37 protein-coding genes are annotated in these 44,007 nt (G+C 73.5%); 6 read left to right on the top strand and 31 right to left on the bottom strand.

All coding sequences use genetic code 11. The features are described 5' to 3' along the window. Positions 1–729 precede the first annotated feature (729 nt). The 10 genes from IF43_RS0122215 to ggt form a co-directional block, all read right to left on the bottom strand. On the bottom strand, positions 730–1,254 hold the full coding sequence (locus IF43_RS0122215) for an O-acetyl-ADP-ribose deacetylase (protein WP_030203447.1): 525 nt from the start codon (positions 1,252–1,254) through the stop codon (positions 730–732). Between the two features lie 35 nt (positions 1,255–1,289). After that, positions 1,290–2,711 carry an NAD(P)/FAD-dependent oxidoreductase gene (locus IF43_RS0122220; RefSeq protein WP_030203448.1) on the bottom strand — a complete coding sequence of 474 codons (1,422 nt, stop codon included), beginning with the start codon at positions 2,709–2,711 and terminating at the stop codon, positions 1,290–1,292. Positions 2,712–2,872: 161 nt separating this feature from the next. Next, on the bottom strand, positions 2,873–3,700 hold the full coding sequence (locus tag IF43_RS0122225; RefSeq protein ID WP_030203449.1) for an inositol monophosphatase: 828 nt from the start codon (positions 3,698–3,700) through the stop codon (positions 2,873–2,875). 97 nt (positions 3,701–3,797) lie between these two features. Further along, positions 3,798–5,309 carry an NCS1 family nucleobase:cation symporter-1 gene (locus IF43_RS0122230; RefSeq protein WP_030203450.1) on the bottom strand — a complete coding sequence of 504 codons (1,512 nt, stop codon included), beginning with the start codon at positions 5,307–5,309 and terminating at the stop codon, positions 3,798–3,800. Further along, positions 5,306–6,307, bottom strand: a complete 1,002-nt coding sequence (locus IF43_RS0122235) for a TIGR03842 family LLM class F420-dependent oxidoreductase (RefSeq protein ID WP_030203451.1) — start codon at positions 6,305–6,307, stop codon at positions 5,306–5,308. Before IF43_RS0122235 ends, IF43_RS0122230 begins: the two co-directional genes overlap by 4 nt. A 32-nt stretch (positions 6,308–6,339) precedes the next feature. Further along, entirely contained in the window at positions 6,340–7,743 is a 1,404-nt protein-coding gene (gene hydA, locus IF43_RS0122240; protein ID WP_030203452.1) for a dihydropyrimidinase, read from the bottom strand. Between the two features lie 20 nt (positions 7,744–7,763). Then, positions 7,764–9,044 (bottom strand): aspartate aminotransferase family protein, encoded by a 1,281-nt coding sequence (locus IF43_RS0122245; RefSeq protein ID WP_030203453.1) that lies wholly within the window; start codon positions 9,042–9,044, stop codon positions 7,764–7,766. Positions 9,045–9,052: 8 nt separating this feature from the next. Continuing rightward, on the bottom strand, positions 9,053–9,892 hold the full coding sequence (locus tag IF43_RS0122250; RefSeq protein ID WP_030203455.1) for a nitrilase-related carbon-nitrogen hydrolase: 840 nt from the start codon (positions 9,890–9,892) through the stop codon (positions 9,053–9,055). 237 nt (positions 9,893–10,129) lie between these two features. Continuing rightward, positions 10,130–11,650 (bottom strand): hypothetical protein, encoded by a 1,521-nt coding sequence (locus IF43_RS41770; RefSeq protein WP_051795824.1) that lies wholly within the window; start codon positions 11,648–11,650, stop codon positions 10,130–10,132. A gap of 740 nt (positions 11,651–12,390) precedes the next feature. Then, positions 12,391–14,226, bottom strand: a complete 1,836-nt coding sequence (gene ggt, locus IF43_RS0122260) for a gamma-glutamyltransferase (protein ID WP_030203459.1) — start codon at positions 14,224–14,226, stop codon at positions 12,391–12,393. A gap of 112 nt (positions 14,227–14,338) precedes the next feature. On the opposite strand from ggt, the gene IF43_RS0122265 reads away from it, so the two are divergent. Then, complete coding sequence (locus IF43_RS0122265) at positions 14,339–15,064, top strand: hypothetical protein (protein ID WP_030203461.1); 726 nt, start codon at positions 14,339–14,341, stop codon at positions 15,062–15,064. Here the strand turns inward: IF43_RS0122265 and IF43_RS0122270 are convergent. From IF43_RS0122270 to IF43_RS42180, 6 genes are all read right to left on the bottom strand, one after another. Further along, positions 15,024–16,331 (bottom strand): cytochrome P450, encoded by a 1,308-nt coding sequence (locus IF43_RS0122270; protein ID WP_078910359.1) that lies wholly within the window; start codon positions 16,329–16,331, stop codon positions 15,024–15,026. The genes IF43_RS0122265 and IF43_RS0122270 overlap by 41 nt on opposite strands. A gap of 103 nt (positions 16,332–16,434) precedes the next feature. Then, positions 16,435–16,992 (bottom strand): hypothetical protein, encoded by a 558-nt coding sequence (locus IF43_RS0122275; RefSeq protein ID WP_051795826.1) that lies wholly within the window; start codon positions 16,990–16,992, stop codon positions 16,435–16,437. After that, positions 16,989–18,488, bottom strand: a complete 1,500-nt coding sequence (locus tag IF43_RS0122280) for a HAMP domain-containing sensor histidine kinase (RefSeq protein WP_051795829.1) — start codon at positions 18,486–18,488, stop codon at positions 16,989–16,991. The genes IF43_RS0122275 and IF43_RS0122280 overlap by 4 nt, the downstream gene beginning before the upstream one ends. A 7-nt stretch (positions 18,489–18,495) precedes the next feature. Then, positions 18,496–19,176, bottom strand: coding sequence for a response regulator transcription factor (locus tag IF43_RS0122285; RefSeq protein ID WP_030203471.1), 681 nt, complete (start codon positions 19,174–19,176; stop codon positions 18,496–18,498). A gap of 103 nt (positions 19,177–19,279) precedes the next feature. Further along, positions 19,280–20,956: a murein biosynthesis integral membrane protein MurJ gene (gene murJ / locus IF43_RS42175; protein WP_030203474.1), complete on the bottom strand. Its 1,677-nt coding sequence runs from the start codon at positions 20,954–20,956 to the stop codon at positions 19,280–19,282. Continuing rightward, positions 20,953–22,119: a peptidoglycan bridge formation glycyltransferase FemA/FemB family protein gene (locus tag IF43_RS42180; RefSeq protein WP_030203476.1), complete on the bottom strand. Its 1,167-nt coding sequence runs from the start codon at positions 22,117–22,119 to the stop codon at positions 20,953–20,955. The genes murJ and IF43_RS42180 overlap by 4 nt, the downstream gene beginning before the upstream one ends. A 240-nt stretch (positions 22,120–22,359) precedes the next feature. Here IF43_RS42180 and IF43_RS0122300 point away from each other — a divergent pair, with 240 nt between their 5' ends. Next, entirely contained in the window at positions 22,360–23,577 is a 1,218-nt protein-coding gene (locus IF43_RS0122300; RefSeq protein WP_030203482.1) for an Ig-like domain-containing protein, read from the top strand. 221 nt (positions 23,578–23,798) lie between these two features. Here IF43_RS0122300 and IF43_RS0122305 read toward each other — a convergent pair whose 3' ends face one another. The 8 genes from IF43_RS0122305 to IF43_RS0122340 form a co-directional block, all read right to left on the bottom strand. After that, the gene (locus IF43_RS0122305; protein WP_030203483.1) at positions 23,799–24,239 is read right to left on the bottom strand and encodes a DUF6278 family protein; all 441 of its coding nucleotides are present in this window, start codon (positions 24,237–24,239) and stop codon (positions 23,799–23,801) included. A gap of 84 nt (positions 24,240–24,323) precedes the next feature. Next, on the bottom strand, positions 24,324–25,103 hold the full coding sequence (locus tag IF43_RS0122310; RefSeq protein WP_030203486.1) for an exodeoxyribonuclease III: 780 nt from the start codon (positions 25,101–25,103) through the stop codon (positions 24,324–24,326). 73 nt (positions 25,104–25,176) lie between these two features. Beyond that, positions 25,177–25,812: an MBL fold metallo-hydrolase gene (locus IF43_RS0122315; protein WP_030203488.1), complete on the bottom strand. Its 636-nt coding sequence runs from the start codon at positions 25,810–25,812 to the stop codon at positions 25,177–25,179. Between the two features lie 61 nt (positions 25,813–25,873). After that, entirely contained in the window at positions 25,874–26,452 is a 579-nt protein-coding gene (locus IF43_RS0122320; RefSeq protein WP_030203490.1) for a hypothetical protein, read from the bottom strand. A gap of 5 nt (positions 26,453–26,457) precedes the next feature. After that, the gene (locus IF43_RS0122325) at positions 26,458–27,630 is read right to left on the bottom strand and encodes an ROK family glucokinase (RefSeq protein ID WP_030203492.1); all 1,173 of its coding nucleotides are present in this window, start codon (positions 27,628–27,630) and stop codon (positions 26,458–26,460) included. Between the two features lie 16 nt (positions 27,631–27,646). Next, entirely contained in the window at positions 27,647–28,519 is an 873-nt protein-coding gene (locus IF43_RS0122330) for an ATP-binding cassette domain-containing protein (protein WP_037889504.1), read from the bottom strand. Next, on the bottom strand, positions 28,516–29,553 hold the full coding sequence (locus IF43_RS0122335; RefSeq protein ID WP_030203496.1) for an ABC transporter permease: 1,038 nt from the start codon (positions 29,551–29,553) through the stop codon (positions 28,516–28,518). The genes IF43_RS0122330 and IF43_RS0122335 overlap by 4 nt, the downstream gene beginning before the upstream one ends. After that, positions 29,550–30,557 (bottom strand): sugar ABC transporter substrate-binding protein, encoded by a 1,008-nt coding sequence (locus tag IF43_RS0122340; RefSeq protein WP_051795831.1) that lies wholly within the window; start codon positions 30,555–30,557, stop codon positions 29,550–29,552. Before IF43_RS0122340 ends, IF43_RS0122335 begins: the two co-directional genes overlap by 4 nt. 223 nt (positions 30,558–30,780) lie before the next feature. Here IF43_RS0122340 and IF43_RS0122345 point away from each other — a divergent pair, with 223 nt between their 5' ends. After that, positions 30,781–31,803 (top strand): Gfo/Idh/MocA family oxidoreductase, encoded by a 1,023-nt coding sequence (locus tag IF43_RS0122345; RefSeq protein WP_030203501.1) that lies wholly within the window; start codon positions 30,781–30,783, stop codon positions 31,801–31,803. Between the two features lie 97 nt (positions 31,804–31,900). Here the strand turns inward: IF43_RS0122345 and IF43_RS0122350 are convergent, their stop codons facing one another. From IF43_RS0122350 to allB, 4 genes are all read right to left on the bottom strand, one after another. Further along, positions 31,901–33,088: a cytochrome P450 gene (locus IF43_RS0122350; RefSeq protein ID WP_030203503.1), complete on the bottom strand. Its 1,188-nt coding sequence runs from the start codon at positions 33,086–33,088 to the stop codon at positions 31,901–31,903. 140 nt (positions 33,089–33,228) lie between these two features. Continuing rightward, the gene (locus IF43_RS0122355; protein ID WP_030203505.1) at positions 33,229–34,170 is read right to left on the bottom strand and encodes a DMT family transporter; all 942 of its coding nucleotides are present in this window, start codon (positions 34,168–34,170) and stop codon (positions 33,229–33,231) included. A 549-nt stretch (positions 34,171–34,719) separates the two neighbouring features. After that, entirely contained in the window at positions 34,720–35,838 is a 1,119-nt protein-coding gene (gene alc, locus IF43_RS0122360; protein WP_030203507.1) for an allantoicase, read from the bottom strand. Between the two features lie 2 nt (positions 35,839–35,840). Further along, the gene (allB, locus tag IF43_RS0122365) at positions 35,841–37,184 is read right to left on the bottom strand and encodes an allantoinase AllB (RefSeq protein ID WP_030203509.1); all 1,344 of its coding nucleotides are present in this window, start codon (positions 37,182–37,184) and stop codon (positions 35,841–35,843) included. 339 nt (positions 37,185–37,523) lie between these two features. Between allB and IF43_RS0122370 the strand changes: the two genes are divergently transcribed. Then, the gene (locus IF43_RS0122370) at positions 37,524–38,327 is read left to right on the top strand and encodes an IclR family transcriptional regulator (protein ID WP_030203511.1); all 804 of its coding nucleotides are present in this window, start codon (positions 37,524–37,526) and stop codon (positions 38,325–38,327) included. A 72-nt stretch (positions 38,328–38,399) separates the two neighbouring features. On the opposite strand, the gene IF43_RS0122375 is transcribed toward IF43_RS0122370, so the two are convergent. After that, entirely contained in the window at positions 38,400–39,089 is a 690-nt protein-coding gene (locus IF43_RS0122375; RefSeq protein ID WP_030203513.1) for an ABC transporter ATP-binding protein, read from the bottom strand. Then, positions 39,086–40,180 (bottom strand): ABC transporter permease, encoded by a 1,095-nt coding sequence (locus IF43_RS0122380; protein WP_030203516.1) that lies wholly within the window; start codon positions 40,178–40,180, stop codon positions 39,086–39,088. Before IF43_RS0122380 ends, IF43_RS0122375 begins: the two co-directional genes overlap by 4 nt. Positions 40,181–40,314: 134 nt before the next feature. Here IF43_RS0122380 and IF43_RS0122385 point away from each other — a divergent pair, with 134 nt between their 5' ends. After that, entirely contained in the window at positions 40,315–41,526 is a 1,212-nt protein-coding gene (locus tag IF43_RS0122385; RefSeq protein WP_078910360.1) for a sensor histidine kinase, read from the top strand. After that, positions 41,523–42,146, top strand: a complete 624-nt coding sequence (locus IF43_RS0122390; RefSeq protein WP_030203521.1) for a response regulator transcription factor — start codon at positions 41,523–41,525, stop codon at positions 42,144–42,146. Before IF43_RS0122385 ends, IF43_RS0122390 begins: the two co-directional genes overlap by 4 nt. A 3-nt stretch (positions 42,147–42,149) precedes the next feature. On the opposite strand, the gene IF43_RS0122395 is transcribed toward IF43_RS0122390, so the two are convergent. Next, positions 42,150–43,619, bottom strand: a complete 1,470-nt coding sequence (locus IF43_RS0122395; RefSeq protein ID WP_030203527.1) for a PLP-dependent aminotransferase family protein — start codon at positions 43,617–43,619, stop codon at positions 42,150–42,152. Positions 43,620–44,007: the final 388 nt, after the last annotated feature.

Genomic DNA, 44,007 nt, shown 5'->3' on the forward strand with positions numbered 1-44,007 from the left:
CACATGATTTCCGGCTCCGTGGCCCCGGCCGTCTCCGCCCCCGGGCATTCGAAATGCGTGTGACGTAGATCGCCCCACCAGTCCGGACCAAGATCGTCTTGACTGGTCCCCGTATGTCCGGTTCGCCGGGTTCCAAAGGTGCTCTAATGGGCCAAGTCGCCGCGGGAGGTCCTGACCAGACTTCGCCGCACACGAGGAATTGCGACAGACCAAGTACCGCGCACTTCGGGGGAGTTCCGGCCGCGGCACTGGCGCATCCGGGGGGATGTCGAATCGCCGCACGCGTGCTGCGAAACCAGTGCCCAGCGGCGTCTTCGCGACGCCAGGCGACACCCTGCCCTGCCATGCTCCGGGCCGTCGGCCCGCCCATGGGAGTGCGCCCAAAAGGGGGCTGAAAAACCATGAAGACCACCGGATCCCGCCTTGCCCTGGCGACGGTGTCCGCCCTTGCGGCGACCGTGCCGAGTCAAGAAAGACGCGGCTTCGGCGAAGAACCTGAATTCCGCCTACAGGGCCGACGTCTACCGCAACAGCGGCTCCAAGGACGCCGTCGACGACGTGGGCCGGGGCCGGAACCCGAACCACCCGAAGAACAACGACGCTTCCTTCGCACGGCGGGGGTCTGGCAATGTCCCCTTCCCGGACGCCGCGGTGGATTCCCGGCCGGGCCGTCGGTCACGACGGCGGCCCGGCCGGGGGGTCACCCGGACCCGGACGACGCGGGGGCCGTCACCCGGTGTCCGAGGAGCCGATCCGTTCGGCGAACGCCTGGTACGCCTGCTCGTCGAAGAGGACGAACCTGACCTCCTCGACGTCGGTCGCGGCGCTCCGCACCGCCTCCACGGCGATGCGGGCGGCATCCGCCATCGGCCACCCGTAGGCACCGGTCGAGACGGCCGGGAAGGCGACCGTCCGCGCTCCCAGTTCGTCGGCGACCCTCAGCGACTCGCGGTAGCAGGAGGCCAGCAGCGACGGGTCGGCTCCGGCAGCCCCGTACACCGGACCGACCGTGTGGATGACCCAGCGGGCGGGCAGCCGGCCGGCGGTGGTGGCCACGGCCCGGCCGGTGGGCAGGCCCTTTCCGTACTGGGAGGCGCGCAGGTCGCGGCAGGCGGCCAGGATCTCGGGCCCGCCGCGGCGGTGGATCGCGCCGTCGACTCCGCCGCCGCCCAGCAGGGAGGAGTTGGCGGCGTTGACCACCGCGTCGACGTCCTGCTCCGTGATGTCGCCCCGGACCAGCGTCAGCCTCGTCATCCGTCCGTCCCCGTCGCTCGGTTCCGCCGCCGGCGTCACCGCCGGGTCTGCCGCAGGTGCCGCCAGACCGCCTTGGCCGCGTTGTGGCCCGACATGCCGTGCACGCCGGGGCCGGGCGGGGTCGCCGACGAGCACAGGAACACCGCCGGGTGCGGGGTGGCGTACGGCCGCAGGGACAGTCTGGGCCGCAGCAGCAGCTGGAGGCCGGAGGCCGCGCCGCAGGCGATGTCGCCGCCGACGTAGTTGGGGTTGCGGGCGGCCAGCTGCGGGGGGCCCGCGACGGCGCGGGCCAGCACCAGGTCCCGGAAGCCGGGCGCAAAGCGTTCCAGCTGCCGCTCGACGGCGTCGGTGAGGTCGCCGTCCCAGGCGTGCGGGACATGCCCGTACGCCCAGAAGACGTGCTTGCCCGCCGGTGCCCGCGACGGGTCGACGAGGCTGGGCTGGGCGGTGATCAGGAACGGCGTGGCGGGCGGTCGGCCACCGGCCGCGGCGCGCAGCGCGGTCTCGATGTCGGCGCTGGTGGGACCGATCTGCACGGTCCCGGCGCGCCGGGCCTCCTCGGCCGTCCACGGCACCGGTCCGGACAGCGCGTAGTCGATCTTGAAGGCGGCGGCTCCGTACCGGTACCCGTCGTACACCCGGCCCAGCCGGGCGATCCGGGCCAGCGCGGTGGGCGAGGTGTCGAAGACGTACGCGCGGGCCGGCGGCAGGTCGTCCAGGCGCTTCACCTCGAAGTCGGTGTGCACCTGGCCGCCGAGCTCGCGCAGGTACGCGGCGAGCGCGTCGGAGACGGACTGGGAGCCGCCGCGCGGCAGCGGCCAGCCCACGGCGTGCGCGGCGAGGGCGAAGACCAGGCCGACGGCGCCGGTGCCCGGCCCGTCCGGCGGCGCGATCACATGGGCCACCAGCCCGGAGAACAGCGCGCGCGCCCGCTCGTCCCGGAACCGCCGCATCAGCCACGTGGCGGGCGGCAGCCCGGTCAGGCCGAAGCGGGCCAGCAGCAGCGGGTCGCGGGGCAGCGCGGTCGAGGGCAGCGACATGAAGTCCCGGACCAGGGTGTCCCACCGGCCCAGGAACGGCTGGACGAGCCGCCGGTACGCGCCCGCGTCGCACGCGCCGAAGGACGCGGCGGTCTCGGCGACGGAGCGGGAGAGCACCGCCGCGGACCCGTCGTCGAAGGGGTGCGCCATCGGCAGCGGGGCGTGCAGCCACTCCAGCCCGTACCGGTCCAGCGGCATGGTCGAGAACACCGGCGAGCCGGCCCCGAGCGGGTGCACGGCCGAGCACGGGTCGTGCCGGAAGCCGGGCAGGGTCAGCTCCTCGGTCCGGGCTCCGCCGCCCACGGTCGGCGCCGCCTCGAACAGGGCGGTGGAGAAGCCCCGGCGGGCCAGTTCGACCGCGGCCGTCAGCCCGTTGGGCCCCGCCCCCACGACGACCGCATCGAGAATCGACGGCACCTCGGCTCCTCACGTCGCGACGGCAGTGTCCCTGTCCGTCAAGGATATTCGGACGGACGGCGGCACCCGGTGCGGGATCCGGCCGGGCGTCGGGATCCCGCGGACCGCGGCCCCCGGTGCCGGGCGGCGCGACTCCGGCCCCCGCGCGCGGCGAGCCGGGATCAGGCGGTCCCGGCCAGCAGGTCGCGGACCCGCACGGCGGTGGCCTCGTCGCGCGCGATCGCGAACGGCAGGGCGTTGTCCCGGTCCACCCGGAAGGGCTCCCCCGCGACCGTGTACTGCGCCCCGCCGGCCTCCGCCACCAGCAGCAACCCGGCCGCGTGGTCCCAGGCGGACGGCCAGCTGAAGGCGAGGGCGTCGATCTCGCCCCGGGCCACGCGCAGGTACTCGAGGCCCGCGGAGCCGCAGGGGCGGGCACGCACCCCGGGCACGTCGAGCCGGGCGAGGACGGCCTTGTCCTCGGGGCTGGTGTAGTCGGGGTGGGCGGTGGCCACCCGCAGGTCGGCGCCCGGCTCGGGCGAACCGGGGCGCAGGCGCCGCCCGTTGAGGTACGCGCCGCCGCCCCGGACCGCCGTGGCCAGCTCGTCGAGCTCGGGGGCGTACGTCCACGAGGCGAGGATCTCGCCGCGCACGGCCAGCGCCACCAGCGTGCAGAAGTGCGGGTCGCCGTGGACGAACTGGCGGGTGCCGTCGACCGGGTCCACGATCCACACCGGGGCGTCGCCGCGCAGCGCCGCGTACACGCCCGGGTCCGCGTGCACGGCCTCCTCGCCGACCACGACGGAGCCGGGCAGCAGCTTGGTCAGCGACGCGGTCAGGTGCTCCTCGGCGAGCCGGTCCGCGACCGTGACCAGGTCGTGCGGGCCGCTCTTGGCCTCCACCTCGTCGTCGGCCAGCTGCCGGAAACGGGGCGTGATCTCGGCGGCGGCGGCCTCGCGCACGGCCTCCTCGACGGCGGCCAGGTCATGGGTCAGGAACTCATCGATCATGCCTCCAGCAAAGCACGCCGCGCCGACAACCCCTACCCGCCCGCATGGACGCGGGGTGAAGTCCCCGCGCCGGACGCCCGCTCAGTGCGGGGCCGGCTCAACCCCGGCTGCGCGCTCCCCGGCCCGCCCGCATCAGCGCCACGTAGAGCACCAGCGAGGACCCCAGCCCCACCGCCCACCCGTAGTCGGCGAGCGGCTTGAGCACGGGGATCAGGCCGTCGCCCGGGAAGGGGCCCTGTCCGGCGGCGGAGTGCGAGCCGCCCACGGCCAGGGTGCCGCCCACGGCCAGGGCGGCCAGCGCCTTCCAGTTCCACCCGCCCCGGTACCAGTACGCCCCGCCCTCGCGGTAGAGGTCGGGCAGCGACAGCCGGGTGCGCCGGACGATCCAGTAGTCCGCGATGAGGATGCCGGCCACCGTGCCGAGCAGGCCGCCGACCAGCCCGAGCCAGGTGAAGATGTACAGCTCGGGGGTGGAGGTGAGCTTCCACGGCATGATCAGCACGCCGACCACGCCGGTGATCAGGGCGCCGGTGCGGAAGTCGATGATCCGCGGAGCCAGGTGGGACAGGTCGTAGGCGGGCGAGACGACGTTCGCGGCGATGTTCACCGAGATCGTCGCGACCAGGACGGTGACCAGGGCGAAGAGCAGCCCGAAGACGTTGTCCGTGTGGGCCACCAGCTCGACCGGGTCCCACACCGGTGCCCCGTAGAGGGCCTGCGAGCCGGACGTGACGATCACCGACAGCAGCGCGAAGAGGGTCATCGTCGTGGGGAGCCCCAGGGCCTGTCCGACCATCTGGGCGCGCTGCCCGGAGCCGAAGCGGGTGAAGTCGGGGATGTTGAGGGACAGGGTGGACCAGAAGGCGATCATCCCCATCAGCGAGGGGAAGAACACCTCCCAGAAGTCACTGCCCCAGCCGAGCTTCGAGGGCTGGTCGAGGAGGGGGCCGAGGCCGCCGGCCTTGCCCGCGATCCAGACGAGCAGCGCGAGCGCGCCGACGATGACGAACGGCGCGGCCCAGTTCTCGAACCGCCGCAGGGCCTCCATCCCCCGGTAGATGATGGCGAGTTCGAGGGCCCAGAAGAGGACGAAGCACAGCCACAGCGTCCACGGCTGGCCGGCCACCTCCGCCGCCTGCGCCCAGCCGCCGAACACCTTGCCGAGCAGCACGAAGATCCCGGTGCCGCCGATCCAGGTCTGGATGCCGAACCAGGCGCACGCCACCCCGGCCCGGACGAGGGCGGGCAGGTTGGCCCCGCGCACGCCGAAGGGGGCCCGGGCCAGGACCGGGAAGGGGATGCCGTACTTGGGCCCGGCATGGCCGGTGAGCAGCATCGGCACCAGCACCACCACGTTGGCGAGGGCGATGGTGAGGACGGCCTGCTTCCAGTCCATGCCGAGGGCGACGAGCCCCGACGCGAGCATCCAGGAGGGGATGTTGTGGGCCATCCCCACCCACAGGGCGGCGAAGTTGTACGTCGTCCAGTGCCGCTGCGCGACCGGCACCGGGAGCAGGTCGGCGTTGGCGAACCGGCTGTCGGCCGCCACCTCCCCCGGTACGAGTTCGACGCGCTCCGCGTCGCCTATCCGTACCGGTCCGGCGGTCACGAGTTGACCGCCGGGATGATCTGCTCGCCGTAGGCGTCGATGGTGGCCTCCTTCGCGTCGTGCATGTCGTAGACGGCGAACTGGTGGACGCCGAGGGCCTTGAGGGCGCGGAGCTTCTCGATGTGCGCCTCGGCCGGTCCGAGGAGGCAGAACCGGTCGACGATCTCGTCGGGGACGAAGTCGGTCGAGGGGTTGCCGGCGCGCCCGTGGTGGCTGTAGTCGTAGCCCTCGCGGGCCTTGATGTAGTCGGTCAGGGCCTCGGGGACCATGCCGGAGTGCTCCCCGTACCGGGTGACGAGGTCGGCGACGTGGTTGCCGACCATGCCGCCGAACCAGCGGCACTGGTCGCGGGCGTGGGCGAGGTCGTCGCCGACGTACGCGGGGGCGGCCACGCAGATGGTGACGGCGTCGGGGTCGCGGCCGGCCCGGGCGGCGGCGTCGCGGACGGCGTGCACCATCCACTCGGTGAGGTAGGGGTCGGCGAGCTGGAGGATGAACCCGTCGGCCTTCTCGCCGGCGAGGGCGAGGGCCTTGGGGCCGTACGCGGCCATCCAGACGGGCAGCCTGCCCTCGCGGACCCACGGGATGCGGACCGGGTTGCCGTCGACGAGGGCCTCGCGGCCCTCGGCGAGGTCGCGGATCACCTCGATGGCCTCGCCCAGCCGGGCCAGGGTGTTGGGCCTGCGGCCGGCCACCCGCATGGCGGAGTCGCCGCGGCCGATGCCGCACACGGTGCGGTTGCCGTACATGTCGTTCAGGGTGGCGAAGGTGGAGGCGGTCACCTCCCAGGTCCGGGTGCCCGGGTTGGTGACCATGGGTCCGACGTGCAGCTTCTGGGTGTTGGCGAGGATCTGGCTGTAGATGACGAACGGCTCCTGCCACAGCACGGCCGAGTCGAAGGTCCAGCCGTAGCGGAAGCCGTTGCGTTCGGCGCGGCGCATCAGGCTCACGACCGACGAGGCGGGCGGGTCAGTCTGCAGGACGAGTCCGAAGTCCACGGGGGATCTCCTGGTTCGCGAAGCTGTGGTGTCTACAGGTACTGGCAGGTGGCGCGGGGGACGAAGACGCCGTGTCCGGCACGGCCGGTGTACTCGCCCGCGTCGATGACGACCTCGCCCCGCGAGAGGACGGTCTCGACCCGGCCGGTGACGCGTCTGCCCTCGTACGCCGAGTAGTCCACGTTCATGTGGTGGGTCGACGCGGAGAGGACCTGCTCGGCCTGCGGGTCGTAGACGACGACGTCCGCGTCCGAGCCGGGGGCGATGGTGCCCTTCTGCGGGTAGAGGCCGAACATCCGCGCCGGGGTGGCACAGGCGATCTCGATCCAGCGGCGGCGGCTGATGTGCCCGTCGACCACGGCCTGGTGGAGCAGGTCCATGCGGTTCTCCACGCCCGGCAGGCCGTTGGGGATCTTGGAGAAGTCACCGCGGCCCAGCTCCTTCTGGCCCTTGAAGCAGAAGGGGCAGTGGTCGGTGGAGACGACCTGGAGGTCGTTGGTGCGCAGACCCCGCCAGAGGGCGGCCTGGTGCTCGCGCGGGCGCAGCGGCGTGCTGCACACGTACTTGGCGCCCTCGAAGCCGGGTTCGGCGAGGTTGTCGGTGGACAGGAACAGGTACTGCGGGCAGGTCTCGCCGAAGACGGGCAGGCCCTTGTCGCGGGCGGCGGCCAGTTCGGCCACGGCCTCCTCGGCCGAGACGTGGACCACGTACAGCGGCGCGCCGGCGACGCGCGAGAGCTGGATGGCCCGGTGGGTGGCCTCGGCCTCCAGCAGGGCCTTGCGGACCTCGCCGTGGTAGCGGGGGTCGGTCTCGCCGCGGGCCAGGGCCTGTTCGACGAGGACGTCGATGGCGATGCCGTTCTCGGCGTGCATCATGATCAGCCCGCCGTTGGCGGCCCCGCGCTGCATGGCCCGCAGGATCTGCCCGTCGTCGCTGTAGAAGACGCCGGGGTAGGCCATGAAGAGCTTGAAGGAGGTGATGCCCTCCTCGACGAGGAGGTCCATCTCCTTGAGGGTGCCGTCGTTGACGTCGGAGAGGATCATGTGGAACGCGTAGTCGACGGCGCACTTGCCGTCGGCCTTCGCGTACCAGGCGTCGAGCCCCTCGCGCAGCGCGCGGCCGGTGCTCTGCACGGCGAAGTCGACGATGGTGGTGGTGCCGCCCCAGGCGGCGGCCCGGGTGCCGGTCTCGAAGGTGTCGGAGGCGGAGGTGCCGCCGAACGGCAGCTCCATGTGGGTGTGGGCGTCGACCCCGCCCGGGATGACGTACTTGCCGGTGGCGTCGATGGTGCGGTCGGCCGTCCAGGCTCCGGCCGCGGCCGAGCCGTGTGCGGCCAGGGCGGCGATCCGGCCGTCCTCGACGAGGACGTCGGCGTGGACCTCGTCCGCGGCGGTGACGACCAGGCCGCCGCGGATCAGGGTGCGGTTGCTGCTCAACGGGGTCTCCTCCCGATGGGTCAGACGGTGCGCAGGGCGGCCTCGATGATGTCTGCGCCCTCCTCGGCCTCGGCGACGGTGAGGGAGAGCGGGGGTGCGATCCGCAGGACGCTGGTGTCGTGGCCCCCGCCCTTGCCGAGCAGCAGGCCGCCCGCCCGGGCCGCCTCCAGGACGGTTGCCGCCGCCTCGGGCCAGGCCTGGTCGGTGCCCGGCCGGACCAGTTCGATGCCGGCCATCAGGCCTCGGCCGCGGACCTCGCGGACGCACGGGACGCCGGCGCCGACGGCGCGCAGCCGCTCCAGCAGCAGGCCGCCGACCCGTCGGGCGTTGCCCTGGAGGTCGTGCTCCAGCAGGTACGCCAGGTTCGCGACGCCGGCCGCCATGGTGACGGGCGAGCCGCCGAAGGTGGAGATGGAGTTGGCGTCGAGGCCGTTCATGATCTCGGCGCGGGCCACGACGCCGCCGATGGACATGCCGTTGCCGATGCCCTTGGCGAAGGTGAGGATGTCGGGCGGCCCGTTCTGGGCGTGCGCCTGCCAACCCCAGAAGTGCTCGCCGGTGCGGCCCCAGCCGGTCTGCACCTCGTCGCTGATCCAGAGGATGCCGTGCCGGTCGAGGACCTCGCGGAAGGCGGCGTACAGCCCGTCGGGCGGGGAGGTGAACCCGCCGACGCCCTGGACCGGTTCCGCGATGAGGGCGGCGACGCCGGAGCGGGCCTGGCCCAGTACGTCCTCCAGGTCGGCCACGCAGGCCCGGACGAACTCCGCGTCACTCAGCCCGGCGAAGGGACCGCGGCCCCGCACGCCGCCGTGCACGTACAGGGTCTGGAGCGGGGAGAGACTGGTCGGCGACCAGCCACGGTTCCCGGTGATCGAGACGGTGGAGAAGGACCGGCCGTGGTAGCTGTTGCGCATCGCCAGGATCTGGTTGGAGCCGCGGTGGGCGGTGGCCAGCAGCAGGGCGGTGTCGTTGGCCTCGGTGCCCGAGGTGGTGAAGAAGACCCGGGCGTCGTGGATGCCGGACAGCGCGGCGATCCGTTCGGCCAGTTCCACCATGGGGCGGTTGAGGTAGAGCGTGGAGGAGTGGATGATCCGGCCGGCCTGGTCGGCGACGGCCTTGGTGACCTCGGGCAGTGCGTGGGCGGTCATCGTGGTGAGGATGCCGCCGAAGAAGTCCAGGTAGCGGTTGCCGTCCGCGTCCCAGACGTGCCGGCCCTCGCCGTGGGTGAGCTCGATCGGCTTGTCGTAGTAGAGGGCGAGCCAGTCGGGCATGACGGCCTTGTGGCGCTGGTACAGGCTCATCGGGATCGTCACGGCTTGGTCAGTCCTCCGTACGCGTCGGGGCGGCGGTCGCGGTAGAACGCCCACTGGGTGCGGACCTCTTCGATGACGTCCAGGTCGAGGTCCCGGACGAGGAGCTCCTCGGCCTTGTCGCCGGCGGTCTCGCCGACGAACCGGCCGCGCGGGTCGACGAAGTAGCTGGTGCCGTAGAAGTCGTTGTCGCCGTACTCCTCGACGCCCACCCGGTTGATGGCGGCGACGAAGTACTCGTTGGCGACGGCGGCGGCCGGCTGCTCCAGCTGCCAGAGGTAGGCGGACAGGCCGCGGTGCGTTGCGGAGGGGTTGTAGACGATCTGGGCGCCGTTCAGGCCGAGTTGGCGCCAGCCCTCGGGGAAGTGGCGGTCGTAGCAGATGTAGACGCCGACCCTGCCGACGGCGGTGTCGAACACCGGCCAGCCGAGGTTGCCCGGGCGGAAGTAGTACTTCTCCCAGAAGCCCTTGACCTGCGGGATGTGGTGCTTGCGGTACTTGCCGAGGTAGCTGCCGTCGGAGTCGATGACGGCCGCCGTGTTGTAGTAGAAGCCCTCGCTCTCGACCTCGAAGACCGGTACGACGATCACCATGCCGGTCTCGCGGGCCAGGGCCTGCATCCGCTGGACGGTCGGGCCGTCGGGGACGGGCTCGGCCCAGCGGTAGTGCTCGGGCTCCTGCACCTGGCAGAAGTACGGGGCGTTGAACACCTCCTGGAACCCGATGATCTTCGCGCCCTGCGCGGCGGCGGCGCGGGCGTGCTCCTCGTGTTTGGCGATCATGGATTCGGTGTCACCGGTCCAGGTGGCCTGGACGAGTGCGGCGCGGACGACGGCCATCGCTGCTCCTTCGACAGGACGTCAGAGAGCCTCTACGCACGTAGACGGAATGCGTAGGTACGAGACCGTAAGCCCCGTCACACTCCGGGGCAAGACCATCTCCGTCAACCGGCAGAGTCGATCATGTTTCGTATTTCGCTGATCGATTTTCGACAGGCGGCGGACAGTTCGCGCCAGGGGCCGAGGGCGGGGGCCACCCCGCCGAGCCCCCGGAGCTCCCGCTCGAACGAGCCCCCCTCACCCCGTGGGCACCCCCGCCACGCGCAGGGCGTGCACGACGTCCCGGTAGCGGCTTTCGGACACGCTGCGGGCGGCCGCCAGCAGACGCTGCGCCAGTCGCGCCGGATCGGCACGGGCCAGTCGGGCGGACTCCTCCGCCGGACGGACCCGTACGAAGGCCCCGAGCAGTGCGTCGGCCTCCTGCTCGCGCCCGTCGGCGGCCAGCGCCAGCGCCGCGTCGGCGATCTCGGCGGCCGGCCGGGCAACGCCCTGGCGCAGCAGCCGCCCGCAGTCGGCCTGCCGGCCGGCCGAGCCGAGCGCGGCCGCCACGGCGGCGAGGCGGGCCGGGGGCAGCGAGGCGGCCTCCCACAGCAGCGTGGCCCAGTCGGCGGTGAGCCCGGCCCGCTCCAGCTCGAGCGCGAGGAGCGGCAGCGCGTCGGGCGGGCCGGCGGCCGCCTCGCACAGGAGGACGTGGGCCTCGCCGGAGCGGTGCTGGGCCCGCAGCGCGATCAGCTCCGCGACGACGCCGGACACGCTCGCGGCATCGGGGGCGAACGCGGTCGCGGCGTCGGTTCCGAGGGCGCTCGCGGAGGCGGGGTCGAGCACGGTCCCGGGGTCGGCGGCGGGGGTGGGCCCCGGAGCGGGGGCGCCGCCGAACCGGGCGCCGACCGGTGCGGGGTCCACGGGCCCGGGCCCGGGCAGTGGGTACGGCAGCGGCTGGGGGGCCGGGCCCTCCCCCTCGGGCGCACCCGCGAACCGGGCCCCGCGCTGCCGGGGCACCCGGCCGGCGGGAGCACCGGGCCGGTCGGCGCGTCCCTGGTCGCCGCGCTCGGTCCGCCCGTACACCCGGAACCACCGGCCGAACGCGGGCCCGGCACCGTCCGGGGCGTGGGCCTGGCCCGAGGCCGGGGACTGACCCGAGGCCGGGGACTGACCCGAGGCCGGGGGCTGACCCGAGGCCGGGGGCTGACCCGAGGCCGGGGTCTGGGCAGGGGTTGGGGTCTGGGCAGGGGTTGGGGTCTGGGGAGGGGCGTGGGCTGCGACCGGATCAGCCCCAGGGGGCGCCCCCGGGGCCGACGGCGCGTCCGGATCCGGCGGCAGGGAGGCGAGGCGGGCGGTCAGGTCCGCGCACCGGGCCGCGGCGCGGGCGAGGTCGTCCCGGGTCCACGCGAGCTCGTGGCCGAAGAACCCCGCCTCGGCCCCGCCCCGCTCCGCGCGCACCCGGGCGGTGAGGACGGCGACCGCGTGCTCCGCCGCCGCGCGCCGCGCCTGCTCCGCCGCCAGCCGCCCGCGCAGCTCCGCGGCGCCGCCGGGCCGGCGATCGTACGCAAGTGCCGCCGCCGACCACTGCGCGCCGACGAAGGCGCCCCACTCCCCCGCGGCACCGGATCCGCGCAGGCCCGCGAGGTCCTGGAGCAGGGACTCGACCATGTCCCACGGGGGCACCGCACCACCTTCCAGGCAGGTCCGCAGCCCGTCCGGATCGCGGCGCAGGAACTCCGCGTACCACCCGGCCGCCGGGTCCAGTTGCGCGATCAACTCCCTTAGAACACTGGAGAATTGCTGTACCGCATCGGTTCGGTGCGTGTCCATGGCGTGCATTGGACCGCACCGGTGTTACGAGAGCACTACGGGAGTCTCAAAGCTTGACGGCCGCGGGCGCGCGCCGAGCGCGCGCGCCGGTCGGTTCTCGGCCACCCCCGCTCCGGGACCCGGCGGACTCAGGCGGGCCCCGGCTTCGACGCGTGGGTCAGCGTCTCTGTAGGCCGCGATGGCGTCGTACACCTCGGCCTCGCACGCGGGCGGCCCCGCGTCGAAGGCGCACGGCACGGTCTCGGCCGGGCGGGCGGGCGGTGTAGTCCACGGCGTAGGGACTCCCGAGGACGGCCTCGTACGCGGCGTTCCACGGCTCCTCGTGCAGGGCCGCCATGGACCTGGCCTGGGCGAGCCGGGTCTGGCTGACGACGACGCCGGGGTGGTGGAACACCACCTCGGCCGGGCCGGGCCGGCCCGGCGGCCGCCTTCGGGGGCCGAGCAGGCGGCCAGCAGCAGCCCGGTCGCGAGCAGCACGCCGAGGAGGCCGAGGCCGAGGCGCTGGGTTGCGTTGGGTGCGGACACCCCTTCACGGTTGCCCGCGGCCCGCCGCGCCGCACCGCGCGTTGCGCCGAACGGCGGGCGGGGCCGCCCGGCACTACGCCGGGCGGCCCCCCAGCCCTACGGCGTTCACGGGCTCACCGGGTCACCGGGTCACCGAAACACGGCCTCACCGCCTCACCGCCTCACCGGCTGCCGGACGGTCGTACGACCATCGCGGAGCCCCCGCCGCGGCGGGTCTTCTCGGCGGCCGCCAGCCAGCGCCCGTCGGGCAGCCGCTCGACACCGGTGGCGGCACCGATCTCGGGGTTGAGCCGGAAGCGGTGGCCGAGGGCCTGGAGCCGGGTCCGCAGGGGCCCGTTCCACAGCTCGGGTTCGAGCTCGGTGGTGGTCTGGTTGCGCTGGCTGGCCCGGGGCGCGGCGATGGCCTCGACCAGGGGCAGGCCCCGGTCGAGGCGCCCGAGGAGGGTCTGGAGCACGGTGGTGATGATGGTCGCGCCGCCCGGGGAGCCGACGGCGAGCACCGGGCGGCCGTCGCGCAGGACGATGGTCGGGGACATGGAGGAGCGCGGCCGCTTGCCGGGGCCGGGCAGGTTCGGGTCGTGCACGGCGGGGCTCGCGGGGGCGAAGGAGAAGTCGGTCAGCTCGTTGTTGAGCAGGAAGCCGCGGCCCGGCACGGTGATGCCGCTGCCGCCGGTCTGCTCGATGGTGAGGGTGTACGCGACGACGTTGCCCCAGCGGTCGGCGACCGTGAGGTGCGTGGTGTTCTCGCCCTCGTACGTGGTCGGGGCCGCGGCGCCGCGGGTGGCGCAGTCGGCCGGGTCGTCGGGGTCGCCGGGGGCGAGCGGGCTGGTCAGGACGGCGTCGTCCTTGATGAGGCAGGCGCGGGAGTCGGCGAACCGCTGGGAGAGCAGGCCGCGGGTCGGGACGTCCTCGAAGGCGGGGTCGCCCACCCAGCGGCCGCGGTCGGCGAAGGCGATGCGGGAGGCCTCGATGAACCGGTGCAGGTACTCGGCGTCGTCGAGGGCGCCGATGTCGGTGCGTTCGAGGATGTTGAGGGCCTCGCCGACGGTGGTGCCGCCGGAGGAGGAGGGGGCCATGCCGTAGACGTCCAGGCCCTCGTAGTTCACCCGGGTGGGGGACTGGACGAGGGTGTCGTACCCGTCCAGGTCGTCCGGGGTGAGGTCGCCGGCGCGGACCTTGCGGGTGGCGTCCGGGTCGACGGGGGGTCTGCGGACGGTGCGGACGATGTCCTGGGCGATGCGGCCGCGGTAGAGCGCGCCGACGCCCTTGCGGCCGATCTCGTCGTAGGTGTCGGCCAGGTCGGGGTTCTTGAACGTGCTGCCCACGGCCGGGAGGTTCCCGCCGGGCAGGAAGAGGCGGGCGGTGTCGGGGAAGTCCCGGAACCGGTCCTGGTTGGCCTCGGTCTGGGCGCGGAAGGTGGCGTCCACGGTGAAGCCGTCCCGGGCGAGGCGTTCGGCCGGTTCCAGTAGTTTGCGCAGCGACCGGCTGCCCCAGGCGTCGAGGGCGGTGTCCCAGGTGGCGGCGGTGCCGGGGACGCCGACGCCCAGACCGCTGGTGACGGCCTCGGCGAACGGGACGGGCACGCCGTTCTCCTGGAAGAGGTGCTCGTCGGCGCTGTCGGGGGCGGTCTCGCGGCCGTCGACGGTGTACACGCGGCGCTGTCGGGCGTCGTAGTAGACGAAGTACCCGCCGCCGCCGATGCCGGCGGAGTACGGCTCGGTGACGCCGAGGGCGGCCGCGGTGGCGACGGCGGCGTCCACCGCGTTGCCGCCGGCCTGCAGGACCGCGATGCCGGCCGCCGAGGCGTCGGCGTCGACGCTGGCGACGGCGCCCCCGTAGCCGACGGCCACCGGCACCTTGGCCTCGGTGCGGCCGGGGTGGGGCCGGGTCTGCGGCACCGTGGATCCGTGCGCGCCCGCGGGAGCCGCGGCGCAGGCTCCGGTGAGGGCCGCGGCCACGGCGATGAAGGCCAACGTCCGCGTGTGGGAACGGCGCATTCCGTACCTCCGCTCAACTGGTGTGCGCGAAGGGTAGCTTCAGGCCAACCCCGTCGTCAGGGCGAGATCCCGCCAGGGTCCCGTGTCTCCACATGCCCTTAACATCACGGCCATGGACGAGGATGTGCGGAACGTGGTGCTGGGGGTGATAGCCACCGGCGTCAGCGGCGGGTTCGGCTGGTTCGCCCGTACGTATCTGTGGCGGCGCAGGCTGCGTCGCAAACAGGCCTTCTTCGGCCTGCCGACCGGCTCCGACTGCCTCTTCGTGGTCAACCGGCAGATGGGCGGTTCCGAGAGCTCGGTGCACCGCTACGACGCGTTCGCGCTGCTGGAGATCTCGGCTCTGATCAAGGACTGCGGGGCGACGGTCCAGATCGTCGTGCACGACACCGCCCGTCAGGGGTTCGGCGACCGGACCGAGTTCTGCGTCGGCGGGCCGGCCTCCAACACCCGGACCGCGGCGCACCTGGCGTCGATGCTGCCGGGGGTGCGGGTGGACCAGTCGGCGGAGGCGGGGCCCGACCGGGGTGCGATCGCGGTCGGCGGGGAGCTCTACCGGTGGGAGAAGGACGCCGTCGAACACGTCCTGCTGGCCCGTCTGGCGACTCCGGACAGGGGTCGGCCGGTGTTCCTGATCAGCGGTCAGACGGCGGTCAGCAACCAGGCGGGGGCGCGCTACCTGGCGCGCCACCACGAGACGCTGGCGCGCAAGTACGGCGACCGCCCCTTCTGCCTGGTGCTCAAGGTCGTCAACTCCGCCGCGTACGGTCCGGACGTGACGGAGCTGGTGGCGGACGTCACCGAGGCGGCCCGGAGACCCGAACCGGCAGCGATTTGATCCCGTTGATGAAGTTGGACACCAAGCGGCGCGGCTCGCCCGCCAGTTCGGGTGCGGGCAGTCCGGCGGCGCGCCACTCCTCGTGGAGGATCCGCAGCTGGAGGCGGGCGAAGTGGGCGCCGAGGCAGACGTGCGGGCCGTCGCCGAAGGAGACGTGCGGGTTGGGGCGGCGGCCGAGGTCGAGCCGGTGCGGGTCCCGGAAGGCCCGTTCGTCGTGGTTGGCGGCGGCGTGGAAGACGACGACCTTGTCGCCGGCGCCGATCCGCTGCCCGGCGAGCTCGGTGTCGACCGCGGCGGTGCGGCGGAAGCTGAGCACCGGCGGGTGGACGCGCAGCAGTTCGTCCACGGCGGTCGCGGGGTCCACGGCGCCGTCGCGCAGCCGGGCGTACTCGCCGGGGTGCCGGGCGAGCTCCAGCAGGCCACCGGGGGCCGCGCTGCGGACGGTGTCGTTGCCGGCCACGGTGAGCAGGAAGAAGAACATCTCCAGTTCGGCCGGGTCGAGCCCGGCCTCGGCGAGGGCGGTCATCAGGTCGTCGCCGGGGTGCTTCAGCTTGTGCGCGGCCAGTTCGCGCGCGTAGCCGAACATCTCGCCCAGCAGGGCGGGCGAGCGCGGGTCGAGCGGCCGGCCGTCGGGGCCGCGCAGCGGCTCGGGGGCGTCGTCGGGGTCCTGGTAGCCGATGACGCGTACGGTCCAGTCGAGCAGCAGCCCGCGGTCGGCCGCCGGTACGCCCATCAGGTCGGCGAGGTTGAGCAGCGCGTACTCGTCGGTGACGGCGGTGACCAGGTCCGCCACGCCGTCGGTGGCGTCCGCGCGGGCGCGCCGCAGCAGGACCGCGGCCCGCTCGCGGACGCGGCCGGCGAAGGCGTCGACGCGGGTGGGGGTGAAGGCCCGGGCGATCAGGCGCCGCAGCCGGCCGTGCTCGGGCGGGTCCTGGTTGAGCATGGTGCGCCGGATGAAGGGGAGGTCGGCGGGGTCCGGGTCGCGGATCTGGGTGGCGCCGAGGTACGAGGAGTAGGTGCGGGCGTCCTTGAGGACGCGGACCACGTCGGCGTGCCGGGTGACCGCCCAGAAGCCGGGACCGGCGGGCCAGCCGAGCACCTCGGGCTCGGCCTGCCGGGCGACGGGGTGGTGGTCGCGCAGGATCCGGTACGCCTCGTGGGGCGGGCCGGCGGCGTGGACGCGCGGGTCGAACACGTCGGGGACCTCGGGGACCTCGCGGGCGTCGGCGGGGACGCCGGGTCCTCCGGTGCTGGGCTGCGCGGGCACGCGGGCTCCGATCCTGGGGCGGCAGGGACAGGACCACCGTGGCGGCAACCCGGTGCGGGGGCAAGGGGGCGCAAGGCCCGGGACCCCGCGCGGGAGGGCGCGGTCAGCGGTGGTCGACGTGGCAGGTGTCCCGCTCCATCGTGCCGTCGGTCCCGGTGAGGACCACCTCGGACGTCATGGCGGGGCTGGTCGCCGCCGCCACGGTGCAGATCAGCTGCTGGCGCGCCAGCGCGGGCAGGTCCCCGACCTTCGTGCCGGTCACGACCCGGACGGCGTCGTCCCCCGTCCTGTCGACGGCGTAGACGACCAGGTCGCCCGCCTCCCCCTTGGCGGGGTCCTGCCAGTCGGGCAGTGCGGTGGTCATGCCGGCGCCGCGCTCCCACGTGTTGGGCCCGGCGAGCAGCATCTTGACGAGGGCGCCGGGGGACGGTTTGTACACCGACTCCACGACGGTGCTGCGGATCACCGGGGTGAGTTCCCCCTTGCGGGAGACGAAGTAGAGCACGGGGCGCTCGTTCGCGGGGCCCGACAGGGAGAGCTTCGCGGGGGCGCCCGCCTCGACCACGTCCGTCCCCTGGATGCCGCAGCCGACGAGCAGGGCGGCGGCGAGCGTCGAGGCGCCCGCCGCGCCGGCGTACCGGACGACCGTGCGGACCCTCACTCGCCCGCCCCCAGCAGCAGTTCGTCGGCGGCCTCCGGGGGGCCGTCGCCGCCCGCCTCCAACGGCATCTCCACGGTGAAGACGGCGCCGCCCGCCGGTCCGTTCGCGGCGCGGACGGTGCCGCCGTGCAGCCGTACGTTCTCGAGGGTGATGGCGAGTCCCAGGCCGCTGCCGGCCGAGCGCGTACGGGCGGCGTCGGCCTTGAAGAACCGGTCGAAGATGTGCGGCAGTACCTCGGCGGCGATGCCGGGCCCGCTGTCCGCGACCTCGGTGACCAGCCAGGCTCCGTCGCCCCGGTGCTCGGCGCGGGCGCTGACCCGGACCGGGGCACCGCCGTGCCGCAGGGCGTTGCCGACCAGGTTGGCGAGGACGACGTCGAAACGGCGCGGGTCGAGCCGGGCCCGTACCCCGGGTTCGAGGTACGTGGACACCCGGGCGGGGTCGGTCCAGTGGCGGCGCTGCAGCGTGGCCCGGACGGCCTCGGCCACGTCGACCTCGTCCAGGTTGAGCTCGGCGGCGCGGGCGTCGAAACGGGAGATCTCCATGAGGTCTTCGACGAGCACGGCCAGCTTTCCGGTTTCCGTGCTGACCAGCCGGACGGCGGCGGCGGTGTCGGGGTCGAGGTGCTCGGCGTCCTCGTCGAGGACCTCGGTCACGGCGAGCATGCCGGCCAGCGGGGTGCGCAGCTCGTGCGAGACGTCGGCGGCGAAGCGGCGGGCGCGGGCCTCGGCGCGCTGGAGCTCCTCGACGGAGCGCTCCAGTTCGACGGCGGACTCGTTGAAGGTGTGGGCGAGGTCGGCGAGTTCGTCGGTGCCGTGGACCTCGATGCGGGTGTCGAGTTCGCCGCGGCCCAGTCGGCGGGCGGCCCGGCGCAGGTCCCGGACCGGGCGCAGGACGCCGCGGGCGGCCAGCAGGGCGGGCACGACGGCGACGGCGAGGGCGGGCAGCGCACCGTCCCGGGCCGCTCCGACCATGGCGTCGACGGTGCTCTCCTCGGCGGCGAGCGACATGACGCCGTAGAAGACCAGGCCGCTGGCCTCTCTGATCTCGCCGTGGGTGAAGACGGACGGCATGGCGACGACGAGCATCGGCCGGCCGTTCTGCGTCACCCGCTGGAAGGCTCCGTGCGGGTTGCCGCGGACCTGGTCGCGCAGGGTGTCGGTGACCGCGGTGGAGGGGACGCGGGTGCCGTTGGAGGAGATGCTGAGGGTGCCGTACTCGGCGAAGACGATCCAGGTGTGCGGCTTGCCGCGCCGGGCGATGTCCATCACCTGGGACTGGAGGATCTCGGGGTCGGGCGGCACGCTGCCCATGCCGAGGTTCTCGACCTGGTCGCGCAGGGTGGCCACGGCGGTGTCCTGGACCTGCTTGAGGACGGCCGTGCGGGCCTCGCGGTAGGTGAGGGCGGCGGTGGCGGCGGCGCTGATCGCCGCCACCAGCAGGAAGGCGGCGATGAGCCGGGTACGCAGACCGAGCCTGCCGGTCAGCTGTCTCACCGCGGGCTCACAGGGGGCCGAAGCGGTAGCCGAAGCCCCGCACGGTCTGTATGTAGCGCGGGGTGCGGGAGGAGTCCTCGATCTTGTGGCGCAGGCGGCGGACGCAGGCGTCCACCAGGCGGGCGTCGGCGTGGTAGCTGTGGTCCCACACGTATTCGAGCAGCTGCTGGCGGCTGAAGACCTGCTCGGGGGAGGCCGACAGGTGCAGCAGGAGCTTGAGCTCGCTGGGGGCCAGCGGCAGCCGCTCGCCGTTCTTGGCGACGGTGAGGCCGGCCCGGTCGATGGCGAGTTCGTCGTGGAAGTCGATGTCGGGGCGGGTACCGGGGTCGGTCAGGCGGCGCAGCACCGCCTTGATGCGGGCCTCGATGACCTCGGTGCGGGCGGGTTTGACGATGTAGTCGTCGGCGCCGGCCTCGAGGCCGACGACGATGTCGAAGTCGTCGCCGCGCGCGGTGAGCATGATGATGGGCAGTTGGCTGGTCTCGCGGATGCGGCGGCACACCTGGACGCCGTTCATGCCGGGCAGCATCAGGTCGAGCAGCACCAGGTCCGGGCGGAACTCGGCGAGCGCGGCCAGTCCCCCCTCGCCCGTCTCGGCGGCCCGCACCTCGTGGCCGCGGCGGCGCAGGCCGAGGCCCACGCCCTCGCGGACGGACGGGTCGTCCTCGATCAGCAGTACGCGTGGCATTGCGTCAGTATCCCAGTCGGTTCATGCGCGGTTCGTCCCCCCAGGCCGTCTCGTCCGGGTCTTGCCTGCCCGGGCTTGACCGGCAGGATCCGAAAGGGACGACCTAGCGGCGGAGGCGCGCGCGGACGGAGTCGGTCAGGTCGGTGATCTCGGTCACCCGCAGCGGGCGGGCGAGCAGGGCGAGGGCGGCGGCCAGCACGAGCGTGCCGGCGGCCGCGGCGGCCAGGTGGCCGAACCCGTCGGCGGCCCGGGCGGCGAGGTGGCCGAGGACGGCGGCGGGTACGGCGGCCACCAGGAGGCGCACGTGGGTGCCGAGGGCGCCGGAGCGCAGGACGGGGCCGCCGCCCAGCCGCCGGTTCAGGGTGTACGCCGTGACGGCGCAGCCGGCGAAGAGCGCGAGGGCGTACGCGCCGGCCATGCCGGTGACCGCCCAGCGGGCGGGCAGCAGGAGGTACGCGGCGAAGGACAGGCCGGCGTTGAGGGTGGCGATGACGAGGTTGAGGAAGAACGGGGTGCGGGTGTCGGAGAGGGCGTAGAAGCCGCGGGAGAGCACGTACTGCCCGGAGAAGGCGATCAGGCCGGGGGCGAAGGCCGCGAGCATGCCGGCCATGACCGCGGTGTCGGCGGCTCCGGTGCGGCCGTACTCGAAGACGCTGCCCATCACCCAGGGGGCGAGGGCTGCCAGCAGGCAGGCGGCCGGGACGATGACGGCGGCGCTGGAGCGCAGCGCGTAGGACACGTCGCGGCGTACGGCGGCCAGGTCGCCGTCGGCGGCCGCGCCGCTCATCCGCGGCATCAGGGCGGTGACGAGGGAGACGGTGACGATGCCCTGCGGGACCATCCACAGCAGGTAGGCGTTGCTGTAGGCGGTGTAGCCGGCGCCACCGGACACGCCCTCGGCCACCGCCGTCGAGCCGGTGGTGGTGGCCAGGCGGGTCACGACCCAGTAGGCGAGCTGATTGGTGAGGACGAGCAGCACGAGCCAGCCGGCGGAGCGCAGCGGCCGGGCCAGACCGCTGCCGCGCCAGTCGAAGCGGGGCCGCCAGCGGAAGCCGGCGGACCGCAGGGACGGGACGAGGGCGAGGGCCTGGACGACGATGCCCGCGGTGGTGCCCCAGCCGAGCAGTCGGGTCTCGGCCGGGGTCAGGCCGTCGCCGGCGCCGTGGGCGACGGCGAGGTAGAGGCCGAAGACGGCGACCACGACGAGGTTGTTGAGGACCGGGGTCCACATCATCGCGCCGAACCGGCCACGGGCGTTGAGCACCTGACCGAGGAGGGTGAACAGCCCGTAGAAGAAGATCTGCGGCAGGCAGTAGCGGGCGAGGGCGACGGTCAGCTCGGCCTGCGCGCCGGTGTAGTCGGTGTACGCGGCGACGAGGGCCGGCGCGGCGAGCACGGCGGCGGCGGTGAGCACGACCAGGGCCGCGGTGCAGACGGTCAGCAGGCGGTCGGTGTACGCGGCGCCGCCGTCGGGGTGCTCCTTGGCGGCGCGGACCAGCTCGGGGACGAAGACCGCGTTGAGGGCGCCGCCGATGAGCAGGATGTAGACCATGTTCGGGACGGTGTTGGCCACCGCGTAGCCGTCGCCGAGCAGCGTGGTGCCCAGTGCCGCGGTCACGATCGCGGAGCGGACGAAGCCGGTGGCGCGGGAGACCACCGATCCGACGGCCATGAGGGCGCCACTGCGCAGGACGGAGGACTTCTTGGGGGCGGCGTGCGCGGGGCCGCGGCCGGTGACGGCGGTGCCGGACGCGGCGGCGTCCGCGGAGGTCGCGGTCACCGGCGGGCCAGGTACGCCTGGAAGGCGCGGTAGAGCGCGTGGTTGGCGGGTCCGGCCATGGGGATCTCCCACTCTCCGAGGGTCTCGACGACGTGTCCCCCGGTGCCGAGCTTCCAGCGCATGAGGCCGAACGAGCGTTCTTCGGGGTCGAGGGTGGAGGGTACCCCGCGCATGTCGTACTCGTCGGCGCCGAGGCCGTGGGCGTCGCACATCATGCGCCACTGCAGGGCGTTGCTGGGGCGGACCTCGCGGCGGTGGTCGGCGGAGGCGCCGGTCTGGTACCAGACCCGCCTGCCGGCGACGATCATGGTGTGGGCGGCCAGGACCTCGCCCTGGTACGTCGCCAGGTAGAGGCGCATGCGACCGGGCTCCTCGGCGTTGAGGGCGGCGTACTGGCGCTCGTAGTACGCCAGGGAGCGGCCCAGCCGGAAGCCGTCGCGCTCCTCGGTGATGCGCAGCAGCCGGTAGAACTCGGGCAGGTCGGCAGCGGTGCCGACGACGGTCTCGACGCCGCTCTTCTGCGCCTTGCGTATGTTGCGCCGCCACTCCTGGTTCAGGCCGGACCACAGGTCGTCGAGGGAGCGGCCGGCCAGCGGCACGCGGAAGACGTGGCGGGGCTGGGCGTCGCCGTCGTCCTCGCCGCCGCAGCGCTTCCACCCGCGGCTGCGCAGCCGGTCGGCGAGGGCGGCGCCCATCGGGTCGACCTCGGTGGCCAGGACGTCGGAGACCTGGCGGCCCGGGCCGGTGGCGGCCTTGACCGTGGCGGCGTCCCAGCGGCGGTAGGCGGGGGTGGGGCCGATGCGCACGGCGAAGGCGCCCTGGCCGCGCAGGTGGCGGACGAGGGGTTCCAGCCAGCGGTCCACGTCGGGATCGGCCCAGTCGGCGACCGGGCCCTCGGGAAGGTAGGCGAAGTATTTGCGGGTCCCGGGGAATTGGCGATAGAGAACGAGCGCCGCCCCGGTGGTCTCCCCGGACGGCGTCTGCCATCCGACCGTTTCCGCGCGCCACTGGTCCTTCACCTCCGCCCATGACGGGTACTGCAGGAAGCTCGCCCGCCCGTGGGCGTCGAGGAACGAGCGGTAGTAGCCGGCGTCCAGGGTGCGGATCCGGAGCTCCCGGTCCTGCTGGTGCGGGGGGTTGGTGGTGACGAGCAACGCGCACACGGCGAGGGCCTTCCTGTACGTCCTAGCGGGATGCACAGGACTCTCACAGGGGTGCGTGACCGGATCGCGCGGCGAATGTGACCGGACCATGACCGTTCTGCTGCGGTCGACGTCACAACGCGAAATCCCGACTCTTCTCGCGGAATCCGCAACCTATCGTCGCCGTATCCGCTCCTACTTTGCGGACATACACAGTTTTTCGGAGGGGTTTCGTTGAGCCGTTCACGCCGTACCGCCGCCCTGTCGCGCCGCCGGGTCCTCGCCGGACGCGGGCGCCATGCCGCGATCGCGGGCACCGCGGTCCTGGCCGCCGCGCTGTCCGCCTGCTCGGGGTCCGGCGGTGCGGACAGCGGGGCGGGGAAGGCCGACATGAAGAACAAGGCGCCGATGGCCATTTCCGTGAACGCGACGGGCGGCAAGGCCAAGGCGGGCGAGCCGGTGAAGGTGACGGTCGCGGCGGGCAAGCTGACGTCGGTGAAGGTGACCGACACCAAGGGCGGCGAGCTGGCCGGCCGGATAGCCCCCGACGGCCGCAGCTGGACCTCGGAGCGCAACGCGGCGCCGGGTACCTCGTACAAGGTCGAGGCGAAGAGCAACGAGGGCGGCTCGGCCACCTCCGCCTTCGCGACGGACGCCGCCGACAAGGTCAACAAGATCACCATCATGCCCGGCAAGGGCGGCACCTACGGCGTGGGCCAGCCCATCTCGCTGGTCTTCGACAACCCGGTCAAGAACAAGGCCGCGGTCGAGCGGCAGCTGAAGGTGACCACCTCGAACGGCACCGAGGGCTCCTGGGGCTGGATGAAGGACTACTCGGGCAACGACCGGGTGGACTGGCGGCCGAAGGACTACTGGAAGGCCGGCACCGAGGTCAAGCTCCAGATGAACCTCAACGGCGTCGACTCGGGCCCCGGCGGCGGCTACTTCGTGCGCGACTACAACACCGGCTTCACCATCGGCAAGGACCAGCGGATCACGGTGGACCTCGACGCCCACCAGCTGGTCATGACCCGCGACGGGCAGCAGGTGAAGAAGATCCCGATCTCGGCCGGCACGCCCGGCGGCCAGAAGGCCTCCTGGCTGGGCAAGATGGTGGTGATGGCGAAGGAGGGCACCATCCGGATGGACTCCCAGACGGTGGGCCTGGGCGACGCCTACGACAAGATGGTCGACTACTCGATGCGACTGACCTGGTCGGGCATGTACGCGCACGCGGCGCCGTGGAACGAGGGCAACTTCGGCGTCCGGAACTCCTCCTCGGGCTGCGTCGGGATGAGCACCTCGAACGCCTCCGACCTGTACGCCGCCGTGCAGCCGGGCGACCCGTTCGAAGTGACCGGCTCGGGCTCGAAGGGCAAGGCGGACGTGGGCAACGGCTACGGCGAGTGGAACCTGTCCTGGGCCGACTGGCAGGCCAAGAGCGCCCTGGCCAGCAACCAGGGCGGCACCGACTCCTGACCCCACCGGCGCGCAGCTGACCTTCTGCTCACCGGCGACCGATCCCTCGTACGTCTCGGTCCCGCTGCGCGAGCAGTGATCTCCGGCTGCCGCCGGCCCGGGGCGGTCACTCCGTTTCTCCTGCCCTCCACCCCTCTCGGCGTGCTTCGGCCGGACGCAAACTATCCGCCCGGGAGGGGCACTTCACCTCGACACGCATAAGGGCGGCATAAAGCCTACGGTCAGCCTTCGGAGGCCTCCGCGTACACCTGGTAGAGCTCCGGAGAGCCGGTCACCGCCCAGGAGACGCCCGCCTCGACCACGTTCAGCTCACGCCCGGAGGCCAGCCGGATCACCGGCTGGCCACTGGGCCACACGTGCCAGCCGGCGCCGGGGACGGTACGGATGATCACGGTGCCGAGGTACAGCCCGGCGTCGTTCCCGAGCCACGGCACGGCCTCCGGATCCCGGCGCCAGCGCGGCATCAGCTGGTCGAGGGCCTCCAACGAGGCGGGCGTCTCATCGAGTTCGAGGCCCGCCGCCCCCGCCTGGACCCGGAGCAGCTCGCACTCCGAGAACAGCTCGACCACACCCTCCGGATCCTCGGCCAGGGCGAGGGCCAGCGCCCGCCCTTGTCCGGATTCGTTCCGCTTTCGCCAGGTGTCCAGAAAGGGGATGTTCATCCGTCCAGCGTCGCACCCCCACCCGGCCGGGCGCCACAGGCGCGCCCGCCCCGGATCCGCGTGGGGGCGCGCCCGGAGGGCCGGTCAGAGCTCCAGGTCGACGACCACCGGGGCGTGGTCGGAGGCACCCTTGCCCTTGCGCTCCTCGCGGTCCACGTACGCGTCCTTGACCGCCTTCTGGAAGGCGGGGTTGGCGTACACCAGGTCGATGCGCATGCCCCGGTTCTTCGGGAAGGCCAGCTGGCGGTAGTCCCAGTACGTGAACGGGTGGTCGTACTTCAGCGGGCGCGGCACTACGTCCGTCAGGCCGGCGGCGCGCAGCGCCTCCAGGGCGGCCCGCTCCGGGGCGGAGACGTGGGTGAGGCCGTCGAAGGCCGCGATGTCCCACACGTCGGCGTCCGTGGGCGCCACGTTGTAGTCCCCGAGGACCGCGAAGGGGCGGTCGCCCGCCGCGTCCTGCCCGACCGCGGTGGTCAGGGCGCGGAACCAGTCCAGCTTGTACCCGTAGTGGTCGTGCGCGACCTCGCGGCCGTTGGGCACGTACACCGACCAGACCCGCACCCCGCCGCAGGTGGCGGAGATGGCGCGGGGCTCGTCGACACCCTCGTAGAGGGGGCCGCCGGTCAGCCCCGCCACCACGTCCTCCATGCCGACCTTCGACAGCAGGGCCACCCCGTTCCACCGGCCCGTGGCGTTGACGGCCGACTCGTACCCCAGCTCACGCAGCTCGGCGTGCGGGAACTGCTCGGCGGAGCACTTGGTCTCCTGGATGCACAGCACGTCGGTGCCGCTGTTCTCCAGCCAGGCCAGGAGACGCGGCAGCCGGGCGGTGATCGAGTTGACGTTCCAGGTGGCGATACGCATGGAGCCAACCTACCGCCCGGCTGTGACAGTCACCCGGACGGCCACGGGAGCGTCACGGCCCGTGGCCCCGGGTTCACAGGTCCGTGGCGTCGCCGGGGGCGAGCCGGCTGTGCTCGGCGCCGCCGCCGAGCGAGGAGATCGCGCCGTCGTAGATCGGCCGGGCCAGGTCGGCGAGGTAGGCGTCGTGGATGTCGACGGCCCGGGCCGGGGCCACCTCGCGCACGTAGTCGATCACCTCGGAGATCTTGTTCCAGGGCGCGTGCACCGGCAGCATCAGCGTCTCGACGGGCTGCCCGGGTACGGTCAGCGCGTCGCCGGGGTGGAAGAGCGAACCCTCCACGAGGAACCCGACGTTGGTGATCCGCGGCAGGTCCGGGTGGATCACCGCGTGCAGCTCGCCGTGCACCTGCACCGCGAAGCCCGCCGCGCTGAAGGTGTCGCCGTCGCCGACGGTGTGCACCCGCCCCGGGAAGGCGCCCGCCATCCGGTCGGCCACGGCGCGCAGGGTCCACAGCTCGGCGGCGGGGTTCGCCTCCAGTGCGGCGCGCAGCCGGCCCTCCTCGAAGTGGTCGGGGTGCTCGTGGGTGACGAGCAGGACGTCGGCGCCCAGGCCGGCGTCCGGTTCGCTGAAGGCGCCCGGGTCGATGACGAGCGTCCGCCCGTCCTTCTCCAGCCGGACGCAGGAGTGCCGCATCTTGGTGAGCTTCATGGGCCCATCTTGGCCCAGGTCCGCCCCTCGTGGCCCGGGCTCCCCGGCGGACGCACCGGCCTCAGGGCGTGGCGGTGGAGACGACGAAGACGTGCGGGGTCTCCGGCTTGGTGAGGTCGACGGTGATGTCCTGCGTGGGGAGCGGGTCGCGCTGCTCGTGGGTGGTGCCGTACCACTTCCGGTCCGGGCCGAAGCGCCACCCGGCCACGCCCGCGTCCCGGTCGCCGACGCTGACGCCGGGCTTGAGGGCCGCCCGACTGGTGCCGACCGTCTTCAAGAAGGCGTCGAGGTCCGCCGCGGTCGCGCTGAACTGCACGTACAGACGGCTGGTGTGCCAGTTGTTCGTCTCGTAGAAGCCCACGCTCCAGGCCTTGTCCGGGATCGGCACCTCGTAGATGCTGCGCTGGACCTTGGAGGGCCAGCCGGACCGGACCTGGGTGGCCGCCGCCTTGGACGCCTTGTCGCGGCCGCTGTCGCGGCTCTGCCTGGCGGAGATCGCCAGGTAGCCGGCGGGGACGCCGACCAGCAGCAGGATGATGATCGCGGTCACCCAGCGGCGCCGGATCACGTGGCGCCGGTCCTCGGCGGGCCGGCCGTCCCCGTCCGGGGACGGCGCCTGGCGGGGCAGGGTGGGGGTCACGGGGTTCAATTCTCTTCCTCCGGGGCGGGCGCGGCGGTGCCGCGCCCGGTCCACAGCCGGCCGGCCTGGGCGTAGCGCTCGTAGCGCTCGACGCGGCGGCGGTTGGCGCGCCGGAACCTCCGGGCCACCAGCCGTGCCAGGTCGGCTGCGCCGACCATGCCGGCCTCCGGGCCGAGCTGGGCCTTGGCGATGCGGGCCTCGGGACGGTACCCGCGGCCGGTCAGGTGGCGGCGGAACGCGTCCCGGGCGGGCCCGATGAGCAGGTCGTCGGCGGCGCTGACGCCGCCGCCGATGACGAAGCAGGACGGGTCGAGGGCGGCCGCCAGGTTGGCCAGGCCCACGCCGAGCCACTGGCCGATGTCCTGGAGGAGCTCGACGCACATCGCGTCGCCCTCACGGGCCAGCTCGGTGATGAGCGGCCCGGTGATGTCCGGGACGCTGCCCTTGACCCGTTCGATGATGTTGTACGCCACCGGGGAGTCGGCGGCGGCCAGCTCGCGGGCCTCGCGGACCAGCGCGTTGCCGGAGCTGTACTGCTCCCAGCAGCCGCGGTTGCCGCACGGGCAGCGGTGCCCGCCGGGCACCACCTGCATGTGGCCGAACTCGCCGGCCACGCCGAACTTGCCCCGCTTGACCTGGCCGTCCTCCAGGATCGCCCCGCCGATGCCGGTGCCCAGGGTGATCATCACGAGGTGGTCCTCGCCGCGGCCGGCGCCGAAGCGCCACTCCGCCCAGGCGGCCGTGTTGGCATCGTTGTCCACCATCACGGGGACCGCGAGCCGCGACTGCAGGGCGTCCCGCAGCGGCTCGTCGCGCCAGGCCAGGTGGGGGGCGAAGAGGACCCGCGAGCGGTGGGCGTCGACCCAGCCGGCCGCACCGATGCCCACCGCGTGCACGTCGTGCCGGTCGGAGAGGTCCAGCACCAGTTCGACGATGGTGTCCTCGACGACCTTGGGGCTCTTGGACTTGTCGGGCGTCTCGGTGCGCAGCCGCTCCAGGATGTTGCCGTCGGCGTCGACGACCCCGGCCATGACCTTGGTGCCGCCGATGTCGATGCCGACGGTGGGGACGCGCGGGGCGGTCAGGTGGGAGCGTCGCTCGCGGGTCGCCACGGTCCGCAGGACGGTGCCCCGCGACCCTCCGCGGTGGGAGCGCGTGAAGTCCCGGTACGTGCTCATCGAGTGGTGGTGTCCCTCAGTGGTCGTCGGGGGCGGGCTCGGGGGCCGCGGTGGCTCCTGTGCCCGATTCTGCCACCCGTGACAGTTCGTGGCTCAGTTCCTCCAGCTCGGATCCGCCCGCCATCTGGCGGGTCAGCTCGTCGAGCGTGATCGAGTCACGGGTGTGGGAGCCCGCCATGGCGCCGCGTTTGAGCAGCACGAACCGGTCTCCGACCAGGTGGGCGTGGTGCGGGTTGTGCGTGATGAGGACCACTCCCAGGCCGGCGTCGCGGGCGGCGGCGACGTACTTGAGCACGACTCCGGACTGCTTGACGCCCAGCGCCGCGGTCGGCTCGTCCAGGACCAGCACCCGGGCGCCGAAGTACACGGCGCGGGCGATGGCCACGCACTGCCGCTCGCCGCCGGAGAGGGTGCCGATGGGCTGGTCGACGTCGCGCAGGTCGATGCCCATGCGCAGGAGCTCCGTACGGGTGGTCGCGCGCATCCGGGCCACGTCGAGGCGGCGCAGCGGGCCGCGGCCCTTCGTCGGCTCGGAGCCGAGGAAGAAGTTGCGCCAGACCGGCATCAGCGGGACCACGGCCAGGTCCTGGTAGACGGTGGCGATTCCGAGGTCGAGGGCGGCGCGCGGGTTGGCCAGCCGCAGCTCCTCGCCGGCGACGCGGAAGGTGCCGGCGTCGTGCTGGTGAAGGCCCGCGATGATCTTGATGAGGGTGGACTTGCCCGCTCCGTTGTCGCCCAGGACGCAGGTGATCTCCCCGGCCGAGACCTGGAGGGAGACGCCTTCGAGGGCGCGGATGTTGCCGTAGTGCTTGCTGACGCCGTCCAGCTCGACGAGCGGCGCGCCGGCGGGGTCCGTACGGCCCGCCGGTGCCGTGGTGGCCGCGGTCACTTGGTCGCCTCCGCTCGCTTGCGCACCCAGAAGTTGAGCAGCGTGGCCAGCAGCAGCATCGCGCCCAGGAAGAACTTGAACCAGTCCGGGTTCCACTGGGCGTACACGATGCCGTTGATGGTCATGCCGAAGATGAAGGCGCCCACGGCGGAGCCGATGGCCGAGCCGTAGCCGCCGGTCATCAGGCAGCCGCCGATGACGGCCGCGATGATGTACAGGAACTCGTTGCCGACGCCCTCGCCCGACTGCACGACGTCGAACGAGAAGAGGATGTGCTGGCCGGAGATCCAGGCGCAGAGGGCGACGCCCATGTAGAGCCCGATGCGGGTCTTGACCACCGGCACGCCCACGGCCCGGGCCGCGTCGGCCGCGCCGCCGACCGCGAAGATCCAGTTGCCGGCCCGGGTGCGCAGCAGGATCCAGGTGGCCAGGGCCACCAGGGCGATCCACCACAGGATCGTGACCTTGAGCGTGACCGAGCCGATGTCCCACTGCGAGGCGAAGACCGCCTTGGCGGAGGGGAACCCCTCCATGTCCCCGATGGCCTTGGTGGAGACCGTGCCGCTGATCAGCTTGGTGAAGCCGAGGTTCAGGCCGGTCAGCATCAGGAACGTGCCGAGCGTGATGATGAAGCTGGGCAGTCCGGTCCGGGTCAGCATGATGCCGTTGAAGAACCCGATGGCCAGCGTGACCAGCAGCGACACCCCGACGCCGACCCACACGTTGGCCGTCATCTGGTAGCTGAACATCGAGCTGACCAGCGCGGACGTGGTGACCATGACGCCGGCCGACAGGTCGAACTCGCCGCCGATCATCAGCAGCGCCACGGGCACCGCCATGATCCCGATGGTGGACGCGGAGTACAGGATCGTCGACAGGCTCGCGGCCTGCAGGAAGCTGGGGGCCGCGAACGAGAAGAAGACGAACACGGCGGCCGCGCCGACCACCGCGCCGAGCTCGGGCCGGGCGAGCAGCCGGCGGACCAGCGGCACGTGGGTCAGGCGCTCGTCCGCCGCGGGCGCGGCGGCGCTCATCGCGTGCCCCGCTTGATGTAGGACTCCAGCTCGGCGGCCTGGTCCTTGGTGACGATCTGCGGGCCGGTGAGCACCGGCTTCCCGCCGCCGAGCACGTCGGCGTTGTAGCGGTACAGCCAGAGCAGGTCGACGGCCTCGTAGCCCTGCAGGTAGGGCTGCTGGTCGACGGCGAAGCCGAGGCTGCCGTCCTTGAGGCCCGCGGCCACGGAGGCGTTCAGGTCGAAGGTGTCGACCTCGGCCTTGCTGCCGGCCGTCTGCTTGGCCTTGACCGCCGTGGGGGCGAAGGGCGCGCCGAGGGTGACGACCGCGTCCACCGACGGGTCGGCCTGCAGCTTCGCCTGGACGGCGGCCTGGACCGAGGGCATGTTGGTGCCCTCGACGTAGAGGTTCTCCAGCGTGCCGTCGAAGGTCTTCTTCGCCCCGGCGCAGCGCTGCTCGTGGCCCACGTTGCCCTGCTCGTGCAGGACGCACACGGCCTTCTTGCGGCCGCGGCGGTTCAGCTCGGTGCCCACCGCCTCGCCGGCGACGGTCTCGTCCTGGCCGATGTGGGTGAGGGCGCCGTACGCGGCGGACTGCTCGGAGCCGGAGTTCACGGTGACGACGGGGATGCCCGCCTTGACGGCCTTGGCGACGACGTCCTTGAGCGCCTCGGGCTTGGCCAGCGAGACGATCAGGCCGTCCACCTTCTGGTCGATGGCGTTCTGGACGAACTGCGCCTGCTGCTGCGCCTGGTCGTCGTGGGAGTAGAGGAAGTTGATGTTGTCCTTGCGGGCCGCTTCCTTGGCGCCGTTCTGGACGATGTCCCAGAACGTGTCGCCGTCCCCCGCGTGGGTGACCATCGCGAAGGTCCAGCGCGGCGTGGAGACCGCCGGCCGGCCCTGCTCGGCGGCCGCGCGCGCCCGTTCCTCGGCCCGCTTGCCACCCGTGGCGCTGCATCCCGCGACGCCCAGCGCCGCCGCGAGCACCAGGCCCACCACCCGGGCCCCTGTCCGAATCCTGGCCACGTCGCCGCGCCCTTCCCTTCGCCTCGTCGGTGCCGCCGTCACCGGCCGCAACTGGTCCACACTCCCGGAAACCGGTCAAACCGGCGCCCAGCCGCCCAAGTATCCGCCACGGGGTCACCCGGAGTGGTCATCGGGGTCCACCACAGCGACGACCGGAGCGGCCGGCACGAAGAGCGGCGGGACAATCATTGACAGCCGGACCCGCCCGGGCCACGTTGATTCCATGCGCATCGGGCTGATCGGTACGGGCCGGATCGGGTCCTTCCACGCGGCCGTGCTCAGCCGGCACCGCGACGCGGGGTCCCTGGTCCTGGCGGACGCCGAGCCGGCGCGGGCCGCCGCGCTCGCCGACCGGCTGGGCGCCACCGCGGCGCCCGACGTCGACGCCGTCTTCGCCTGGGGTGTGGACGCGGTCGTCATCGCCTCCCCCACGGCCGCCCACCCGGAGCTGATCACCCGGGCGGTGCGCCAGGGCCTGCCGGTGTTCTGCGAGAAGCCGATCGCCCCCGACCTGGCGGCCACCCTGGCCACCCTGGCGGAGGTCGACGCCGCCGGCACGGTGCTCCAGGTCGGGTTCATGCGCCGGTTCGACGCGGGCTACCGCACCGCCCGGGAGCTGGTGCGCTCCGGGGCGCTGGGCCGGCTGCACACCGTGCGGACCATGACGGCCGACCCCGCTCCGCCGCCCGCCGGCTACCTGGAGACGTCGGGGGGCCTGTACCGGGACTGCCTGGTGCACGACTTCGACATGGTGCGATGGGTGACCGGGCGTGAGGTCACGGAGGTGTACGCCACCGGGTCGGACGCCGCCGGGCCCGCGTTCCGGGCGGCGCGGGACGTCGACACGGCGGCGGCCGTCCTGACGCTGGACGACGGCACGCTGGTGACGGCCACCGGCACCCGGTGCAACGGCGCGGGGTACGACGTGCGCATGGAGCTCGCCGGGGAGCTGGACCAGGTCTCCGCGGGCCTGGACGACCGTACGCCGATCGCGTCGACGGAACCGCTCGGCCCGCCGCCGGCGCGCAAGCCGTGGACGGGCTTCCTGGAGCGGTTCGCCCCCGCGTACGAGGCCGAGCTGGACGCGTTCGTGCGACTGGTGCGCGGTGAGGCACCCAACCCGTGCGACGGGCGCGAGGGGCTGGCGGCCCTGCGGATCGCCGAGGCCTGCGAGTTGTCCCGGCGCGAGCGGCGTCCGGTGTCGCTGCCGGAGATCCCGGCCGCCCTGCCGTCCGCGGCCGCCTGAGCCGGCACCGGCCGGGCCCCCGGGGCAGCCGCCCGCGGGGCAACCGCCCGCGTGACGGCTGCGGCGGGGTGACCCGGCTGCGTCGACCACGGCCCGGCTACCAGCGCACCGGGAGCCGCTTCACGCCGCGGATCAGGGAGGCCGTGATCCACTCGTACGGGGCGCCGTCCGAGGCCTGCGCGAGGTCCGGGAAGCGCTCCAGCAGGGCACGCACGGCGATGCGCGCCTCCATGCGGGCCAGCGGCGCGCCGATGCAGAAGTGGATGCCGTGGCCGAAGGCCAGGTGACCTTGGGGAGCCCGCCGGATGTCGAAGGAGGTGGGCTCCGGGTAGCGCTCCGGGTCGTGGCTGCTGCCGGCCAGCGACACCAGCACCGGGTCGCCCTTGGCGATGGTCACGCCGCCGAGCTCCACGTCCTCGTGGGCGAAGCGGAAGGTGGCGTTCTCCACCGGCCCGTCGTAGCGGAGCATCTCCTCGACGGCGCCGTCGAGGAGGCCGTCGAAGTCGGCGCGCAGGGCCGCGAGCTGGTCGGGGTGCGCGAGCAGGGCGCGCACCCCGTTGCCGATCAGGTTGACGGTGGTCTCGTGGCCGGCGACCAGCAGCAGGAAGGCCATGCCGATCAGCTCCTCCGGCCCGAGCCGGTCGCCGTCCTCGTCCGTGGTCCGGATCAGGGCGCTGAGCAGGTCGTCGCCGCCGGCGGCGCGCTTGCGCTCGATCAGTCCGGCCATGTAGACGGCCATGTCCTGGTTGGCCTTGAGCTCGGCCTCCGGGCTGCTCGGGGCCAACAGCTCGTTGGACATGATCCGGAACGGCTCGCGGTCCAGGTCCGGCACGCCCAGCAGCTCGCAGATGACGGTCATGGGCAGCGGGAAGGCGAACGCGTCGACGAGGTCCGCCCGCCGCTCCGGCTGCGCCGCCATGGCGTCGAGCAGCTCGTCGGTGACCTGCTGCACGCGGGGGCGCAGGGCCTCGATGCGGCGGGAGGTGAACTCACGGGCCACCAGGCGGCGCAGCCGCGTGTGGTCCGGCGGGTCCATCTCCAGCATGTTCTGGTTGACCTCGCTGGCGGTGATGTCGACGTACCGCTCGTGGACGCGCCAGTTCTTGCCGAGCGCCGGGTGGGCGAGGGCCTGGCGGGCCTCCTCGTACCCGACGACCAGCCAGATCTCCTCGCCGTGCGCGTCCCTCACCCGGTGCACCGGGCCGGCCTCGCGCATCTGCTTGTAGTACTCGTAGGGGTACGCGTTGAAGTCCTCCGCGTACCCGGTGATGTCCAGCACAGGCATGGCGTCTCCCCCGTTTGACTACCAGTCAGAGTACGGCCACCGCTCGTACACAGGGACGAATTCCGGACAGCCTTGATAGCGGGGCATGAGGACGTTCGGGCCGCTGGGGGCCCCCGCCCCGACCGGCGAACCGGTTTGTTTCAGGCCGCGGCGCCGGGTGCCGTCCGACGCCCCCAGCCGGTTCCCGCGAGGACGAGCACCGCCCCCACCAGGCCCCACGCGCCCAGGTGTTCGCCGCCCAGGGCGGTACCGGCGAGCGCGGCCCACAGCGGTTCGGTACCGAGCAGCAGGCTGACCCGGGAGGGGGAGGTGCGCCGGATCGCCCACATCTGCACGAAGAACGCGAACAGCGTGCAGAACACGGCGAGGAACGCCAGCCCCGCCCACTGCCCGGGCCCGAGGTCCGCGGCGGCGGCCCAGGGGGTGGCGCCCGTCCCCGGTGCGGCGCAGAGCAGGACGAAGACCAGCGTGGCCGCGCCCAGTTGGACGGTGGTCAGGGACAGCGCGTCGGCGTCCTCGAGCGCGGAGAGCCGGCCGGCGAGCAGGACGTGCACCGTCCGGGCGAGCGCGGCGCCGAGGATCAGGAGGTCGCCGGTCGAAGGCGCGGTGAACCCGGCGCCCTGGGTCAGCAGCACCACGCCCGCCACCGAGAGCCCGGCGGCGGCGAGGAACCCGCCCGACGGCCGGCGGCGGCGCACGGCGGCCTCGGCGAGCGGCGTGAAGATCATGGTCAGGCTGATGATCAACCCGGCGTTGGTGGCGGAGGTGTGCACGACGCCGTACGTCTCCAGCAGGAAGATCCCGCCCAGGACGAGCCCCAGCAGGCCCGCTGCCCGCACCTGCGCGGACCGCAGCGCGCGCAGCCCGCGGTACCCGACGGCCACGAGCACGGGCAGCGCCGTCGCGAACCGGAGGACGAGGACCGCGACCACGGTGTGCGCGGTGGTGACGCCCTTGGCGGCGAGGTAACTGGCGCCCCAGACCACGGCCACCAGGAGCAGGGGGAGGTCGGCGAGCCAGGCGTGCCGGTGTCCGGGACGCCTGGCGGCGAGGGTGGGGGCGGATGCGGATGCGGTCGTCACGGCCGGTCTCCATCGGTGCGGTGGTCGTGGAGACGGCGGCGGCTCGCACGCGGGAGCGATCACGCTAGCGCGGGCGGGGGTGGGGCGACAGGGGATTCTGGGGCGGGGCCTTCGGGCGGGGTCGGGGTGGGCTCGCTTCGTGGGCCGCTCCGTGGTGTGTGGGTCCCCTCGCCTCTTGACCCGTCATGGCCTGCAGGCCTCCCCCAGCTACCGCTGGGAGGTGCCCCCAGCGGCAGGCCCACCCCTGGCCTCCGGACCAGCCTGCCATGACGCCTCAAGAGGCTCCCCCACACACCAGGGAGCGGCACTCCCGTGAGAGGGAAGCCCGGACCTGCCCCGGGCACGCCGAAGCGGGGCGTACCGGAGCTGTCGGGTTCCGGTGCGCCCCGCGGCGGGTCCCGGCTCCGTACCGGTGCTGTCGGCCGGTACGGGCCGGGGCCTCCCCGCGCGTCGGCGGGACGCTCGGGGAGGGCGCCTCCCCCGCGTCGGCGGGACGCCGGGGAGGCATACGGGCGGGTGTCGCTCCGCCCGGGTCTCACGGTCGCGGTGTCAGCCGCCGAGCTCCTGGTGGCGGGCCGTGAGGGCGGCGGAGCCGGCCTCGGTCAGCGAGCCGTACAGGCGCAGGCGGGAGAAGCCGCCGTCCGGGAAGATGTCGATCCGGACGTGGGTGCCGACCGCCGGGGCGTCCAGCACGAAGCGGTGGTTGGTGTCGGGCTGCAGGCGGGTGCGGGGCAGGAACTCGGTCCACTCGCCCTCCTCGCCGGTCTTGACGGACAGCGAGGCCCAGCCGGCGGAGTTGCCCTTGAGGTAGGCCGTGTCGATCTCGACGGCGCGGATCTCCGACTCGGCGACGAGCTGGTAGCGGATCCAGTCGTTGCCGTTGTCGCGGCGGCGGGCGGTCTCCCAGCCGTCGTCCATCTTGCGGGAGCGGCCCGGGTTGATGGTGTTGGTCGGCGGGGAGTAGAAGCGGTTCGACGCGTCCTGCACCGAGCCGCCGTTCTCCAGCGCCACGACGTCGAACGAGCCCAGCGTGGCGAGCCACTTGGGGTCCGGCACGACCTCGCCGTACACCCGCAGGCGGGCGATGCCGCCGTCCGGGTGCTGGTTGACGCGCAGGTGCGTGAAGCGCTGCTCGGCGGTCACCTCGAAGCCGTTGGCGGCGTGGCCGCCGACCGGGGTGCGCGGGACGAGCACGGTCCACTTGACGTCGTCGCCGAGGAGCTCCTCGGGGGTGGGGGCGAGGTCGCCCTCCCAGTTGGTGCCCTCGACGGAGACGGCCTGCGGCATGTTGCCGCGGAAGTGGGCGGTGTCGACGACGATGCCGCGGATCACGCCGGGGGCGCCCAGGCGTACCAGCGCCCAGTCGTGGTCCTCGGCGGTGGGCCAGGGCTGCTCGGCGGAGACGCCCCGGCGGCGGCGGGTCTCCCAGCCGTCCATGATCTTGCCCTTGTGGCCGAAGTGCTCGGGGTCGAACTCGCCGGGCTCGGGGACCAGCAGGTTCTCGCGCTGGGCGAAGAACTCGTCGTTGGCGGCGATCACGCCGGCGCCGAGGTTGCGGTCGGCGAGGTTCGCGTACTGGGTGAACGGGAACTCGGCCGTGCGGTAGTCGGCGTACGGGTCACCGCCCCCGTACGGGCTGGCGTTGCCGGTGAAGGAAGGGATCGCCACGGTCAGTTCTGCCTTTCGAGGAGGAGGCCGGTGGGCTCGTGCGGGGTGCCGTGGTCGGCGATCTGCACACCCCGCAGCCAGGTGGACCTCACGACGCCGTGCAGGGTCTTGCCCGCGTACGCCGTGACCTGGTTGCGGTGGTGGAGCTCGGCCGGGTCCACAGTGAACGTTTCTTCAGGTGCCAGGACCGCGAAGTCGGCGTCGCGGCCGGCCTCGATGGCGCCCTTCTGGGCGAGACCGGCCAGTCGGGCCGGGGCCTCGGACATCCAGCGGACGACGTCCTCCAGGGTGCGGCCGCGGCGGCGCGCCTCGGTCCAGACGGCCGGCAGGCCCAGCTGGAGGGAGGAGATGCCGCCCCAGGCGGTGGAGAAGTCGGCGGTCTTGAGGTCCGCGGTGGAGGGCGAGTGGTCGGAGACGATGCAGTCGATCGTGCCGTCGGCGAGCGCGTCCCACAGGAGGTCCTGGTTGGCGGACTCGCGGATGGGCGGGCAGCACTTGAACTCGCTCGCGCCGTCCGGCACCTCCTCGGCCGTCAGGGTGAGGTAGTGCGGGCAGGACTCGACGGTGATCCGCACGCCCTCGGCGCGGGCGGCGGCGATCAGCGGCAGCGCGTCGCTGGAGGACAGGTGCAGGACGTGCACGCGGGCGCCCAGGCGCTTGGCCTGCGCGATCAGGTTCCCGATCGCGGTGTTCTCGGCGTCCCGCGGGCGGGAGGCGAGGAAGTCGGCGTACTTCGGGCCGGGGACGACGGGCGCGGCGTCGAGGTGGTGCGGGTCCTCCGCGTGGACGATCATCAGGCCGCCGAAGCCGGTGATCTCGGCGAGGGAGGCGGCCAGCTGCTCCTGGTCGAGGTGCGGGAACTCGTCCACGCCCGACGGCGACAGGAAGCACTTGAAGCCGAACACGCCGGCGTCGTGCAGCGGGCGCAGGTCCTTGACGTTGTCCGGCAGGGCACCGCCCCAGAAGCCGACGTCCACGTGCGCCTTGCGGCGGGCCACTTCCTGCTTGACCCGCAGGTTGTCCACCGTCGTGGTGGGCGGCAGCGAGTTCAGCGGCATGTCGAGGATCGTCGTGATGCCGCCCGCCGCGGCGGCGCGGGTGGCGGTCCAGAAGCCCTCCCACTCCGTGCGGCCCGGGTCGTTCACGTGGACGTGGGTGTCGACCAGACCCGGCAGCAGGACGTCGTCGCCGAAGTCCTCCAGGCGCGCGCCTGCCGGTACCTCGGCCCCGTGCGGCAGGACGGCCACGATCTTCCCGGCGGCGACGGCCACCGAGGCGGCGCGCGTCCCCTCGGGGGTGATGACCCGCGTCGAGCGCAGTACCAGTTCCACTGCCACGTCAGCCACGTCAGACACCCGGAACCTCCCCATCTACTTCCACAGAGCGAAATTCAACGTTCTGTTGACGGAGTCTTCACGCCGCGCCCGGGACCCGTCAAGAGCGCCCGGAGGGACCACCGACACGGAGCCACCGCAATTGGAGCTTTCCACAGGATGGAATTAAGATTTCGCTCTACAAAACGTAGCTCCCACCATCGCGGCCCGCTCAGGGAACCGACCGAGGCCGACCACCACCCGGACAAACCGCCTCTGACCGGCGCGGACGGCGATCACCCGGCACTAGGGCCGCCGCCCGCGACCGGGGTAGGCTGCTTCCTTGCCTGCCAGCACCGAAAGGACCGCGCCGTGCCGACGTCCAGCGCCAGCACCACCGACGCCTCCTCCCGGCCCACCGCCGCGAGCGGTGGCGTCCAGTCCCTCGAGCGCGCGTTCGACCTCCTTGAGCGGATGGCCGACGCGGGGGGCGAAGTCGGCCTCAGCGAACTCTCCGCCGCCAGCGGCCTGCCCCTGCCCACCATCCACCGTCTCATGCGGACGCTGGTCGCGTGCGGGTACGTGCGCCAGCAGCCGAACCGGCGCTACGCCCTCGGCCCCCGCCTGATCCGCCTCGGCGAGTCGGCCTCGCGCCTGCTGGGCACGTGGGCGCGGCCGTACCTGACCCGGCTGGTCGAGGAGACCGGCGAGACCGCGAACATGGCCCTGCTCGACGGGGACGAGATCGTCTACGTCGCCCAGGTGCCCTCCAAGCACTCCATGCGCATGTTCACCGAGGTCGGCCGCCGCGTGCTGCCGCACTCCACGGGCGTGGGCAAGGCCCTGCTCGCCTCCACCCCGGCCGACGAGGTGCGCGCCCTGCTCGCCCGTACCGGCATGCCGGCGGCCACCGAGAAGACGATCACCACGCCCGAGGGGTTCCTGGACGCGCTGGAGCAGGTCCGCTCGCTCGGCTACGCGGTCGACGACAACGAGCAGGAGATAGGGGTCCGCTGCCTCGCGGTCTCCATCCCGAACTCCCCCACGGCCGCCGCGATCTCCATCTCCGGCCCCGCCGGCCGCGTGACCGAGGCCGTGACCGAGCGCTTCGTGCCGATCCTCCAGGGCGTCGCCGCCGAGCTGTCGGTCGCCCTCGCGAACCAGAACCCGGCCTAGGAACCGCGCGTACGCCCCGGGCCCCCGCCCTCTCTCGAAGGGGGGCGGGGGCCCGGCCGTCTCCCCGTACGGTCAGGCCGCGCCCACCGCCTGCTCCGCGAGCCGGCCGTCGGTCATGGTGACCGCGCGGTCCACCCGCTCCAGGTGCGCCCGGTCGTGGGTGACCAGCACCGTGGCCGTACCGCGCTCCCGGGTCAGCGCGGCCAGCAGGTCGAGCACGGCCGCCCCGCGCTCGTGGTCCAGCGCGCTGGTCGGCTCGTCCACCAGCAGCACCGCCGGGTCGTTCATCAGGGCGCGGGCGATGTTGACCCGCTGGCGCTGGCCGCCCGACAGCTGGTGCGGGCGGCGGCCGGCCTGCGCCGCCAGGCCCACCGCGTCCAGCAGTTCCAGCGCCTTGGCGCGGGCCTGCCGGTGCCCCCGCCCCGACACGTGCGCCATCACCTGGAGCTGCTCGGCACAGGTCAGGGAGGCGAGCAGGTTCGGCTGCTGGAAGACGATGCCGACCCGGTCGCGGCGCAGCGCGGACTTCTCCGCCGGGCTCAGCACCGTCGTGTCCGTACCGTCGACCACCACCCGGCCGCTGTCCGGCGTGACCAGCGTGGCGGCCACCGCCAGCAGGCTGGACTTGCCCGAGCCCGAGGGGCCCACCACCGCGGTGAGGGTGCCCGCCGGAACGTGCAGGCCGACCCGGTCCAGTGCGGTGAGCCGGCCGTCGCCGTCCGGGTACGTCAGCGTGACGTCGTCGAGGAGGAGAGAGGTCATCGGGCGCTCCCGAGGGCGGTCAGGGGGTCGACTGCGGTGATCCGCCGGACGGACAGGCCCGCGCCGAGGACACCGAGGACGATCATCACGGCGGCGGGGACGAGCACGGTGGGCGCGTCGAGCACGAAGGGCACGTCCGAGCCGCTGATCACCGCGCCGAGCCCGGCGGCGCACGCGGTGCCCAGCCCGGTCCCGGCGGCGAGCATCAGCACGGCCTGCCCGAGGGCGTCCTTGAGGAGGTAGGGAGTGGCCGCGCCCAGGGCCTTGAGGACGGCGATGTCGCCGCTGCGCTGGATCGTCCACACGGTGAAGAAGGCCCCTATCACCAGCGCGGAGATCGCGAACAGGAAGCCGCGCATGAGCTGCAGCGAGCCGTTCTCGGCGGTGTACGAGCCGATCGCGGTCAGCGCCCCGTCGAGCGACTCCGTCCTCGTACCGGCCGCCCGGTCACCGGCGGCGAGGTCGGCCCCGCCCGCCGCGTCGAGCGCGATCACGGTGGCCGTCGGGCCCCCGGAGCCGGCCGCCGCCGGGCTGCGCGACGTGCCGATGCGCTGCCAGTCGTCGAGCGTCACCCACGCCACCGGCGTGTGGCTGTACGCGGCCTGCCCCGCCACCGCGGCCACGGTCAGGTCCAGGCCGCCGACCCGCACCCGGTCCCCGGCCGCGGCCCCCAGCTCCTTCGCCGCCTTCTCCGCCAGCACCACCCGGCCCGCTTGCGGCGCGACGGGGGCGATCCCGGCGGCCGGGCGGACACCGAAGGCGGACACGGCGGCGGTACGGGTGCCCGCCGAGGCGTTCAGGGTGCGGATGCCCACCGGCTCCGCGGACCGGACCCCCGGCTGTCGGGCCCACCTCTCCCAGGCACCGGCCGGCACCGAGGAGCTGGTGAAGGACACCTTCTGGTCCCCGGCGGGGGCGGCGAAGGCCAGATGGGTGGCGGGCAGGCCGGTGACGGCCGAGGTGTTCTCCCGGGCCAGGCCCGAGGTCAGCCCCGACAGCAGGCCCACCAACAAGGTGATGAGCACGACGACGGCGCCCATCAGGGCGAACCTGCCCTTGGCGAACCGGAGGTCTCTCCATGCGACGAACATGACCCCCACCTTGGCCGCCGGGGGCCTCCCCGGGCATCGCGCCACGGGCGGGAACCGCGCATCGAAGGAGGCATCCGGACATCAAACTTTCGGTTGACCGAACCCCGCCCCCGGCCGCATACGCTGGTCGGGCCATGGAACCCCGCACCACCGACCGCCCCGCACACCGCACACCGCACGGCCCCGGCCGCCCCCGCACGCCCGTGCTCCGCGTGCTCCGCCTCTGCCTGGACGCACTCCTCGTCGGCCTGCTCGCCTTGGCGGCCGTCCGTGCCGACGGCCCCGCCGCGATCGTCGCCGCCGCCGTCATGGCCGCCGTGTTCGCCGCCGGCGCGCTCACCCCCGCCGTGCACCGCTCGACGCGCGCGGCCGCCCTCTGGCTGGCCGCCCTCGGCGCGTCCTGGCTGGCACTCCTGGCCGCGTCCCCCGAAGGCCTCTGGCTGGCCTTCCCCCTGTACTTCCTCCAGCTCCACCTCCTTCCCGTCCGCCGGGCGCTGCCCGCGGTCGCCGCCACGGCCGCCGCGGCCATCACCAGCTACGTGTGGCACGGCTCGGCGCTCAACCCCGGGGCGTTCATCGGCCCCCTGCTCGGCGCCGCCGTCGCCGTGGCGACCGTACTCGGCTACCAGGCCCTGTACCGCGAGAGCGAGCGGCGCCGCGAGCTCATCGAGGAGCTGATCACCACCCGCGCCGAGCTGGCCGCCGCCGAACGCGACGCCGGGACCCTGGCCGAACGCGAGCGCCTGGCGCGCGAGATCCACGACACCCTCGCCCAGGGCCTGTCCTCGATCCAGCTCCTCCTCCGCGCGGCCGAGCGCACCCTCCCCGGCGACTCCCCCGCCCTGGAGCACATCGCCGCCGCCCGCCAGGCGGCCCAGGACAACCTCGTCGAGGCCCGCCGCTTCGTCCGCGCCCTCACCCCGCCCGACCTGGAGCGCGGCTCCCTCGCGGGAGCCCTGGAGCGCCTGTGCACCACCGCGCCCGGCGCCCGCTTCTCCCTCACCGGCACCCCCGTCGAACTCCCCACCCCCTACGAGGTCGCGCTGCTGCGCATCGGCCAGTCGGCCCTCGCGAACGTCGTCCGCCACGCGGGCGCCGCCCGCACCGAGATCACCCTCACCTTCATGGACACCTCCGTCACCCTGGACGTCGTGGACGACGGCAAGGGCTTCGACCCGGCCGCAACGCCCCACCGCACCACCGACGGCGGCTTCGGCCTCCCGGCAATGCGCGCCCGGGCCGAGTCCCTGGGCGGCACGTTCACCGTCGAATCGGCCCCCGGCCAGGGCGCGGCCGTGGCCGTGACCCTCCCCCTGACTCCACCCGAATCGCGAGGCACCCGGTGATCCGACTCCTCCTGGCCGACGACCACCCGGTCGTACGGGCCGGCCTGCGCGCGGTCCTCGACACCGAACCCGACTTCACCGTGGTCGCCGAGGCCCCCACCGCCGAACGGGCCGTGGAACTCGCCGCCACCGGCGTCGACGTGGTCCTCATGGACCTCCAGTTCGGCTCCGGCATGCACGGCTCCGAGGCCACCGCCGCCATCACGGCCCGCCCGGACGCGCCCCGGGTCCTGGTCCTCACCACCTACGACACGGACGCGGACATCCTCGCGGCCGTGGAAGCCGGCGCCGCCGGCTACCTCCTCAAGGACGCCCCGCCCGAGGAGCTCGCAGCCGCCGTCCGCACGGCCGCGGCCGGCCAGTCCGCCCTGGCCCCCGCGGTCGCCCACCGCCTGATGGACCGCATGCGCACCCCCGCCGAAGCCCTCACCAAACGCGAACTCGAAGTGCTCCAGCTGGTCGCGGACGGCCTGTCCAACCAGCAGATCAGCAAACAGCTCTTCCTCAGCCAGGCCACCGTGAAGTCCCACCTGGTCCACATCTACGCCAAACTCGGCGTCGACTCCCGCACGTCCGCGGTGGCCCTGGCCCGCTCCCGCCGCCTCATCCGCACGACCTGACCCTCACGCCACCCAGTGCGGCCGGTCCACGGCCCGCGGCAGCGGCACCCCCTCGTGGAAGGCCCCGGCCAGCACCCGCACCCCCTCCTCCAACCGCTCGGCCGGCAGGGTGTACGGGATCCGCAACCGGTGCTCGAACGTCCCGGGATCCACCCCGAAGCGGGCACCCCGCCCGATGTGCACCCCGGCCGCCGCCGCCCGCTCGGTCAGCCCCGAGCTCACCGGCTCGCCGAGGTCCACCCACAGCGACAGCCCACCGACCGGCACCCGCCAGGACCACTCGGGCACGTGCCGCTCCAGCGCGGCCACCAGCGCGGCCCGCTGCTCCCGCAACCGCTCCAGCCGCACCGGCAGCGCCGCTTCGATCCCGGCCACCAACGGCACGGCCACCAGCTGGTCCAGCACCGACCCCGTCATGTCGGCGGCCACCCGCCCGGCCGCCAGCTCGGTCACGAGATTGGCCGTGGCCCGGATCCACCCCACCCGCAGCCCACCCCAGTGCGTCTTGCTCAGCGAGCCCACCGACAGCACGTGGTCGGCACCCCCGCGCGGCGCCAGCGACGCCAACGGCACCGGCGCCGGCACGTCGAGCGCGATGTCCGTCAGCGTCTCGTCCACCACCAGCCAGGTCCCCGTACGCCGGGTGGCGGCCAGCAACCGCACCCGGTCCTCCTCCGGCATCAGCGCACCGGTCGGATTGTGGAAGTCCGGCACCACGTACGCGACCTTGGGCACGGTCTGCCGCAGCGCGGACTCACCGATCTCGAGGTCCCACCCGTCCTCACCCACCGGTATGGCGGCTGTGCGCAGCCGCGCGTGCCGGATCGCGTCCAGGGCGTTGGCGTACGTCGGGTTCTCCACCATCACCCGGTCCCCGGCCCCGCACAGCAGCCCGAGCGCCAGCACCAGCGCCTGCTGCGCCCCGGCCGTGACGAGGATCTGCTCCGGCCGCGTCGGCAGCCCCCGCCGTGTGAACCGCTCGGCCACCGCCTCCCGCAGTTCGGGCAGCCCGTACGGGTGGTACCCGTGCCCCCGGGCAACCACGGCCAGCCGCGGCCCCGCCCACTCCAGCGCCCGCTCCAGCGCCCCCTCGGGCGCCCCCATGGCCGCGATCCCGAGGTCGATCCCGCCCCCCGCCCCCACGCCGGCGCCGTGCGCCCCCACGATCGGATGCCCGTCGGGCAGCTCGGTCCACGTCCCGGCCCCCCGCCGACTGCGCACGTACCCGCTCTCCCGCAAGAGGTCGTAGGCCGCGGTCACGGTGGCCCGACTGGCCCCCACCGCCTCGGCGAGCTCCCGCTCGGCGGGCAGCCGTACGTGCAGGGGGATCCGCCCGTCGAGGATCAACTCGCGCACCGCCCCCGCCAGCGTGCGGTACCCCGGACGCGCGATCACCTCGCCGGGCAGCAGCCCCGCCAACTGCCGGCTGCCCATGGACCTGTCCGCCGTCCGGACCACTCGCCCGTTCGCCATGCCAACCTCCCCTGATTGGCTCTGCCCACCAGGCCAATCCCGATCCACACTCGCCTCATTGGCCCGCCCTTGGCAAGCACGAAAGCGAGGCGACCCCGTTGCTCCACCCCTCCCCGCACCCCACGTCCCTGACGGACCGCACCGAACGCGCGTTGGCCCACTCCCACGAGTCCCGCATCTCCCTCCCCCTCCGCCTCCCCCGCCTCCCAGCCCTCCGGCTCTTCCAAGAAGCACGCAGAGATCGTGGGCGGCGCATGTCCAGCCCCCACCAACCCGCACCCGCCACCCCAACCGGAGGGGCGTAGCGATCGTGGGCGGCGTATGCCCAGCCCCCACCGGACCCGGAAGCCGCCACCTCAACCGGAGGGGCGTAGCGATCTGAGGCGGC

The sequence above is a fragment of the Streptomyces sp. NRRL S-87 genome, assembly GCF_000719335.1.
GTDB lineage: Bacteria > Actinomycetota > Actinomycetes > Streptomycetales > Streptomycetaceae > Streptomyces.

Coding starts and splice junctions, on each gene's coding strand:
- IF43_RS0122215 (WP_030203447.1), bottom strand. CDS start 1,254: ATGACGAGGCTGACGCTGGTCCGGGGCGACATCACGGAGCAGGACGTC.
- IF43_RS0122375 (WP_030203513.1), bottom strand. CDS start 39,089: ATGACCTCTCTCCTCCTCGACGACGTCACGCTGACGTACCCGGACGGC.
- IF43_RS0122380 (WP_030203516.1), bottom strand. CDS start 40,180: ATGTTCGTCGCATGGAGAGACCTCCGGTTCGCCAAGGGCAGGTTCGCC.
- IF43_RS0122385 (WP_078910360.1), top strand. CDS start 40,315: ATGGAACCCCGCACCACCGACCGCCCCGCACACCGCACACCGCACGGC.
- IF43_RS0122315 (WP_030203488.1), bottom strand. CDS start 25,812: ATGAAGCTCACCAAGATGCGGCACTCCTGCGTCCGGCTGGAGAAGGAC.
- IF43_RS0122250 (WP_030203455.1), bottom strand. CDS start 9,892: ATGGCCGTCGTCCGCGCCGCACTCGTCCAGGCCACCTGGACCGGTGAC.
- IF43_RS0122265 (WP_030203461.1), top strand. CDS start 14,339: ATGGACGAGGATGTGCGGAACGTGGTGCTGGGGGTGATAGCCACCGGC.
- IF43_RS0122225 (WP_030203449.1), bottom strand. CDS start 3,700: ATGATCGATGAGTTCCTGACCCATGACCTGGCCGCCGTCGAGGAGGCC.
- IF43_RS0122335 (WP_030203496.1), bottom strand. CDS start 29,553: ATGAGCGCCGCCGCGCCCGCGGCGGACGAGCGCCTGACCCACGTGCCG.
- IF43_RS0122245 (WP_030203453.1), bottom strand. CDS start 9,044: ATGAGCCTGTACCAGCGCCACAAGGCCGTCATGCCCGACTGGCTCGCC.
- IF43_RS0122310 (WP_030203486.1), bottom strand. CDS start 25,103: ATGCGTATCGCCACCTGGAACGTCAACTCGATCACCGCCCGGCTGCCG.
- IF43_RS0122350 (WP_030203503.1), bottom strand. CDS start 33,088: ATGCCTGTGCTGGACATCACCGGGTACGCGGAGGACTTCAACGCGTAC.
- ggt (WP_030203459.1), bottom strand. CDS start 14,226: ATGCGCCGTTCCCACACGCGGACGTTGGCCTTCATCGCCGTGGCCGCG.
- IF43_RS0122345 (WP_030203501.1), top strand. CDS start 30,781: ATGCGCATCGGGCTGATCGGTACGGGCCGGATCGGGTCCTTCCACGCG.
- IF43_RS0122395 (WP_030203527.1), bottom strand. CDS start 43,619: ATGGCGAACGGGCGAGTGGTCCGGACGGCGGACAGGTCCATGGGCAGC.
- IF43_RS0122325 (WP_030203492.1), bottom strand. CDS start 27,630: ATGAGCACGTACCGGGACTTCACGCGCTCCCACCGCGGAGGGTCGCGG.
- IF43_RS0122285 (WP_030203471.1), bottom strand. CDS start 19,176: ATGCCACGCGTACTGCTGATCGAGGACGACCCGTCCGTCCGCGAGGGC.
- IF43_RS0122305 (WP_030203483.1), bottom strand. CDS start 24,239: ATGAACATCCCCTTTCTGGACACCTGGCGAAAGCGGAACGAATCCGGA.